A 57,671-nucleotide genomic window follows, 5' to 3' on the forward strand; every position below is an offset into this window, starting at 1 on the left:
CGCATGGGTAAATCTATCGTCCCTTCCTCGCCATCTATCCGTCCTTCTAGGAGTGCAACGTAACGTTTATGTACCCCACGAGACATAAACTGCTTTTGTAAGCTCTTGTTGGCGCGTCTGGTAAGTGCAAATACCAATAGGCCGGATGTTGCCATATCAAGACGATGAATGACAAATGGCCCTTCCACATCAGGGAATTGGGCTTGTAATCGGGTGTAGGCTGAATCGGTGATCACCTTACCCGGCACCGAGAGCAGCCCCGAGGGTTTGTTCACCACAACCATCGCCTCGTCTTGATAGAGGATTTCGAGGGGCTTGTCCTCGGCCCAGTTCTCTTCTAATGGATTGTCGTCAACCTCTAGACCTTGCAGCATATGGCCCAGAATCGGCTGACACTTGCTGTTGCAAGATGGATAGAACTGACCATGCTGGCGAACTTCCGATTTTGGTGATGCTCCCCACCAGAACTCGGCGAGTGCGAGCGGTTGATACCCGTTGGCATAGGCATAATGAAGCAACTTAGGGGCAGCGCACTCACCTGCACCCGCTGGAGGGGTTGGCGAGCTGGTATCGGCAAAGATAGATTTGAGTGAGCGCGTCTCTCCTCGAGCATTCAAGAATCGATACTGTTCAAACAGTTTGTTTTGCAGCGCGTTAGATAAACTCGCGCGTTGAGTGATGAGCTGCTCAAGCTGTTGCTCTAGTTGTAACAGCTCGTTTTCGACACCCGCTAGCTTCTGTTGCCACTCAAGCTTGAGGTACTTAAGTTGGTTTTTGTCCGCGACACTTTGTTTGCCTAGTTCATTATTTAGCTTAGCCAAAGCTTGAGGTTCGAGGGTTTTCTCGCCATTTAAGCGCTCAGCTTTGCGTTTTGCGCGACGCTCAATCATCGTATTTCGGTGCGTTGCTTCTTGTTGCTGAAAATCATCTTGAAGCTGTGTCAATCTCTGTTTGAGCGCTGCGCGTTTAGGGCATTGCTCTAGCGATGTGATTTGCTCGCTTAGTGTGGTGATCTCCGCCAGCTCAGAGTGAAAAAAGCTCTGCTCAGTTAACATGTCAAACACCGGAGGTACGAACCCGGGCAGTAGATTTTGCTCGGCCACTTTTCCTGAGAAAGCCGAGAGAAAACCGATTTCTCCCGATGGATTTTTAACCAGAAGTACGCCGAACATCTTTCCAGTACCATTGTGACTTGATCCAAGGCCAAAATTATGCTGCCACTGAGTTTGTGTGCTGAGGTGGTGCTGTAGCTGTTTCGCGGCCAATACACAAAGTGGATGGGGCTGGTAGTAAAAAGGAAAAGTAAACTTCTCTGGCAAAGCGAGGTCTTCAATGGGTTGATTGAAGCGGGTAAAACGGGAAACAATGTGCGACATACGACTATTTAACATCGGGTAAAATCAACTGACGCTGATTTTACCCGTTTGTGCTGGGATTGCTAGGTCAGGTTAGATCATGGGTAACGTTGAGCCGACAAGCAGCAAAGCCATCGCGAGGTTAAAACTACGCACTCTCCACTGGGTGGTCAGCCAGCGCTGTAGCTCGCGCCCCGCCAAAATCCAAAACGTGCCTGATGGAAAGTTGATCACAAGAAAGGTCAGCGAGATCACCGCGAGTTCTAACCAACTACCGCCATTACTGTACAAAGTGACCGAGCTTAGTGCCATTGACCATCCTTTAGGGTTGACCCATTGAAAGCTGGCGGCTGCGAAGAAACTCATAGGCTTAAAGCTCGCGACATCTTTGGCTTGCCCACTTAGCGCAATTTTAAACGCCAGATAGGCTAAGTAGGCCAAGCTGACATATTTTAGAATCATGTGGGCTAATGGATAGGCGTCAAACACCGCTGAGAGACCAAGCCCGACCAACAACACCATAAACGCAAAACCAAAGGCAATACCGCACATGTGGGGAAGCGTGCGCTTGTAGCCGACATTGGCACCTGATGTCATCAACATCAGATTATTGGGCCCTGGAGTAAAGGTCGAAACGAAAGCAAATACGATAAGTGCGCCGAGTTGTTCAAATTCCATGTCATGTTCCTAAAAGTAATCACAATAAAATTGCGCGTCGTGACTGAATGATTGATGAATATTTAGTTTATTTGGATATTGGTGCAATTGTGTGCTTTTATTGATGGTGAAATCGGTGTTGACGCAATAAAGGTGAGGTATGGATCGATTTGACGAAAGAATATTGCATGAACTCAAGCGTGACGGAAAAATGTCAAATGTCGAGTTAGCGGAAAGAATTGGGCTTTCTCCCTCAGCGACATTGAGAAGAGTACAAGAACTAGAAAAGAACGGGGTCATCAAAGGCTATCGCGTGGTGTTAGACAACAACTTGCTCGGTGTTGGCTTTATCGCTTATGTCTCGATTGGCTTGGCGAGCCACAGTAAACAAGCTCAGCAGGAGTTTGAACAGCACGTACGCTTTGTTGACCAAGTAGTGGAGTGCCACAATATTACTGGCGCTAATGAATACTTACTTCGAATTGAAACAACCGATCTCCCAAGTTATAGACGAATTCACGCCGATGTGCTTGGCGAGTGTCGTCAGGTTCAATCTATTACAACTATGGTGGTGATGGACTCCCCAAAAGATCACAGATAACTTTCGCTCTCCAATAAACTAACGTTTTAGTGTCGCTTAATGCCCAGCAGTTAATAACTTCCACTTATTAACTGCTGGGCATTAATTGTGTTGGTCTATCAATATTTGTTTCGGTTTTGTATTTTTGTGTCAAGTAGTTATTGCAAGCTTGAGAACGCCTAACTGCTTGATTAATAAGTGTGCAAATTGACGCTATACACCCATTTTATAAATTGATTGCATAATTGGGTTTCAGTATCCTTGCTCGGCCAAGGGGTATCACCCAACGTGAAAAAGCGCCTCGTTTTTAAGTGAGTGATGCGCCTTTGGTTAGGTCGCCCGAGAGTAGAGCCTTTTTTAGTCGCCTGCTGATACAACATCAAGAGAACCAAAATAATGAATATGTCCTTGAAAAACTTGTCCATTCGAGCACAGGTGTTGCTGCCTGTACTTTTCACCACGCTCACACTTGTTGTCGCATTGTGGGTAACCAAAGCGAATCTTGATCACGAGCAACAAGCGGTAAAAAACAACACCGACGCGTTGGTGTTGTATAAAGATGTGTTGGCCGATATTGATGATCAGCTCTACCCATTGCGAATCAGTGCCGTGTACGCGATATACGATGCGTCGCGTCGCGAGCAGTTTCTTAAAGAGATCCAGACGACATTGACACAAGTTCATAAAGATCTCGATAGCATGGCCGGTCAGCCAGAGTTTAAGCAGCAAGTGGCTATAGCGCGCAAAGCGATTGACCACTATGTCGAATCCTCAAACAAAGCGGTCGCCATGTTTGCGCGCCGCGATACAGGGCAGGTGACTGAGCAAGAGTACAACGCGTTTATTAGCCAATACCGTCAAGCGGGTGGAGCGATGATCACGGCGACCAATCAGCTGTCGGTGAAAGTGAACGACTATGTCAGTGACGCCATGGCCCGAAGCGATGCGCAGAATGCCAAGGTGAAAAACACGGCGATGGTGTTGGTACTTGGCGTACTGACAATATCGCTCATTGTCGCATGGTTGCTATCGGGCATGATCGTCAATCCAATTCTGTTGCTGCAGCAGGTGATGCGTAAACTCGCCCAAGGTGAGCTCTCTGTCCGCGCCGAAGTGAAAGGTGATAATGAAATTGCCAAGTTGGGTAAAGACGTCAATCAAACCGCTGAGCAGTTGCACTTTACAGTAGAAGAACTCAGCCGCATCAGTGAAGAGGTCGCATCGGCGTCTACTGAGCTGGCTGCCGTAATGACTCAAGCACAGGCCAACGCCGAGCAAGAGCTCGCCGAAATTGAACAAGTGGCGTCGGCGGTCAACGAGCTGTCGAGTACCGCAGACAACGTGAGCGATAATGCGCAACTGGCAGACTCAACAGCACGTGAGGCCGATCAGCTTGCGCAGTCGGGCATGAACATAGCGCAAGAGAGTAAACTCGCCAGTCAACAGATGGGCAGTGCACTCAATGAGGCAGCACAAGTGGTAACAAACTTGAAGCAGCAGTCTGAGCAGATCAACGACGTAATTGAAGTGATTCGAAGTGTTTCCGAGCAGACTAACTTGTTGGCGTTGAACGCGGCGATTGAAGCGGCGAGAGCAGGAGAGTCGGGACGCGGATTTGCGGTCGTTGCTGATGAAGTGCGGATGTTGGCGGCAAGAACGCAAGAATCGACTGGTCAAATTCAAACTATTATTGAAGAGTTGCAAAAGCAATCGGGCCAAGCCAACGATAGTATGCAAGCCAGTCTAGACCTGCTAGACAAGAATAATCAATTGGCAGAACAGACCAATGGAGCACTGTTGGGTATCACAGAGTCGGTATCAAACATCAATGATGCTAACACCCAAGTGGCGACGGCTGCCGAGCAGCAATCTCAGGTCACCCAGGATATCAATCGTAATGTGGTGAACATGTCTGAACTGGTCAATCAAAATGTTTCAGGTATTTGTCAAAGTGCCAGTGCCAGCCAAGAGCTATCAACCTTGGCAGAGAAACAAAAAGCCCAGCTGGCGTTTTTTAAGCTCTAGAGAGACGTATATCAGCCTAAAAGCAGTCTTTTGACTGCTTTTTTTGTTTGTTCCCCGCTATTTGAGGAGGGCAAAATATTAGCCAAATATCGAATAATGCCAACTGGAACGGGCTCATCACTGGCTAGCTTGAGTTAGTAGAGAACGCAAAGGTTTGCGCGTTCATGGTACATAAGTCCAATAACCTATTGTAAAAATAAGAGTTTATTGGAATTTGTACGACGATGGGAAGTGATTAGGTATGCAACTTAACCGGACTGTAACATAAAAAAATTGCAAATATCAGTCTTGCGAGAATGAAATCACAGCCTATAATGCTGAAAACCGGAGCGTCTGCCAACGCTCCGGTTTTTTTGTGTCCGAAACTCAGTAAAGCGTCTGCCAACGCTTACCGAAAACGCACCGACACTCCGATTTTTAAGAGAAAGGAACTGTAATCAATGCGTATCGAACAAGAACTTAAGTTAGGTTTTAAAGACGTGCTATTTCGCCCTAAGCGATCAACGTTAAAAAGCCGCTCTCAAGTTGAATTAACCCGCGAGTTTACCTTCAAGCATAGTGGTCGTCAATGGTCGGGGACCCCCGTCATCGCTGCCAATATGGATTCAGTCGGAAGCTTTGAAATGGCGCAAGCGCTTGCAGAGCATGATGTAATGACCGCGGTACACAAGCACTACACGGTTGAAGAGTGGGCTGAGTTTGTTAAAGGCGCAAACAGCGCGACGCTAAAGCATGTGATGGTATCTACTGGGACGTCAGACGCTGATTTCCAGAAAACCCAAGATATTCTGGCGCTTAGCGACGATTTAATCTTTATCTGCATCGATATTGCCAACGGTTACTCGGAGCACTTAGTCGAGTATGTTGAAAAAGTACGTGCGGCTTTCCCAGACAAGGTGATTACCGCGGGTAATGTTGTCACTGGGGATATGTGTGAAGAGCTTATTCTCGCGGGCGCAGACATCGTAAAAGTCGGCATCGGCCCAGGCTCTGTATGTACTACACGCGTGAAAACAGGCGTGGGTTACCCTCAGCTTTCAGCAATTATCGAATGTGGTGATGCCGCGCATGGCCTTGGCGGTATGATCATCGGTGACGGCGGCTGCTCTTGTGCCGGTGACGTAGCGAAAGCCTTTGGCGGCGGCGCAGACTTTGTTATGCTCGGTGGTATGTTAGCGGGCCATGAAGAAGCTGGTGGTGAACTCGTGGTCAAAGATGGTGAGACCTTCATGAAGTTCTACGGCATGTCTTCTCAGTCGGCTATGGACAAGCACTCAGGTGGTGTAGCTAAGTACCGCGCCGCTGAAGGTAAAACCGTACTTCTTCCATTCCGTGGCAGCGTTCACGGCACTATCTCAGACATCCTGGGTGGTGTACGCTCAACCTGCACATACGTAGGCGCAGCAAAGCTTAAAGAGCTAACTAAGCGTACGACTTTCATCCGTGTACAAGAGCAAGAGAACAACGTATTCGGTAAAGAGAAGTAATCCAATACTTCGGAAAATGTTGAAACAACCATAAATTGATATTGCCTCTTCATAGTCTAGACTTACGTAAGTTTACGTCAAAATCGTGATGAGGCAATATTATGTCTGATCTACCTTCTCCTTCTACTGCCACCCTGCTTGAACTTGAAAGTGCGTTTGACACCCCTGCTCGGAACTTAACTAAGTCACGCGGAAAAAACATACACCGTTACGTCAGTGCTAAGACGGGAAAAAAGAATCACGGTAGAATCTTTTTTAGAATGTGCCGCTTGTTATCATTTTGATTCGAACCTAGTATCGTTCGCTTTTGTTCTCAACCCATAAGATTTTCATGCAGCCTAAATGGTAAGACTCATACTTATGTTCCAGACTTTCTAGTTCAATTTGATACCGGTGAAGGCTTTGTTGCTTAAATCGATGGAACTAAATCAAGAAGCTGCGATCTGATCGGCTACACCCATCAATCGTTGTAACCTCATGCCTAAACCTCGTTACAAAACAACTAACTGGAAGCAGTACAGAAGCAGTACAATAAAGCCTTAATCAACCGTGGTTCTTTGAACTTTTGGATTGATGAGGAAGCGATAGCCGAGTGGAAACAAACAAGACAAGCGTGGTAGACCTCGCCGATTCAGCGACCTAGCCATTACTACTGCACTGATGGTGAAGAACGTTTTCTCTATTCCATTGAGAGTGTTGCAAGGTTTTCTAGACTCCGTATTTAAGCTTGCTAACGTCCCACTAGTTTGTCTGCACTAGATCTGTATACCCGTGATCATTGAAGATACTTGCTTTTCAATAGAATCAGAATCATGCTGCGCACCATGAAAATTACGCTGACTCCTCAACAGAAAATACAACTCGAACATATGCACGACATTGAACGTGATAGTCGAGTCTGCGACCGTATTAAGGCTGTTTTGCTTGCTTCCGAAGGTTGGAGTCAGACCATGAACGCGCAAGCTCTTCGCATTCATGAATCGACCGTTGCACGTCACCGCAGTGACTTAGTCAGAGATGCGGCGTTTGTCCTTAATATTGAACTGCATTATCTTCCACCTTAATAGCCCAAACCTCAACCCAATATAGCGGTTATGGAAAGTAATGAATGGGAAGTCGAGGAACAACGTGTACTTCAAAAGAAAACGGGACTTCAAGGCGGCAATAGACCAATTTTTTGCAGTGACTCTTCCAGAGATCTCAGGCTCTTTGACATCTCGAATTAATGATAATTTTCAAGCTCTCAAACCTGCATCTTCAAGTTGATTCGGTATACATAAGAAAGCAACGTTAAGATAGAGTTTCACATCTACTTAACATTGCCCGTTTTAGCTAATACTTACTTTATTTTGCGTGAGGTGGTTTGACATCAGAACCGTATTTCTCGTTCGCATCTTTATAAATATCGGTTACTACGTCTTTAAAAACTTCGCGACCTTCTGCAATGAACTTAGTAAAACCAACTCGGTCTTTTCCATCTGCCGGTTTTTTCTTCGTCAATGAAGGCTGTGGCCAAGTGTGCTCATCCACCACTGTCATTCGAGTTTTGATTTCATCTTTAGTGATGTTCCAAACCATGTAATCATTTGCCAATGACAATGGTCCACGGTATGTCGTACGCACCTGCTCAGCAATTTCTTGAGTTGAGTCAAAATCATTGTAGAAATGGTACGCTACGGCCAAACGAGGCTTCGTTACTTCCATGATCTTGCCAAACATAGCAGGAGCAGTGTGTACCTGCGTTCCTACGTTTAGTGCATCTTCCACAGGGAACTTAAATTTGCTTACTAGCTGTGTGGGGGGGATGAAGCTCTCATGAATCGAAATATCCACGCCTTTAGTATGTTCCATCCACCATTTGTTCGGGTACGTATCACCAGAGAACGCAAACTTAAGGTCGTTCCACTCCAAAATATAGCTAACTGGTCCATCCATCGCGTGTACAGCAGGGATAGAGCGAATGGTGACACCATTATCTTGGTAAACAACGGCATTTTCACCTTTGTAATCAAATTCGGTCACTTCGATTTGGAAACCTTTGGTGTTCACGTTTCCTTGACGAGAATCCCAGTCCCAACGAAGGAAGCTCTTCATGCCGTCAATCGCGAATTTCGTACCCCACTCCGGTTTTGTACTATTAGGGCCCCAAACTCGTAAAGGCACCTGACGGTTGTGGATCATCCCACCAACAAACAGAGCATCTAGGTCACCAACGTGGTCGCTGTGCAAATGCGTTATGAAAACCTTGTCTAGCTTATCAAAAGGAATGGCCAACGCAGCCAGACGTTCCATAGAGCCTGTACCAACATCAAAAATAAAGTTGTCGCCATTACCAAGCTCAACTAAGAAACACGCACCTGCTTGTTTTGGTCGTGCTGCTGGCATACCTGTACCACACGCGGTTACACGCATCTCGTAAGGTTTGATTTGCTCGGTGCCCGGAAAGTAAGCATTGCGCTCAACGGAGGTTGCATGGAAACTCCCGGTATCTGTGTTTGCATATACAGGTGCAATGCCACTTGTAAGAGCAGCTATTAGCGCGAAAGAAGCGGTCGAAAGTTTGGCTTTCATCAATCATTCCTTAGTCTAGCGGCATGAACCAAGACTGAGATCATATTGGAAAATTGCTTTCATAAATTGAAATCAAAAGGAACCTGAAAGCCAATAAATACACTCTGTATCCCAGTTCAAAGCTAAACATCATCTGGTTTATCTGAACAGCACTAATGTTTGCGAATTTACTAAGTTATGACAAGTTATTGCAGATATACCAAAAACGCATTAGCGATATTTAAAATAAAAACCATTTACCTAACTAAGTGACGAAATGATCTAAATCAAATTATAGTGTCTTTTTTTGTTGGTAACATTCACAGTTAATCAATTTACTCATAACCACATGGCTAATATGACACTTTCCTTATTTGGAAAAATGATTAAAAAGTATAGCGATCGTACGCGGCATGCATATATGCATAAGTTACGGTATAATTCCCAAAATAAAATTAATTAAAATATGCATGCGTAATTTCGATTTAAATTTGGTTAAAGTCCTGTGCGCCCTTATCGAGCATAAGAACACACGGATTGCCAGCGAAGCACTGGAGATCAGCCAACCTGCCATCAGTCGTGCTTTAGGACGGCTGCGTATCATCTTTGATGATGAATTGTTCATTCGAACGCAGACAGGACTAGAACCAACACCAAGAGCGTTAGAGATAGGCTCTCACCTTCCAAAAGCCCTCGACCAGCTCATGCTCTCTTTGGAAGATTCAATGCCCTTTAAACCGGAGGAGCAGACAGAAACGATTACAATTGCAGCCAATGACTTTGTTGCTAGCTGGCTGGCTCCGTTACTGGTCAAAAAGGTGTTTGTTCAGGCACCCAATGTTAAGATAAACATCGTAAGCTGGGATTCTAACTCAGTAGCAAATCTGCAAAGTGGAAAAGTACAGATAGCCATCAATTACTTTCCTCTCGCGTTACCAAAAAACTTAGTTCAGAGAAAAATCGGCACCGATGACTTTGTGTTAGCGATGCGTAAATCACACCCTTTAGATGTCGACATTGCCACTGTCGAACATTTGCAACAGTATCCGATTGCTACGATTCTCATTGCCGACTGGAACGATAGCAAAGACTTTGCCGGTGAACGTTTAGTTGATGCGGGTTACAACGTTAATACCAAGTTACGCAGTACTTCAATCAATGTCATTTTAAGAACGTTAGAAAGCAGCGATATGATCTTTCCTTGCTCAAAGTATTTAGTCCCTTACTTTGGCAGTAATTTTCGGGCAATTCCTTTGCAAAAAATCGACATTTTTCCTTCTTGTGAAATCTGCGTTGCTATGGCAAATAATGTGAGAAATACCCCTATGACTCAATGGTTACAGAGCATAATCAGAGAGACATTGGATGAAGTACTTTGCTCATCACTCCAATAAGCCGCCTTGCGTTTTGACATGGTGCATTTTTTCTTGCCGGTGAACAATGCCTAGCGGTTTTTCACCACTACATTGTCATTACTCAGGTTAAAGAGTACTTGCGACAAATCATCAAGCCGAGGATGCAATCACTCCCTGCTTGCATAAGCTAGGACAGATCCTGCTCCGATAAAAAGACAACCAAAGATCTTATTCATCATCTCCATACGCTGCTCGTTACCAAGCCATTGCGCCAAATTTATCGCTAGCAATGCGTAACCCATCATCACTAAGGTATCGACCACCAGCATAGTGCTTCCGAGTATCAACATTTGGGTGATATAACCTGCATCAGGGGAAATGAATTGTGGTAACAGCGCAACCAGAAATACAATGCCCTTTGGGTTAGTCACGTTCACAATGACGGATTGAAAAAACAGCGCTTTGGTATCCACCCGACTCTTGTTTTCAACCCTCAAGTCAGAGACATTCTTTTCCCTAAATTTCTGTACACCCAAAAATATGAGATAAGCAACACCTAACCACTTGATGACAGAAAACACGACTTCAGACTGACTCAGGAGTGCACCTAATCCCACTCCCACGAATACAATATTGATTGCATTACCCACTTGTAGTCCTGCAGTAGACAACAAGCTACGTCGGAACCCATATTTCATAGTTGTTGCCATGGTGTTGACCGCACCGGCACCCGGTGATACCGCCAGCACCAGACACGCCACAACGAAAGTCATCCATATTTCAACGTGCATCTATTCTGTCCTTTTTTCTTTATGCCTAGAATTTACGACAAGTTACGTCTCAAACAACTGCTTTTCGATGTCTCTGAATGCTTTAAATTCCAGTGCATTGCCAGACGGATCGTAGAAAAACAGGGTCGCCTGTTCACCAGACTGCCCTTTGAACCGGACATAAGGCTCTATAACAAACTCGACACCAAAACCTCTCAACCTTTGCGCCAAGCTCTCCCACTCAGACATCTCTAACACCACACCGACGTGAGGCACCGGCACGGCATGGCTGTCTACCGTGTTGTGATGCAACTTAACAGAACCGGTTGTACCTATGTTGGCATCGTAGTGAATCACCAATTGATGACCATATAGATTAAAATCAACCCAGCATTCACTGCTTCGCCCTTGTTGGCAATTCAGTACATCTTTGTAAAAGGCACGCGACTCTTCAAGATCGCGCGCCGGGATTGCGGCGTGAAATGGGGTAAGTGCCATAAATTCTCCTTTGCGTTTGCTTCCTAGCGATGGTTTGTCATCGGACGCTTATAATTTATCTTCACTTCACAATAACTAATTAATTAGCTAGTTTAAAACCATGTTTTCTTAAGACTTGAATAGTTAATCTAATGATGAAACCAAGAAGGCTGACGCCCTCTCTCAATGCACTGCGGGCGTTTGAGGCATCTGCAAGGCATGAAAGCTTCGTAAAAGCGGCAGAAGAATTGGCCGTAACACCCGGGGCAATCAGCCAGCAAGTCAGTGCATTAGAGGAAAAGCTAGGACTGGCTCTATTTGATCGCGTGAAGCAGAGGTTGTATTTAACACAGGCAGGGAAAACCTACCTTTCTCCGCTCAGAGAGTCATTCGATCGTATGGAGTCAGCAACCCAGGATCTGCTCACGTATGGCGGGACAGGTGGCAAAATAAAACTTGGAGTATTGCCAACTATCGCCACCTACTGGCTTATTCCTAGACTGCCCGATTTTTCAATGCATTATCCGAACATTGAATTGCAAATGGAGACCCTTGAGCTCAACTTTGTCTCGCCAGAACGCGCACCCAATATCGAAGGGGGATTCATTGACGTAGGTATTTTTTACGGTGATGGATACTGGAAAAACCTACACGCAGAAAAGCTGCTGGAAGAAAACACGATTGCAGTCGCCACGCCCGAATCCGTCGGTAGCTGTAAAGGAAGCAATCCATTTCACACTCTCCCTTTGCTAAGACACTCGACGCGTCCCCAAACTTGGGAACAGTGGTCTGAGTTTACCCAAGACTTGACACTCACCCCCAAAGGTCCGTCATTCGAACACTTTTATATGCTGAAAGCCGCTGCGCTTTCATCAATGGGCATAGCGCTACTTCCAGATATATTCGTTCAACAAGAAATACAGTCCGGCGCACTGATCCAACTAAATGAGAACGCGATGACATCGAACTACGCTTACTATATCGTCTATCAGGATAAAGGGAGAGAAAACGTCAATATTGATGCTTTCTGCCAATGGCTACTTGTGCAGAGTTCTGTGTAATGACCACTATAGCCTGTTGCCACTGTTCAACTAAACTCTCAGGTAGATGGGGAGTTAAGCCTAAGGAACTGCAACACTCTAGTTGGTGGAACTTACGCTATGGTCAAAGTGCTGAAATAAGAAGACAGGGTTAGGCATCGTTTCTCTACTACTTAAGCAACAAATCCTATTTGGATTAGGAAAGCTATGCGGCGAAAAAAAATTCATGATGAACCTAGCTAAGGAAACGCCCTAACTTAGATAGGGCGTTTATAGAGGGTCTAGAGGCGGTTCAGGTCGGTTTTCGGGAAGAAGTCGGACCAAATAATCCAGTACGCTCCTGCTTTTACTGTTTCAACGCGGTCTAGTTTGCCGTGGGCGGTTTCACCAAAAAAGTTAATATGTTCAATCTCTTGTTTGGTGTCATTGTAATAGAAACCTAAGCTTTCATATTGCGCATCGTAACTAATCACAATGTCTTTGCCGCCAATTTGCGTGTTAATTGGCTGGTCTTGAAGTCGAACGAAATGTTCAGTGTACGCAACAAAGTCATCCCCAACATTCAAGCCCCAAACTTTCTCTTTACTTGGTAAACGATGATCATTGTATTCCACTGTAGGGAAGGTTGGCTCGTCATAGTATGATTGGTAGGCAATCGCGAGCTTAAAAATAAACTCCATGATAGGATCGTATACAGCTAGGAATGGATTTTCCCAGAATGTCGGGCGCATATCTTCGACTAAGTAGTCGTTTACAAACACTTCACCTTGTGGATAAGCTTCAGCAAAGCGGTTAAATGGCATGCGGAAAGTCGGCCATTCCTGCATTTTACTCTCTTTACCCATGTTACGGTCTTGCTCTTTTTGACCCCATAGTTGCTGTACTGGTTCGCCTGTATTGCGATCCCACATCACTAGGTTATTACGCAGTTGGTTAGCGGGGGCGAGATCGAGGGGTTTGCCGTCAATCTCAGGAATAAATGCCATGCCCAGATTGGTAAGACCGCAGTATGTCATAACCACATTGTCTTGCTCAGCCGATTCTGGTTTGCCCGCGACATGGGGGCGTAGGAGCTGTTTATCGGAGTGAGCACGAGCCTTTCCGTTGACCTCCATAACAATCACGCTTTCATGTGGACGAAGGTATTTTTTACCTTCTTCGACCGACACGAAATGCCCATCACTCATTCGATCTCGCATCATAAGGTGGGGGTTGATCATGCCGCTGTAAAAAGTGAAGGCAAACACCAATCCTAGTACAGATAAAGTCAGGTTACCCACGATATCTCTTCGGGTATATTTGAGGTAGGCCATGATACCAACCATGACCACAGCGGTTACACCAAGCAAGTTGCGGTTATACCAAACCCACATCGTGGTCTCTCGGTCTGATTGTACAAACCATTGGCTGACATCTGCCAAGTCTTTGAATAGCAATGCGCCTATGTATTGGGCAATGATCATACATAGCCAAAAAATGGCTTTGCCATATTTATCGAGGATTGAATTCATACGTTTACTCATCAAGTTGTTTACCTGACAGTTAGTGTAGTGAAGCAAAGTAAGCGTATAAATGATCGCAAATAGAATAGACTGTTGCTAAAAATGAGACAGTTCTAGCTCTATGTTTTGGATTCAAGCTCTGTAATTCGCTGTGGTAACTGTTCTTTGATCGTCTCAATTAATAGTCGAACTTTTTGCGGAACAAAGCGTCGAGAGTGGTAAATGGCGAAGATGGTTTGGCTAAAAGTTTGTTGACCTTCAAAAAGTCTGACCAAGTGACCTTGTTCAATATCTTTGCTCACCATAGCGACGGGTAAACAGCCAATGCCTTGAGCATCTTTAGTTAATGCTCGGCAGATATAAGGCGAGTTTGCCACATACTTTGGTTGAGTAGGGAGGATTACTTTTTTGTCGTGCCAGACAATGGCACTTGATGGCAGTTCATGAGCAATGAGTTTGTGATTTTTGTTCAACTCATGCAGCGAGAATGGTTGGCCGCACTTACTGAGATAATCAGGGTGAGCAAAAAAGTCAAAGCTGATGTCTATGATCGGTTGGGCGATAAAAGACGAATCAGGTTGTTGGCCTATGTCTATCAATAAGTCAAAGCGTTTGTCGCTCATGCTCGTTAAAGGTTGACTGGTGTTGTGAAAGGTCATTGATAAGCGCGGGTATTGACGACAAAATTCAGAGACCTGATCAATACAAAGCTCGAGAATGTGGTCAGGAGCGTAGATGGTGAGGTTTCCTATAGACTCATCTTGTGCCTGCGTTATCTCGTGCTGGGTAGCAGCGACTTGTTCAAGGATAGAGAGACATTTTTGGTAAAAGACTTCACCAACTTCAGTCATCACTACCTTTCGTGTTGTTCGTTCAAGAAGACGACTATGCAGGCTCTCTTCTAACCCTCTGATTCTTCGACTGACTGTCGATTTAGGCATATCGGTTAATTGTGCTGTTTTGGTAAAGCTTCCTGTTTCGACAACCTGAACAAACAGCTCCATATCTTCTAATCGCATATTGACTCACAACGTAAAGGTTTATGAATAGTCTAACGGATAAGATTAAAACGCCAAGCAATGTTTTACTTATTGCAACAATCTGGGTTGAGTCAGTTCTCACTGAAACCGGTGGGTCAGGTCTTGCCTTTTGCTTTGTGGTGAGAGTGACCTAACCTTAACAGCTAAGATCTGAAAACGTAGAGTCGGACGGATAGGATGCAGATGTTAAATGTTGGAAAAATACAAGACCTGAACCCGCTACTCCTTGCAGTAGATGAAGGCTTCGTTGTACTGCTTCCAGTCAGTCGTTTTGTAACGAGGTTTAGGCATGTGACTACGACGATTGATGGGTGTAGCCGGTCAGAACGTAACTTCTAGACTTAACTCCATCAATTTAAGCAACACAGCCTCGCTTTAGCTGTCAACTGACCATTCACCTTGTACCATACAGGCTCTTTATCGTCTCTCTCAACCAAACGATTTTTGGGTTCTGGTTATTGCGCTTGTGCCAAATCATAGTAAATGGAATCATTAGCTTGTGCTGATAGTCTTCGGCAATTGGGATAGGCAATGCGGTTAAGTTTGGATGGAGCTGTTCGCAGTATCGCTGACAATACTTTGGTGCAGTGGTTAACATTTGATGGTCGGGCTTTTCTGCAACAAATAAAGCTTGCTCGAAGCTTGCCATCGTTAAGCTAACGTTTCGGGTATATCCCTGTTCAGCCAAGATCTCATCCAATACCCAACTGTCATTTTTCTCCCATGCTACATTGATATGGGCATAGCTTAAAAAAGTATCTAAATTCCACTCTTGCTTGAGCGCAGGATGATCTTTGCGGACATACACCATAGGTAAATCTGAGAACAACACTTCGAAGTTAATGAAATACGGTAGCAGTTCTAACGACTCTTTGGAGCGAGGATGGCTTTCGCGGCCAGTAAAACCAATATCCACTTCACCGCTAGTAATGGCATCTAATGAGTCCTCATCCCAGTTATGGTACTTAACCGTTGAGTCCGGATAAAAATCATGGATTCGTTTGGTAAGTTCGTCGACCATGATGAGTGACAATGGCGACTCTACTCCAAGATTAAACTTCACTCCGCTTGGGACGTCATCACCTCTGAGTGAAACAATCTGGTTACCGAGCTGCATCCAGTCTGATAAAAGCTCTTGCACATTTGTCGCGAGATTTGTTGGTTTTAGGCCTTGCGGCGTATTCACAAAAAGCGGGTCATCAAACCAAGTACGCAATTTGCCTAAAGACTTACTCACTGAGGAGGGAGACACATTAAGTTTTTTCGCCGTTTTAGTGACACTCTGCTCTTGCAGTAGCAATTGCAGAGTGAGCAGTAAATTAAGATCAAGTCGGGCAAGAGATTTCTTCATGAGGCTCACTAACATTATGATTTGGAAATAATAATATTATAGAGAGCCCAATAACACTACTGGCAACCAACGCTATCATTAACATCATCACGGCCGACACTCCTAACGTCGCCATCAACCAAATGTAAAGTGCAGACCAAGAAACCTGCCCTATGCCAAGCATAGAACTCGCCTGACCAGCTTTACGAGAAAACTGACTTAGCGCCTGACTCATCGCAACACCAAACCCCATAGGGAAACTCATGCTGAGCAGAGTGAACCCTACCATATAGAGTGTCGGACTATCGCTATTCAAGTGAGCCGCGAGAATAACGATAGCCGACAGAAAATTGGTCATTTGTGCAGCGAACATCAATGTGATTTGTTTGAAGTAAGACAGAGCAAATGGGACTGAAAACGATGTCGTCATACCAGCCAACGCGAGTAGTGCCATCGTGGTTGAATATTCGCCTCGATTAAAACCAATCGAATCCATTATTATCATTGGTGACGTATTTACATAAGAGAGAATCGCTGTGACGCCTAAAGATGTATAAATAACGCGCGATATGAAAAAGCGATTAGATAGTGATTCGTTCGAATCTACACTCACTTCTAAAGTTGTGCGCTTGGTTTTAGGCAAGGTTTCTTTCAAGACAAAGCAAGCAATTAAACCTATCATTACACCCATTGTTGCCATGGCAGTGAATAACACGGGCCAAGGAAACTTGATCATAATCAGATTACCGATCACGGGGGCAAGTACCGGGATAGAACAGATAATTCCATTGAGCATCGACAGAACCTTAGCTCGCTTTTGTTCACCTAAAGTGTCGCGCAAAATGGCGAAGGCCACTACATAGCAACATGCGGCACCTACACCTTGGAAGAAGCGCATTATTAGGAAACTATCACTGGTCTCAGCAGATCCCGCGAACATTGATGCAAGGGTAAATATGACCGCACCGCAAATGGCAACAGGCTTGCGCCCAAAACAATCAGCAACTCGCCCAACAAAAACCATAGTCGAAGCTAGACCAGCAAGGTAAATAGAAAAAGCAATATGAAGTTGTGATTCGCTCGCAGATAGGTCATTGGCGATTTGTGGTAAAGCAACTAAGTAGAGATCTATTGCCGTAGGATACAGCAACACAAAGGCAAAGCTACACATTAGATATCGGGGTAAATTAACTTTTTTCATTCCTACCTCGCAGACGAATTGGGTTTACGAGGATGATATGCAACATTGCGCTGTTTGGCTTGTTACCATTTTGAAAACAGGTTTTTCCATACATGAAACCGGAGGGTCAGGTCAGGTCTTTTGCTTTGAGGAGAAATTGACCTAGTCTTATCAGCTAGGCCATTTTTGTATCTGGAAACGTAGAGTCGAACGGATAGAATGCAGGTGTTAAATGACGGCAAAACACAAGATTCACCGAACCTTACTCACACGCGCATCTTGGCTAGTTTGGCCTCCAATTGCATCTTTCTAGAGGTAAGCTTTTGGCGGCGTTGCTCCTTGGTGAGAGGCTTACGACCACGAGTCGATTGGGTAGGTTTAGGCGGGCTTGGCTCCCTTTGCTCAAGCAGGCGTAATTGCTCGATGATCTTATCGACTTCCCGTTCTATTTTTTCCTTTTCTGTTAATGGTTTGCGGCCAATTTTAGGTTTTTTAGGATTGTGGAATTGTCGCCATAGCTGCTGAGGTGTATTGGGGATCTGCTGCAGTTCAAAGCAGATTTTTGAGAGTATTTTATACTCGTTAATTAAAGTTTGCTCTGCGCGTATCAGCATCACAGGCAACGGAAGCTTTGGACGACCGGGCGTCTTCGCCCCATCAATGGGATAGATCAGGCCGAGGCGATACTCCAAAAAGTGATTGAGTAACGCTCTGATCACGGCTCGCCAGGGTTGAACATGTGTGTTTGGGTGGGAAAGATCGCACTGGTTGCGTAGCCACAAAACAACGCCGTACAGCACTAAGGTTTGCTCGCGAGCTGGCTGTCTCTTGAGGCTCGCAATCGCTTGATTTATTTCGTCTATATCGGCGTGTTGCCACTCATGTTCACAGGGGGTTATCGCTTGTTCCCGCTGGATTAAGATCAGCTGATAAGTATCACTAAGTTGGTTAAGGCACGCGCATAGCGGCGGGCACTGTTTAACAAATTGTTCTCTTGGTTTGGCATGTCGTTGAACAGAGAGCAGGCGATTATCGAGCTCAGCCCATAATCGGTACTCTTCGGCTGTTGCGAGTACAAGTTGCGCAACATCACCTAGCGAGGCGGGATCCAAATCGGGATAGCGCTGCTTAAGCTCAGCGTCGAACTCGCTGCGAAGCTGCAACAAGTGATGATAATGCGTGGCTATTTGCCGCTGATAGTTTTCGTGTTCTGTTCGCTTAGGTCTACCGCGTGTAGCGGCCTGTTCTTGTGGTGTATTTGGCATGGGTTAAAGTGGAATTAAGGTGGTGGCTCGAAAAGCGCCGTCCTGCTGCGCTTCTACCTCGATATAAATGCGCTGGCCTAATGTCAGTTCCAGCTCTGAACGGTTAATACTGCTTAGGTCGATCAACACATCGATTGGCACAACATCGGGTACCGCGAAACCAAATTTTTTCTCATCGTTAAACCAAGTAATTTTTGCTTTCAACCCTAGCATTTCTAACGGCGCTCTTTAATTAATAAGTAATAAATTAAATAGCAAAAAAAGCCGAGCGTCGCCACGCTTTTTCCTTTCTACCGCAGCGAAAGCTGATCTGAAACAATTCCTGTTCCTCCAAGTCTACGTTTTGCCCGAGTTTGTCAGTAAAACAGCGTTATTAAACACGATTAATCACGTAATTACGTTGTAAACCAGCGAGTAAAACTATGAATAGATTACTGTTAAGTGCAGTTGGTATCAGTTTGGCCCTTGGCGGCACGACCGCCGTGGCACAAACTGTCGACTTGCAACAACTCTATCTCGATTCACTTGAGAATAATCCCATCCTCGCCAGTGCAGCGCTAGAAATGGATAGTGCGCGCAAAGGCAGCGACATCATTGATGGTCAATATCGCCCACAGGTGGATGTGGGTGTTCAGTACGGTGGTCTGCGCAATGATTGGACCACGATGAATGAAACCGACGGTCATGGTGCGGAAGTCTCGGTATCCGTTGGGCAAAACATTTTCAATGACCAGCTTAATAAAGCCAGTGCCATTGCCGAGCAGCAGCATGAGCTTAGTCAGATTAGCTATGATTATGCGTTAGCAACGATGCAGATGAGTGTGGTCAATGGCTATTTCAATGCACTCAAAGCGCAAGAGAAGCAAAAGCAGGTCAACGCGACCAAGCAAGCGATTGGTGAGCACTTGGTTCAAGTTAAGCATCGTTTTAGCAACGGCCTCGTGCCAGAGAATGATGTCAAAGAAACCCAAGCGCAATATGACCTAGCGGAAACAGCGGTGATTTTTGCTCAAAATGAGTTGGAAAAGGCCCTTGACTACTTGTATGAGCTGACGGGTCGTGAATATACCCAAGTGGCATCGTTAGGTACCAACCTACCTAAGATTTCAATTCCGCAACCTAATGGCCACATTAGTTGGCAAGAGCTCGCGCAAGCAGAGAGTCAGCAAATGGCGATCCAACGTCAATTGGTCGAACTCTCGCGTGAACAAATTGCATTGGCGCAAGCTGGCCATATGCCAACCATTGGCTTAGTTGCCGAGTACCGCTATGCGTTTGCTACTCAATCACGCAGCAATGCACCACAGCAAGCAAAAGGCTCGTTTCAAGATTTAGACAACAATGCCACAGTGTTTGCCGGCGTTGCTATGTCTTTGCCCGCTTACCGTGGTGGTGCAACAGATAACCGAGTTGAGCAAGCCAACATTCAGTACCAACAAGCGCTTGAGCTGCAAAGCCATACTTGGCGACAGGTAACGCGTAAAGTGCGCAGCGCAGAGAAGGATTTAGTCACACTTGAGAGCGCGCAATCGGCGTATCAACAAGCGGTGATTTCGGCACAATCGGCTCTAAAAGCGACGGAGCAAGGGTTTGAAATTGGTACGCGTACCATCGTTGATGTGCTTGACTCGACGCGTCAACTCTACTCAGCGAAAGAGCAGTTAACCGCCGCTCAGATTGATTTTTTGGTGGCAAATCTTCAATTACATTTCCTAGCTGGCGTTCTTGATGATGAAGCGCTAAACGCGATTAATCGCCTACTAGATGTTTAGTGATTCAACCACACCCACTCATTCAAATTATTTAATAAAGAGAAACTCATGAGAAAATTGCCCTTATACACAGCGATTGCCCTTTTGCTATCTGGTTGTGGTAGTTCAAATGAAAATGACCAGCAAAATGTGGCTCAAGCAACTCCTGTTAGTGTCGTCAATGCAAAGGCGCATATGCACAGCCCAACCAGCTATTACGTTGGCCGAATGCAAGCGATTGAGTCAGCCAAGCTGACGCCAAGAACTACAGGTTACTTACTTAAGAAAAACTTTGAAGACGGCGCAGTGGTTGAAAAAGGCGACATTCTATTTGAGATTGACCCAACCTCATACCAAGCCGCATTGGATGCCGCTAAGGCTTCTATGAGCGAGGCGAAAGCAGCGCTGGCGCTCACTGAGCTGAACCATAAGCGCAATGCAAATATGTTGAAAACTGGCGGCCTATCGCAAGCACAGTTTGATGTGAGCTCGGCAGAGTTGGCGCAAGCCAAGCACCGCGTTGAGTCAGCGCAAGCCAACCTGGTTGTCCAACAAGACAACCTAGAGCAAACAAAAGTAAGAGCGCCATACAGTGGCAAACTGGGTAAGAGCCTGTTCTCGATTGGCGATATGGTTGGCCCTAACTTTGGACCACTTACCGACTTGGTGCAAATCCATCCGATTGAAGCGAGCTTCTCACTCAAGCAAAGCGATGTTTCCGCACATGATTTTTCACGCCAAGACGCAACACTGGTCTCACTAGAAATCGGTGGTGAAGTTGTCGACAGCGAAGGGATTATCTCTTTTGTTGATAACAAGATTGACCCGCAAAGTGGCACGATTGATTTGGCAGCAACCTTCAACAACGAACAAGGCCAGTTGACCGCGAATCAGTATGTACGTGTTGGCCTTGCGCCGACTCAAGCGCTTGCTGGTGTAAAAATTCCGCACGCGGCGATTCACCAAGACTACAAAGCGCAATATGTACTGACGATTGAAGACGGGGTGGCGGCTCGCCGAGACGTAGAAGTGTCAGAGCGCATTGGTCAAAACGTCTTTATTACACAAGGTTTGGCCGTGGAAGAGCCAATCATTATCGGTGGTCTACAGCGCATTAGGGAAGGTGCTCAAGTAGTGGTAGCGGAGTAGGTCCATGTTAAGTCAATTTTTCATCAATCGACCAAAATTTGCGTTTGTTATTTCGATCTTCCTGACCTTGATCGGTCTAATCGCGATCAAAACCATGCCAGTGGCTGAGTACCCAAGTGTGACACCGCCGCAGGTACGTGTGATCGCCGTTTTACCCGGAGCGAGCGCAGAAACAGTGAAAGAGGTGATTGGTAACCCAATTGAAGAGGAGGTCAACGGCGTGGATGGCATGGTGTACATGCAGTCGCGTTCGACTAACGATGGCCGTTACTTCCTCAATATCACGTTTGATAACAGCGTCGACTCTGACATGGCGATGGTCAACGTTTCAAACCGTGTGGCGGTAGCGGAAAACATGCTGCCGTTCGAAGTGCGTGCGCGTGGTATTCGTATCCGTAAAGCGACGCCGGACGATTTGCTTGCGGTCGCGTTTTACTCTGAAACCGAGTCAATGTCTGAGCTTGAGCTCAACTCGTGGGTGGAATCCAACTTCATGGAGCGCATCGCGCGTATTCCAGGGCTGGCGACCAGCGACCTCATCGGCGCGACGTATGGTATGCGTGTGTGGCTTGATATGGATCGTATGGCGGCTCTGGGCGTGAGCACAGTAGAAGTGAAGAACGCGATTCGCGAGCAAAACGCGGTTGTCCCTGCCGGTCGTATTGGTCAAGGTCCGAGCCGTGAAAATGCCGCACTTCAGTTTAACTTGATCACACAAGGGCGTTTAACCAGTGCTCAAGATTTTGAGCAAGTGATTGTCAAAACACTGGCTAATGGTAACCATATTCACCTTGCGGATGTGGCTGATATCGAAATTGGCAGCCAGTTCTATGACGCATACGCCAACTACAATGGTCAAGAAGCCGCGCTAGTGATGATGCAAGCGAACCCAGATGCAAACGCATTGGAAACGGGTGAAGCGGTTAAAGCGGTGCTAAAAGACATTGAATCTATTTTGCCAGCCGGCATGTCATATGCGATTCCTTACGACACCACGCTTGCGGTAGAGGCATCGATTAAGAGTATCGTAGAAACGCTAGTGGTTGCGGTTCTGCTGGTTATCGCCGTGACCTACCTATTTTTGGGTAATGTGCGTGCAACGTTAGCGCCTGTTGTGGCCATTCCTGTCTCTTTGATTGGTACCTTTGCCTTTATGCAAATGGGCGGCTTTAGTATCAACACAGTGACGCTATTTGGCTTGATTCTCGCGATAGGTATTGTGGTCGACAATGCGATCTTAGTGGTAGAAAACGTCGAACGTATTCTGGAAGAACAGCCGCAGTGGTCAAGTAAAGAAGCGACCATTCAAGCGATGAAAGAGGTGACGGGGCCTATTATCGCGTCGACGCTGGTTATGCTGGCGGTGTTTATTCCGGTTGCGATGCTGCCGGGTATTACCGGCTTGATGTTCGCTCAGTTCTCAATCACGATTTGTATTGCGCTAGTATTGTCTGCGATTAACGCGCTGACCCTATCGCCAGCATTGTGTGCCATGGTGATGAAGCGCAACAGCCAGCCAGCGAAATGGTTTGTTGCTTTTAACCGCATGTTTGACCGCGTGACTAACGCCTATGGTAAAGCGGTGGCACTGATGGTTCGTAAGAGCTTGGTGTTGGGCGTGGCCTTTACTGTTGCGATTGGTGCTATGGTTGCCATGAACGCTAAGCTACCGACTGCATTTGTCCCTACTGAAGACAAAGGCGTATTGGCACTGGCGATGTTCTTGCCGGACAACGCGTCAAAAGAGCGTACTCATGAGCTGATTCGTAAAGCGGAAGCGATTTTGAATAACGATCCCGCGATCGAAGATTATGCAGGTGCGATTGGTTTTAACGCCGTAACCGGCAGTGTGGCGTCAAACTCGGCGACCATGTTCATCAACTTAAAGCACTGGGATGAGCGTCTTGAGCTAGAGGGCGACCATACTCAGGCAGCGGTTGCACAGCGTTTGAACCGTCAATTGCACGGCATCGATAAGGCGATGACATTTACCATGGGTATGCCAGCGATTCCGGGTGTAGGTGCCGGTGATTCACTTGAATTCATGCTGCAAGACACAGGCGGTCGCAGTGCACAAGAGCTGGCCCAAATGACGTACGCGATGGTGGCGGCGGCAAACCAAGCTCCAGAGATCACTCGTGCGATGACCACCTATCGCGCAAATGTGCCTCACTACAATGTTGACATTGACCGTGAAAAAGCGCGTCAAATGGGGGTAACGCTCGGCGCGATCAATGATGCGATGGCTACCCACCTTGCGTCTTCTTACGTCAATGATTTCGCACTGAATGGCCGTAGCTACCGTGTGTTCGTTCAGGCAAAAGGCGAGCAGCGTAACGACCTTGATGACGTATTGCGCATCCATGTGCCATCAAACAGCGGTAAGCAGGTTCCTTTGTCGACCGTGGCGACCATTTCACCGACACTTGAACCAGACTTGGTGACCAGCTACAACATGCTACCAGCCGCGCGTATTCAGCTAAACGCCGCGCCAGGCTACTCTTCAGGTCAAGCGATTGAAGCGATGGAGCGCATTGCAGGCGAAGTGCTTGAGTCGGGTTACACGTTTGAATGGACCAACATGGCGTTCCAAGAGAAACAAGCGGGCGGTACAGCACAAATTGCAATGATTCTCGCTTTGGTGTTCATCTACCTGTTTTTGGTGGCGCAGTATGAATCTTGGGCACTGCCTGCGGCCATCATCATTGTTGCGCCAACGGCGGCAGTCGGCACGTATGCGGCCTTGCTTATGGGTGGTCAAGCGCTATCGATTTATGGCCAAATTGGTTTGATTCTGTTGGTCTCGCTGGCGGCGAAAAACGCCATCTTGATGGTCGAGTTCTCCAAAATTAAGCGTGAAGAACAAGGCCTGTCGATTGAAGAGGCGGCCATCCAAGGCGGTAAAATGCGCTTTAGAGCGGTGAACATGACGTCGTGGTCGTTTATTCTGGGTATTCTACCGCTCGCGTTTGCACAAGGTGCGGGTGCGACAGCGCAAAACACTACCGGTCTTGCCCTGCTTGGTGGCATGTTGATGGTACTGGCGGTGGGCTCGATTATGACCCCGGGTTTCTATGCCGTGTTCCAAAAACTGCGTGAAACAGTAAAAGCGTAACAAATACTATTATTAAGGTGTAAAACGGAGCTCAACTGAGCTCCGTTTTTTTATGCGTGATATTTCGTTGTCATTGCGGTTGGAACGTAAAGCTGATGGCTCGGTGAGGGGGAGTAGACGTCGCGCAGATGGAACAAAGTTTCTATATTGCTTGAGTAACTAGATAGGGTGACAGAATCAATGGAAGTTCAAACAACAAGGGTTTTTGACTAGGCTGAGGGGCTTTGAAAGGAAGAAGAAGCTTATAGAAGATGCAAAAAAAGGTGCGTCCGTGCACCCTACATTTTGTTAATGAGGTAACACTATTTTTCCATGATCTTAAGGATGATGTCTGATGCCACTTTGGTTCCTTTACCAATCGCATCAAGGTCAACTTGATAATCAGGGTTGTGGTTCATAAATGGGAAGTGCTGACCATTCTTATGTGCTTGTTCGACCAGCTTAGGCTCTGCTGAACCAACGGCTAGGTAAGAGACTTTTACCCCTGGAATATGATCAACTAGGGTGGTTGCGTCATCCGATGCAGGCGCTTGGAACTGAGGCACGACTTTGTTGACATAATCCGCGTCACGCAGCTCTTGCTGAATTAGACTCGTCAGTTCTGGGTCATTGACCATGGCCGCCGCAAAGCCTTTGTAGGTAATGGTCGGCAGGTCTTGTTCTGTTACGCCGTTTGAGCGCGCGATATTATTCACGATGTTGGTAATGGATTCGTGCATCTGCTTACGAACATCGTTGTCTGAGAAATGGAGCTTCAGTTTCAGCGTCGCTTCTTCAGGGATCACGTTGTTGTCGACGCCCGCTTGCACTGAACCCACGGTTAATACCGAGACATCCGTTGGGTCAATATGGCGAGAGACTACGGTTTGCAGTTGAACAATCGCTTGTCCAGCCATCAGCACGGGATCTTTTGCTAAATGTGGAGAAGAGCCATGACCACCAACGCCGTGGAAAGTCACATCGATATGATCAGAGCCGGTACTCACGCGACCCGGTGAGGCCAATACCGTACCCGTGGCAAATGGGAAGGTATGCATTGCGATGAAGTAATCTGGTTCAGGTACGCCATGAGTGGTGTACATACCATCTTGTACCATAGATTGCGCGCCTTCAATCGGCTCTTCTGCTGGCTGAGCAACCAATACCAGTGTGCCTTGCCACTCAGATTTCATTTCGGCCATCACTTTGGCTAAACCGATCAGCCAGGTGGTGTGTGCGTCATGACCACACATGTGCGAGACGTACGTTTCCTCTCCGTCTAGGTTGGTGACTTTAACGTTGCTGGCATAAGGCAGTCCGGTTTCTTCTTTGACCGCGTTGGCATCCATATCGGCGCGGAACATTACAACCGGGCCTGGCCCATTTTCTAAGATACCAACCACGCCGGTTTTACCAATGCCTGACTTTACCTCAAAGCCGAGTTTGGTCAGCTCATCGGCAACCACACCTGCAGTGCGGTACTCCATGAATCCTAGTTCTGGGTTGGCATGCAGGTCTTTGTATATGTCTTGTAGACGTTCAGATTTGCTGTCGACAAACTGGGTCATTTCAAGGGATGATGCATTAACTGAGGTGGCGAGCGCCATCGTAATAGCGAGTGTTGAAGCTTTTCGTAGAAATTTCATTATCTTTGACCTTAAGTAAGTGTTTTTCGATAGCTTTTATTAGCCTTCACTGCGATTTTAAGATGGATGTAGAAATCAAAAAAATTCATAATGATAGGGAAGTACGTTCATTTTCTGGAGGGCAATGATGTTTACCCTTGAACAAATTCACTGCTTTAATCAGGTCTACGTGACGCATTCTTACAGTCAGGCTGGGCGAATATTAGGTAAGACACGCACAACGGTTAGAGAGCAGGTCGTGGCGTTAGAAGACTCGACCGGACTGGTTTTGTTTCAACTTGAAGGTAAGCGATTAACGCCGACCCAAGCCGCACAAGCGATTTATGAGCGAACCGTGCACTTAGCCAAACATGCTAGAGATTTGCAGGAAACGCTGCTTTCATTGCATGACTCGGCGCGTACAGAGTTGGTCATTTGTTACGATCCTTTAGTGCCGATGGATTTGCTCACCAATATCCATGTCGCTATGTCGAAACAATACCCACACTTAAATGTTCAATTTCTCGAACGTATCCGTGAAAAAGCGTTTGTCGAGGTCAAACAAGCAAGGGCACATATCGCTTTAATGGCGAGTGAGAACCTCATCGCGACCTCGCACGAACTGGATGTGATTAATCTTGGCACGATGCGGTTTTCAGCTTACCTGTCAAAACAGCACCCGTTGGCTAAGGAAGCGTCGGTGAGCCTTAATGATCTGCGTTTGGTAAAACAATACATGACGGAGAGCGCTGCAAACGGGGGACTTGGGGCTTATCCCATGTCGGTAAACAAACAAATTATTACCGATACGAACCTGTTGTTAGAGATGGCCGCGCAAGATGGCTGGACCATTATTCCAGAATGGTTGGCAAGTTCTCAGGTAAAGAAAAAAGGGCTAATTAAGCTCGATCTCGAAGAAGTATTGCAATCACAGCCACATAATCTGTGTGCGTTTTTTCCCATTCATTACCGCAGTGATGAGCAATTACGTGAGATTGCGAAAACTGTGTGTCAATTAAGCAAGCAATACCTAAGCTAAAAAAAACGCTCCATCGTGATTGATGGAGCGTTGCTTTGAGTGTTTAACGATTAAAAGCGAATGTTGGTACGAATACCTGCCAACCACGCTTTGTCTTGGGTGTCGAGCGCTGACGTGACGTATTGAACATCAGCGGTGACGGTCAACCAAGGTAGTGGCTCATACGCGTAGTAAGCTTCGAACCCTTGTTCATTTCGTAGCTCAAACGGGAGTGGTAACGCATTGATGCTGTTTTGTAGGTCATCGGATAGATCGTAGTAGTAGTAACCTAGGCCCCAAGTGTCCATTGGGCGGTCGAAGAATAGCGCTTTACCGCCTAGGCCACCCGCAAAGGTCGCGTTAAAGATATTCGGGTTACCGTCAGCCAATGAGCCGCGTAGGTGCAAGCCCCAAGACTCCGCGGGATTGCCCTCTCGCTCCACTAAGTTGTGTGACAGTTGGAATCGTGCGTTGTACTTGTATTGTGCGGTCGCATCAAAGCCCATATCTGGAGTGAGTGAGCTAAAGTCCGCGCCTTTTTCTGTGCTGTAAGCGTAGTTCACTGACAGCAGGGTTTGGCGGTCAAACAGTTGGGTAAAGTGGGCAAAGCCTAGGCTGGCACTAACGCCGTCATCAAATAGCCCCTCAGCGTTTAAGCTTTCTGTATAACGATCACGTGGGTCGAATACCATCGCACTCCACAGGGTGTTGCCAACTCTGTGATTGGCAATGACTCCGACAAACGAAGGCGGCACGACACCACTTGGCGGCGCAGTAAACGCTAAATTCATAAAGCCATGACGTGTGCCACCACCATAGAAAGTGGCTGGGCGCATCATCTCAATCGCATCAAATTTACCGACCATGAGTTGGGTGGCTGCGCCAATCTGATGGCTGTAATTGAAACTCGTCACCATCACTGAATCGTCATGGGCGAACAGGGTGGAGTTTGGGCTGGAAATCTGTACAAGACCAAAGTCATTCGCCTTACCACTGCTAGCAATCACTTGTGTGTTAAGTTTGCCGCCTTGCCAGAGGCCAAGTGCCTCAAAATCAAACTGGGTAAATAGATCAAAACGGTGAGAGGTGTTTGATTGATCCAATGGCGTAGTGCTGAGCGGTGCTTGATAGACGTTAGTGTACTCGGCATTGACCGTCACCCCCGACTCGGCGAGATGCGTTCTCGCGCCAGCCCAATCTTGAGTCAGTGTGTTGTCAAAGGTCGAATTGGCGATAGCCGCGGCGCTGTAGCCACTAACCGTGGCTGTTAACGCGAGTACGATGGATGAGCGTTTCATATGAGTTCTCTGTTGTTACGATATATGGCTTAATGTCTAGTTAAGCCGTTACTGATGCGCACGAAGCGCGGAGTTGAACAAATTGCAACCTATGCTGACAGGCAAGCTGAGCGCGATAGGCGTCGATGGCTTCGCTAAAATTGAGCAGGCCCCTACGGTAAGCGGTGGCAATATGAAGGCCGTTGCCCTCTGTGAGTTGGGTCGGTTTTGAGACCATTTGTCGGTGCTTCAGATACGAAAACAACAGACGCATTTTCTCTTCATCTTGACAAGGCGTTGAGGCGTCGTTGTTAAGCAAATACGTGGCGACCTTTCGTGCTCGCTCGAGCAGTTGGTTAAATTGCTCATAACGGTTCAAATTGACCACAATCGACAGACGCTCGACTAATTTAAGGGCTTGGTCAATGTGAGTCGTTTCGACTTGCTGTTTCTCTAACGTGCTTGCGACTAGCTGCTCGACGAGCGCGATAATGCGGTGTTTCTCTTTCGGGAAAATTTTTACTGAGTCGTCCCTAACATGAGCAATAATTTCCTGAAATAACGTGACAAAATCTGTCAGTTCAGGTTGTTTAATGATCATGGTGTTCACAGTGTTTAGGTTAATTAACATACAACACGACTGGATGGGATTAGCGCTCACGCAGTAGTGCATAGATATGATTGATATCGGTTTGGCTCGCTTCCCAACCCAAATTCGGCTGGGCCACGGAGTAGTGAATAAGCCGAGCAAAGGCAAGGGGAGCAATCAGCACAATCAAGAGCATGAACAGTGTCATCACCAGCGTTTTGTTCATTCTGAAAACTCCCTAGTGGCAATCAGAGTGTGGGGTATTCCCAAAGCTTGATGCTATTGGGCTCACACTCTTGTTTTTATTGCGTGTTAAAAGAACCACTTCATGCCGATTTCGACACGTAGCTCAGGGTCGTTATCAATCGCAGTACCGTCTGGTAGTACTACATCAGCTGAGCCATATTCAAAACGCGTCATTAACCATTGAGTACGATCCGAGCGAGTCGGGGCGCTAACAAAGAAGTTCAGTTTGCTTGATTCCATCGATACCACATCGCCTTCGGCTTTGAAGTACTCTGGTGAGAACTGGATGAAGCTACCTGAATCACCAATCTCTTTGGTCAGGAACATGTTTAACATGTAACCATCTGCGCTTTCGCCAAATACGCTACCCGTCGTATAGGCAACGTTCGGGAATACTTTGGCACCCAAGGTGTAGGCAGGGTTGATAAGACCAATCACGCCAGCTGAAAACAGAGTCGTGTCTTTAAGGCCTGAACCTTTTGCTGTACCTGCTTCACCGTTTTGGTGGATCAAATCTGTTGAGAATCCGACACGTGGCATTAAGTGGTTGTCTAGCGCGTGAACTTGGAAGTACTGCGCGCGACCTTTCTGGTAGTCGGTGCCCAGTTTATGCTTTCCATCTATCTTCGCGTTGTCGTTGCCAAATGTGCCTTCGGCAAAGCCAGCAAATTGAATATCGTCTGACCATGCGCCCGTCATCATTCCTGACACGCGAACGTCGGCATTAGAATCTAGGAAGACAGCCGCTTGGGTATAAACGCGTGTCAGATCGGACGGATTGATCACTTCGCTTTCTTGATCATCGGCAATCGCTGCACCGGAAAAAGCGCAAAGAAGTGAAACGGTAACGGCAGTTTTTTTCATAGTTTTACCTTGTATCAATACTCGTCGAACATCCCTTTTGTGAGTGGAGGTGCGTCCCTGCATAGCTTTTCATTGGTTTTTGGAGATAGTACGAACTGCATAAAATAGCGATGGAACATCGATTTACCTTACGTCGATCAGTGGTACTGAAACCATGACTATTTAACCAAGCCGACACGTTATTAGCTTGGCATTTTAGGTCAGTCGGTTAGCTTGCTAGGACAATGACGTGATTGTTGATGTAGGTCATAAAGATATGCTGACTACGAAGATCGAAGCGAGGTCAGTAATAAAGAACTGGGGGACAATAACCTGAGAGAGCGTTGCTCGCGGCCTCTATCAGCGTGATGAAAAGCGTTGTTGGTTCGACAGAATCGCCAGTGCTGAAAGAGCCAAAATGCAGCGGCTCTGGTGTTAGGTTTTGGTGGCAGACTATTTGCCAAATAGGTTACGAGGAAAGGGGAAGCTCTTGTAGGAATGAGTAGGGACGGACGGAAATCATCGAATGGTATTCTAAGCCCCGCACAGGCACTGTACGTCGCTCGAGCGGGCGGTCGAGATTAGTTAAAAGCTTGAGTCAGCCACTTTTTTACCGCTTCTCGCTCAGCCTTTGGGCCGTTAACGGTGATCCATCTTTGGTCAAAAGCCTGCTCAATGGTAATTTGCTGCTCCAACAGTGCATTAAAAACACTTAACTCGCTAAGTATCATAAGTTCGCCAAGCTTAGGTTTGCTTTCGCCCTGATATTGACTAAGCCAACCGCTCGAGCGGCCAGTCACACTAGAATAGTGCCCCTCAACCACCTGATAAAAGGTGAACTGGTCAACGGGCATGGTGCTGTTGAGCTTTTGGGCCAATAGCCAGTTGATCATTGCGTGCGGTTTTTGAATCTGCGCTATCTGATGGCTTTCGCTCGCTTCGATTATGCTTGGCAGGGTCAACATGATCGCTGGGTAGTTGGGCACGGACAGTCGCCCACGATCTTGATGAAAGTTGCAAGCTAAAGCAGAGGGTGTCGCGATGAGTATTAATAGCCAAATAATACGGCTCATAGTCACTCCAGTGGTTTGTTATGCGCACATCTATTGGCGGCCAGCCCTCTGTGGTACGTTGAGGACTGGCCTGTTGGCTCAATGAGACACTATAGCGTGGCTGGTGAGTTTTCAGAATAGGTGATGTTACCGTTCATAATGGTCGCTTTTACTTTGATATTTCTTAGCTCTTGCGGTTTAACGGTAAGTGGGTTGCTATCGAGTACCACAAAGTCGGCGTATTTTCCTGCTTCTAGACTGCCTGCTACGTCCTCCATACCAAATTGATACGCTGCGTTGACCGTATAAGACTCTAGCGCTTGGTATGGCGTGATCGCTTGGTCGGCACCAAGGACACGGCCCGATGTCGACTGACGCAATACAGAAATTTCCATATTCAAGAATGGATCGATGTCAGATACTGGCTTGTCATTATGCATTGACGGCTTGAGGCCCATGTCAAATGCATCTTTCATCGCACTCAATCGCTGCGCTCGCTCTGCACCCAATGTATGGTCGTGGTGCAAATCACCCCAGTAGTAGACATGCGTGGTAAAGAACGTCGGATTGGTCTTCAGTTCAGCCATGCGCTCTATTTGATCCGGGCGAGTGTACTGAGAGTGAATCAACTGCGGGCGAATCTCTAGGTTTTTAGTGGTTTTCTGAGCATGCTCAATGGCGTTAAGAGCGGTATCTGTCGCGCCATCGCCATTGGCGTGGAATGCAGGCCACAGCCCAAGTTCATAGATGTCGATCATCTGCTGGTTAAAGTATTCTTGAGTACCCTGTGCGCCGCCACTTCCGTAGCTATCATCATAGTAGCCTTGTGACAGGTTGCCCGTTCCACCTTGAATCGAACCGTCTGTCCATGTTTTAACAAACGGTACTTTAAATTTGTCGTTCTCGTAGTCGCTGACATTACTGGCTAACTCGGTAAAATTTGGCGCTGTAGAGAAGAGCCCACCCACTAGGCGCACTGCAAAGTCATCTTCGGCGGTGACATTGGATAACAACTCTAAAATAGGTTGATTCATCACACTAAAATCAGACGCGGTGGTGATACCGACTTGAGCACGCTGTTTCGCGGCAATACGCGCGGTATGTTGGTTGGCTGTCGGGTAATTGGTCACCAAGAACATCGCAGGTTGCCCCGAAAGGTATCCGGTGATTTTACCATCTTGGTCTTTTTCAATACTGCCGCCTTGCGGATTAGGCGTTGTCTCATCAACGCCTGCCAGTTCAAGCGCTTTGCTGTTTACATACACCCCGTGGCCGCTTAAGTGAAAAACGGCAACCGGTTTGTCTGGGTGTAAGGCATCGAGCTCACTGATGTGAGGACCACGGCGTTCTTCATACAGGGTTTGATCCGCGCCAAACGCAATCACCCAACCGTCTTCATTCGCTTCGGTCTCACCAATTTTCACTAAGGCATCGGCAAGCTTGGGCGTCGAAAAAGGGGCAACGTCGGTAAGGATCGCTGAAGAGCTAGCCAAGAATAGGTGATCGTGGGTTTCAAATAGGCCTGGGATGATCGTTTGGCCATTGAGGTCGATGGCGTCAACCGGCGTGTCAATCGCTGCGCGTACCTTTGCCTCTTCGCCAATCGCGATGATATGACCATCTCGATAGGCCATTGCATTCGCAGAAGGTTGGGCTGGGTTCATGGTGATAATGTCAGCGTTAACGAGCAATTGCACTGGAGAAAGGGCTTGTGCTGAGGCGCCAAAGCTGAGCGAACTCATTAGTACTATCAGACTCTGCTTTTTAAATGATTTTGTCATGTTTCTATACCGGATTAAGCTAAAGAATCTCTATTGTATAGTTGTACAAACTGTCCATTCAACTGCATAATGGTGGGGTTTTCCGTCCATTTTTTAGGGGTGATATGTTTACCATTGAACAGTTAGCAAGTTTTAAGGCTGCGTACGAAACGAATAGTTATAGCGCTGCGGGCCGGATGATAAACAAAGATCGAGCTACCGTGAGAGAGCATGTGATCAGTTTAGAGATTGGCATCGGGAAAACGCTGTTTACCGTTAAAGGTAAACGACTTGAACCAAGCCCTGTGGCAGTTCAACTCTATTCCAAGGCGAAGCACATTATTAAGCAAGTGTCCGACTTTGAGCATAGCGCAAGAGTGATGTACGACACAGAGTTGACGGAACTCACCATACTCCATGAAACCGTATTACCAACCGCGTTTTTATGTGCCATTGAGCAATCAATCGCGTCACGATACCCCGGACTTAAACTCAGGTTACTACACAAAAATCGTCTCGAGAGCTTGAGGTTATTAGAAGAGGGGGAGGCGCACTTTGCGATATTGGCTAACCAAGGTCAGGCATTTCCTAATGAGAAAGTCGAGGTGACGTATCTCGGCGTATCGCTATTTTCAGCCTATGCGCATCCAAGCTCATCGCTGTTTCTTAATCCTACTGTTTCTTTGCTGGATTTGGCTGAGGAGATGCAATTTGTCAGTGAAAACATTGATGCTTTACCGTTAAATGCAATGAAGCATTCAAATCGCCACTGTGTAGTGAGCAATACTGATCTGATCGTAGAGCTACTCGAATACGGTGGTTGGAGCGGACTAAACAGACTTGATGCCGCTCGCTATGAAAAAGCAGGGTGGGTAAAAGAATTATCAATCAAAGATTTAATTCGGCCCTATAGCGTTGGCATCGCGTTGTTTGAAACCTATGCGTTACAATCCAACCAGACGATTGCAGAAATAAAACAACTGATCGTTAGCCAAGCAAAACACTATCTGACCGAAAAGGGGCATTTCTGTTAGTAAAGTGTCTTGCTTGAGCATGGGGCCTTTTAACTTAATAAAAAGGGGGCAGCATGGCGGTTGAAGCAATCCAACGCAAAGCGAATTTCTTCGCGATTATTGCTGGTAAGGCCAAAAAACAGACACACACCTCGCACGTAATTGCGCGTCGCCTCACTGAGTGAAAGTGGTGTTAGAAGGCCTTGTTGGACAAAGGGTTCCGCCATGGGAATTGATAAGGCTATCCAGCCGCCTTGCGTGAGCAGAGAACAGGCCAAATTGAGTGAACTCACTTTCTCTATCGTGTTTGAGACGCGAAAGCAGCCTAAATCTCCTTCTCGGGTTTGCGATAGTTCAAATTGGGTTTCGAGCCTGAGTTGATCAATCGCAACATTTGGCTGTTGAGCGAGAGAGGCGTCGGGACTGACATAAGCGCCAAGGGCGAGGTTGCCGATATAAAGTGAATCAATTCGAGCTTGGGTTCTGGGCGAGTCTTCGGTGGCCATAATTGCAATGTGACACTGGCTTTGCTCGAGGCAGTGGTAGGCGTGCTCTCTTGAGGCGCACATAACATCAATCGCCAATTGAGGGTATTGGTTTTTAATCTCTAGGATGGCATGACTCAGCCATGCACTTGGGATTTGATCATCATGCATGACAATCAATTTTTCGAGTGGTTCATTGAGCAGAGAAAAGGCGGTTAACTCAAAGTCTTGGGCCTGTTTACTTAGGTTGGTGGCCCGAGAGATGAGCTGGTGGGCAGCTTCGGTGGGTTTGGCTTTTCGTCCTTCAATTTGAAACAGCTCAACCCCGACAATATCTTCTAAGGTTACCACCTGCTCACGAATTGTACTGCGCTCTTTTTGTGCGGCGCGAGCAGCAGCACTGTAGGAGCCGTGCTGGTAAACCAGAGTAAACGCGTGAATCTGTTCAATAGAGATCATAGAGAAACCTTGTCGAGATATTTTTGTATAAGATACTGGTTTCTTCGGGCATTGTCATGACTACAAGGGGCTCAAAATGAGCCGGAAAAAAAGCCTAAGCGTTTCCGCTTAGGCTTTGGTCTTATCCCGATAAATTCATGTGCTTATTTAGCGTTATCTAGCTGCTCTGCCACTTTGCGGAAGTATGCTGGCGCTTTGATCTCACCATAAGGTGGCACATATGGTGTTGCTCCGAAGTAAACCGCGGCAAAGTCACGTGCTGGATCAACGTAGATGCCTTGGCCAGAGTTACCGTGCTTGTACAGTGCGCCGTCTTCAAAAATGAAGTCGAACTGGTAAGCACCTTTGACTGGTTTTTCAGCAAATAGACCCACAGCTTGACCTTCTTTTTTGCCACCTACGAATGCGTCTGCACTGCCCGCAGAGCGAATGCGATCAAGTAGCTCAGGCGTAACGACTTGCTCGTGTGCCACTTTATCCCAGCTTGGCGTAAACATGGTCGCGTACTTAGCGAAATCTTCCAGCGTAGACGAGATGATGGCTAGGTTGAGAGGTGTACCGTCTGGTGTTAGGTGAACCTGTAGCGGCATACGCGCGCCCAATTTGCCCCAAATGCGCTCTTCAGCAACGTCAGTCCAGCGTTTGTTGGTCACGTTTTGAATCACTTGACCCAGTACGTGCGTGTTCAGTGAAGAGTAACGGAAGCGATCGCCCGGCTTTTCGTTTTCTAGCGGTTTAACATCTTTAAGCACATCACGCCAAGTTTCACCCGTTGTGCAGCGTTCAGTGGTGCCAAGCGCAGAGCTGATGAAGCGCACGAATACACCTTCTGGATCTAGAATAGACTTGTTGTTCTCTTCGTGGTCGAGGCCAGCAGTGTGGTTAACCAGATCAAGGATAGTCACTTTTTCCCATGCGGTGCCTTTAAGCTCAGGCACGTATTGAGCGGTTGAAGCGCTCATGTCGAGCTTGCCTTCTTCAGCCAGCATCGCTGTGATAAGGCCAGTTAGTGTTTTTGAAGACGACATCCAGATGTGAGAATCGGTTGGTTTCATACCTGGGTAAGCTTCATAGACCACTTCACCTTTGTGGATCATCATTACACCTTGGTGACGGAATGTTGGATGAACGAAGTAGTCGTCCATCTTCAGTTCACCTTCGCTGTCTGTTTTGACCGTGATGTTGCCAATGTCACTATTGATATTGCGCGCCAATATTTTTTGCTCTGCCGCAGGGTTAACGTTGTCAGTGCGCATCACAGTGCTGAAGTTGGTCATGTAGTAAAGTGCATGGTCGCCGCCCATTTGCGCATGGAAGCTTTCGAAGCTGTCGTATGCACCTTGAACAAAATCAAGGTCAAAAGAATTTTTCGCAGCCGTCACTGGCAAGTTAACGCTTGCGCCAGGCGCATTTAGGTACTTAGCCAGTGGGTGATCCGCAGGTACATTGGCGTGAACAGAGGCTGAAGCCAGTGCAAAAGTTAGTGTGGTTAAGGCAAATTTTTTCATAATTTTCCCCGAAGGTATTTTTTTAGGAACAGGATGTTTGTTTCGATAACGATAATAGCGCGAATAACGAAACAAAAAATTCAATTATGTAGGGAGTTTCCTTCCAAGATTCTTTGTGACGATGGTTTTCTGTATACCGCCGAAAAAATTGTTGATTAATGAGATCTCGCGCAGATTCAATGACAAATACCCTATCAGGTAAGTCAGTAGTATTGGTGAGACTAGGCGCGTACAGATAAAAAAAAGAGCTCTGGGTAGGACAGAGCTCTTTGACTTAGGCTGACTTTAGTTTTCTTTATTCAATGCGTTCAATAATGGTCGCGATACCTTGACCCATACCGATACACATGGTCGCAAGACCGTAACGACCGCCACGTTGCTCCATGATGTTGATCAGAGAGCCAACAATGCGCGCGCCTGAACAACCGAGTGGGTGACCCAGTGAAATCGCGCCGCCATGTAGGTTAACTTTGTCTTCACGTTGCTCCCACAAACCCAGATCTTTCAGACAAGGGATCGCTTGAGCGGCAAACGCTTCGTTAACTTCAGCAAAGTCGATTTGGTCAATGTTCAATTCGGCTTTTTTTAGCGCTTTTTGTGTCGCTGGAACCGGGCCGTAACCCATGATCGCCGCTGGAACACCTGCGCTGGTTGCAGCAATGACGCGTGCTCTTGCTTTCAAACCGAGTTCGATGGCTTTTTCTTCGCTCATCACCAGTAGACATGACGCGCCATCAGACAGTGCCGATGAGGTACCAGCCGTCACTGTGCCGCGTGGGTCAAACACAGGGCGTAGTGTAGAGAGTGACTCTGCTGTCGTTTCAGGTCGAATCACTTCATCGTGCTGGACTAGAGTAGGTAAACCATCAGCATCATGGCCCATCGTTGGGACAATCTCGTTATCAAAGCGACCTTCAAGGGTAGCTTGATGAGCTAAACGATGAGAACGAGCGCCGAGCTCATCTTGTTCTTCACGTGATACTTTATGCATCTTGCCAAGGGCTTCGGCTGTCAGCCCCATCATAGCTGACGCTTGTGCCATGTTGCGGTTATATGGGTTCATGCTGATGCCTTTGGTCATCGGTACGTGACCCATGTGTTCAACACCACCGACAAGCACCACATCTGAGTCGCCCGCTTTAATCGCACGCGTTGCCATGTGAAGGGCATCCATCGATGAGCCACATAGTCTGTTGACTGTGGTTGCCGGTACCGTTTCCGGCAGGCCTGCTTGCAGGGCCGCGATGCGAGCAAGGTTAGCACCTTGCTCTTCCGTCTGTTGTACACAGCCCCAAATCACATCGTCGATCAGTGTCGCATCAAGGTTAGGTTGACGCGCAATCATGCTTTTCATTAGGTGCGCAGACAAATCGTCGGCACGTACGTGGCGGAAAACACCATTTTTTGATTTACCCATAGGAGTACGGATAGCATCAACAATCACTACATTTTTCATTTTGTTTCTCCCAATTAGGCGTAAAAGCTTAGGTTGTTATTCGCACGTTCAATCAAACCTTGAGGTATCGCGTAGAGTGAACCCAATGATTCGTATTTCTGTGCCATTGCCACCAAGTTATCGAGACCAAGGCTATCCATGTAGTAGAAAATACCGCCGCGGAAAGGAGGGAAGCCAGTGCCGTATACAAAGGCAATGTCGCCTTCTTGAGCTGAGCTGATGATGCCTTCATCTAGGCAACGAATCGCCTCAAACATCATTGGCAGCATCATACGCATGGTCACTTCTTCGTCGCTAAATACCGCAGGAGCCGCACATTCGCTATCAAGCAGTACTTGAGTATCAACACTTAGAGAAGGCTTTAGGCGACCTTTGCGGTCTTTGCTGTAGCTGTAGAAGCCGTGTTCCGATTTCTGGCCTAGTTGCCCACGTCCACACAGCATTTCAATTAGGTTAATTTGAGGTTTACCTAAGCGAGCTGGGAAGGCTTCATCCATCACGTCCATACAGTGCTTAGCCGTATCTAAACCGATCACATCCGCAAGGTGCGCAGGTCCCATCGGCCAACCAAAGCCTTTGCTCATCACTTTGTCTGCTTGCGCAATGTTCCCGCCGTCGACCAACAGTTGGTTGAACGCTAGGAAGTAAGGCGTTAGGCAGCGGTTGACTAAGAAACCGGCGCAATCGTTGACCACAACCGGCACTTTGCCTAATTGCAGAACATAGTTCACCGCTTTGGCGATGGTTTCCGTTGAGGTTTTCTCGCCACGGATCACTTCGACGAGCGGCATACGGTGTACCGGGTTGAAGAAGTGGATGCCACAGAAGTTTTCTGGTTTTTTCAGCGCCTGAGCTAAACCGCTGATCATCAGCGTCGATGTGTTTGAGGCGATGATGGCGTTCGGTGCTGTCTCTTCAAGTTGAGCCAGTACTTTCTCTTTCACCATTGGATTTTCAACCACCGCTTCGATGATCATATCGGTGTCTGCCAGTGTTGCGTCGTGCAGTGTTGGCACGATGCGATTTAGCACATTACCCATCTCGCGTGGGGTTTTCTTCTTGCGCTCAACTTGCTTGGTTAGAAGGTTGTTCGCTTCTGATAGACCTAGGTCGAGACCTTGCTTGTTGATGTCTTTCATCACCACATCAATGCCTCGGTCAGCACTCACGTAGGCGATACCGCCACCCATGATGCCTGCGCCAATCACACCGACTTGCGCTGTTTTGCTCGCTTCAGATTGGTCCGCGTGTTTCTTAGCTGCCGCTTTTACCGCCATATCGCTTAAGAACACATTCACTAGAGCATCAGCCACGCCACTTTCAGCACAAGCGACGATGCCTTGTGCTTCAACTTTTAGCGCCTCATCACGAGTGCAACGCGCCGCGTTGAATACGGTATCGAGGATAATGCCCGGGGCAGGGTAGTGAGGGCCTGCCGCTTTTGCCACCATACCGCGAGCGACGTTAACTGACATCGCTAGCTCTAGGTCATTGATTGGTAGAGCTTGACGTTTTTCTGCTTGACGTGCTTGCCAGTCAAGCTCGCCGCGCTGTGCACGCTCAATAACTCGCAATGCTTGCTCAACTGGGTTTTCTTGGCTTGGGTCAATGATGCCGTCAACCACGTGATCGCCTAGTGCTTTTTCAGCCGAGAAGTTTTTGCCTGTCGTAAGCCAAGCCAGTGCCGTATCAACGCCAACAATACGTGGCAGACGCGTTACGCCACCCCAACCCGGCATAATGCCTAGCTTTACTTCTGGCAAACTGATTTTCGCGTCGGCCGTTGCCAAGCGGTAGTCAGCCAATAGAGACAGCTCAACACCACCGCCCGCGGCGACACCATTGATGATCGCCACTTTAGGACAATCGAGATCTTCAACGCGGTTGTAGATAGAGTGTACCCAATCTAGGAACGGTGTAATCGCCGCGTCACCGTCTTTAAATAGGTCACGGAAGGCTTTTACATCGGCACCTGCACTGAATAATTTCTTGCCAGAGCGAATGATGAGGCCTTTTGGCTTATCTTGTTCAAGAAGCGTAATACACGCTTCTAGTTCTGTTAGCGCAGCATTGCGTAGTGTATTGACTGGATCTTTTTCAGCGTTGAAGACTAGCTCTACCGCTTGATTGTCGCCCAGTGCGTTTAGGGTGAAAAATTGACCTTTGTACATAATCTGGGCTCCTTATTTAGCCAAACCAAGTTTTGTTGCTTGCTCTAAAAGCTCATCTCTAAACTCTGGGTGAGCAATGTTGATGAGGGCTTTGACACGTTGTGGGGTGGTTAAACCACGTAGGTCGGCTGCGCCGTACTCAGTCACCACAACTTGGGTGTCATTACGAGGCGTAGTAATCGGTGTGCCTGTTGGAAGCGCAATACGAATGTTTGACTCCAGACCTTCTTTACCATCACGTGTTGACGATAGGGCCAGAATGCTCACGCCACCTTTTGACATGCCCGCTGCGCGAACAAAATCAAGTTGACCGCCAGAGCCGGAAATTTGTGAGAAGCCGACACCTTCAGAAGCGACCTGACCCACCACGTCGACCATGACACAGGTGTTGATGGATACGAAGTTGTCGTTCTTGGCTACTTCATAAGCGTCGACCACGTCAGCCATACCACCCATTTCAATCGCTTCGTTATTGTGCAGGAAGTCCATCACTTCTTGAGGCCCTGCCGCAAACGCCGTGATGATCTTGTTCGGCTTGTAGTTTTTCAGCTTGCCACTCACCGCGCCCGCTTTGCACATTTCCATCAATGACTCAGTAAACATCTCAGTGTGGATACCCAAGTCTTTGCGGTCGCGTAGCGCCATGCCCATAGCGTTAGAAATGGTGCCAATACCAATTTGTACCGTCATGCCGTCTTTAATGTACGGGCTAACGTGCTCGGCAATTTGTTGCTCTAGCTCGCTTGGTTCACCCGCTTTTGGCATCGCAACGCTATGGTGGCCTTCAATAATGAAGTCAGCGTAGTCAATGTGAACAAGGTTATCTTTGTTGCCGATGAATGGCTGTTGGTCGTTCACCACGAAAAGCACTTTTTTGGCGTACTTTAGGGCTTCTTTGCTGCCCACACCGCCACACGCGCCTAGGCTTACGTAGCCGTCAGCATTTGGTGGTGTCACCTCAATGATGACTGTATTTGGTTTTAGCGTTGCGAAGGTTTGCTTGAAGTTTGAGAAGTGGAAGTTCATCACTTCAATGTTGCCGCCATGCTGGCATTTGCGCTCAAGCGGGCCCATGAATAAGCTGATGTGTTTAAAGTTCTTTTTGTACTGAGGCTTTAGGAACTCGTATGGGTAGGTCATCAGGCCAGTGTACAGTTCACAGCCGTGAAATTGCTCTAGATGCTTGTCTAGTTCTTGAAGAAAGACCACTGGCATCGCAAGTAAGCCGCCAGCCCAGATTTTATCGCCCGATTCAATTTTGCCTACTGCCGACTCCAATGAGATAATTTTTTCGGCGAATTGATTTTTCCAGTCAGTCATAGTGACGCTCTCTGTTTTCGCATATTGAACGATTCGACACCGACTTCTCAACCGTGAAAATGTCCGATGCATCGTGTTCAACGTGATTTATGTAGGGAAGAAAGTCCGTTTCACTGCGTACAGCTTACTCTGTTGATGGAGGTCAATATTTGGCTTTTTAAGACAGCTAGTATGCAAGTTAAGACAGTGTTGACCTTTGTGTATTGAGTCACAATTTTGGGGTGTTAAGTGATATGAATCATAAAAAATCGGTGTTTGATAATGCGCTTTCTGTGCATGCTGGTTGGGCAAAACTATTAAAACCAATAAGCGAAGCAGCATCGTTCGACGTCATTCGGCACAATGAAGAGGGCCGGGTGAATGTGCAAGATTTGCGCTCGGTGCTCTATCAAGCTTATGAGCAAAATAAGACACCAATGATGCTGGCCGACATTGCCGATAGCATTGAGCCATTGTCGTTTGGTGGATTTTCAGCGGCTTTATGGACGGCGCGCGATCTAGATAGCTTGTTGAGCGTGTTGCAGGAGTTCGTGATCGTGTTGAGTGCGCCAGTGCGCTTAGTTTACAAACGTGATCGCCAAGGCAATGCCGAGCTCTGGGTAATGGATACCGAGTCGCTGGGTAACGATTCAAGAGTCAGTTACCTTGGGATCACCTTGTTTATCGCCGTGGTGATTAAAATCATTCACAAGGTGTTAAGCGAGAATACAGTGACGCTAGAGGTGTGTTTGATAGAGCATCGTTATCGCGAGGAGGAGAACGCTTTACTCGAGCAGGCCATGCGCTGCACGATAGTCGAAGGGGCGCCAATCCGTAAGTTGGTTATTCCGAAGCGTTTTCTTCATATTCCTCTCATCCATAGTGACAAAAACCTGCACTTCGCTTGCGTGAATTTATTGCGAGAAGAAGCGGAACGGCTGAAAAAAGATGATTTGATTCTTCAGATTTATCACTTTCTCAACAAGCAGAGCAACTTAGTTGATGTAAATGGCTGCGTGATTGCCGATGCGCTCAATATGAACTTGCGCACCTTAAATCGACATCTTTCACAGCAAAACACCAGTTATCGAGGAGTGGTCGAAAAGTACAAACTTGAAAAAGCGTTGCATTTACTTGATGCCGGTAAAGTGAATATGACCGAAATAGCCTACCAACTGGGCTTTTCAGATTTGAGTACGTTCTCGCGTGCGTTTAAGAGGTGGACGGGCGTATCGCCAATGTCGATAAGGCAAGACACCAAAGTGAAAGACGACTGAACATGATACATATCAAAAAATGTTAGGTTGTCTTGAATGGCTAATGGTCTGTCCTATAAAGCCAAGTAATGCACCTAGAGGGTTGTTTTAATACTCGCAGATTCTGTCACTAGTGATTTTGGTGACATACCAATAATGTGGAGTGTTCAATGTTAAAACAACAGCACAAAATTCTGTTTGAGCCCATGCAAATTGGCTCTTTGAAACTGAAAAACCGTTACTCTATGGCGCCAATGGGCACCTTGGGTTGTGTCGATGGTGACGGGGCGTACAACCAGCGTGGTGTCGAATACTACGTCGCGCGTGCGCGTGGCGGCGTTGGCCTAATTATCACTGGTGTACAAATGGTCGAGAATGAATTGGAACAGTTTCCAATGCCTTCTCTGCCGTGTCCTACCAACCACCCGACGGCCTACATTCGTAGCGCTAAAGAGATGACTGAGCGCGTTCACACTTACGGTGCGAAAATTTTTGCTCAGTTGACGGCAGGCTGGGGACGCTCTTGTATTCCAGGTTTTACCCCAGAAGATAAATCGATCGCGCCTTCTGACGCGCCAAACCGTTTTGATCCTTCTATTCAGCATCGAGAGCTAACGACGGATGAAGTGAAATACTTTATCGGCAAGTTTGTTGAATCGGCTGCTATCGCACAAAAAGCAGGCTTTGATGGTGTAGAAATTCATGCGGTGCATGAAGGTTACTTGCTTGATCAGTTCACGATGGAATTTTTCAACCAGCGTACCGATCAGTACGGCGGCAGCTTTGAAAACCGCTACCGTTTCGCGGTAGAAATCGTTAAAGGCATTAAAGCGATTTGTGGTGATGATTTCCCAGTATCACTGCGTTACTCAGTCAAAGGTAACATGAAGGGCTTTGGCCAAGGTATTCTTCCGGGTGAAGTGGCAGAAGAAGTCGGCCGCGATATGGAAGAGGGCCTCAAAGCGGCCAAGTACCTACAAGATGCCGGTTTTGATGCGCTAAACGTCGATGCGGGTACCTACGACTCATGGTACTGGAACCATCCGCCTAACTATTTTGAACCAGGCATGTACAAGCCTTATTGTAAGGCAGTGTCAGAGGTTGTCGATGTACCCGTCCTGATGTCTGGTCGCATGGAGAACCCTGACTTAGCCGCGCACGCGGTTGAAAATGGTATCTCTGATGGTATTTCACTGGGTCGCCCCCTGCTGGCAGATCCAGACACAGTCAACAAGATTCGCCGTGGCCGATTTGAAGAAGTGCGCCCTTGTCTTTCGTGTCATTTAGGTTGTTTAGGCCGTATGGCAGAGGTGGGCAACTTGTCGTGTGCGGTGAACCCAAGTTGTGGCCGCGAAGAAGAGTTTCGCCTAGCGCCAACCCATCGTAGCCAGAATGTCGTGGTTGTTGGTGGCGGCGTCGCGGGGATGGAAGCTGCACGTATTGCCTCAGAGCGTGGTCATAAAGTGACGCTACTTGAGAAATCACAGCAACTGGGTGGTAACGTTATTCCTGGTAGCCAACCTCCGTTCAAGCACGATGATAAGCTATTGATTGAATGGTTTGCGGGTGAAATGGAGCGTAAGAACGTGGATGTGCGTTTTGATACTACGGCAGATAAAGAGACCATCGAATCGTTCAATCCAGATAGCGTGATCTTTGCGACTGGCTCGCGTCCAGTGAAGCCAAAATGGTTATCAGGTCAAGATAAGCCGCATGTGATCGTTGCAGAAGATATGCTACTTAACCCAGCAAAGATTACCGGCGACAAAGTCACCGTGATCGGTGGTGGTTTGGTTGGCGCTGAAGCGGCGTTGTGGATGGCACAGCAAGGCAAAGCGGTCACTTTAATTGAAGGCAGCGATGACATCATTGGTGGTCCTCACGGTACTTGTTTTGCGAACTACCAAATGCTCAAAGAGCTCTTGGTGAAAGAGCAAGTGAGCGTGCTGACGTCAACCTTGCTACAAACCATTACTGATACGGGCGTGTTGGTCAAGAGTGATCAAAAAGAGATGGAAATCTTTTCGGATCACGTGGTTTTGGCGCTTGGTTATAAAGCTGAAGATCACTTACATGAAGCGTTGGCTAACCAGCTTGATGTCGATAACGTGTTTAACATTGGTGATAGCCAGAAAGCCCGTACCATCATGACCGCCATTTGGGATGGTTTTGAGGTCGCGAGAACACTTTAATCATTGAACAAGAAAGAGAGCAGCTAATAGGCTGCTCTCTTTTTATTGAACATTTTGCTCTGTTTTAACTGACTGATTCGCATATACTGTGGTGACTGTTTCACGAAAATTGATTCTTATGTCAGCTGCAGAGAAAAAATCCCAAAAACTGAGTCTCTATATTATCGTTGCGGTATTGGCCATCTGGCTTTATAGCTTGTGGTCAGACCGAGTGGCGCCAATCACCAATGATGCGAAAGTGCATACCTATCTGGTTCGAGTCGCGCCAGAAGTGTCGGGTAACATTGTTGAAGTTGGCGTTAAAGACAACCAAGTGGTTGAGGCGGGGCAATTGTTGTTTAGCATTGACCCGCGCAACTATGAGATTGCGCTGGCCTCGGCGCAGGCAAACCTCGCGTTGGCCGGACAAAATATCGGGGCGAATACGGCAGCGGTAGAGGTCGCGCAGGCGCGAGTGGTCGATGCCCTTGCGGCAAGAAATAATGCCCGTGAACAAGCAAACCGCACGGCAGAGCTGGCGACACGCGGCGTGTTAAGCCAAGCCGATCTAGACAACGCCATGGAGGCAAAGCAGCGCGCTCAAGCAGGCCTTGAAGCGGCACAAGCTTCGTTAGCTCAAGCGCAGCAGAACCTCGGTCCGACAGGCAATAATAACCCGCAGATACGCGCGGCCATGGCAAGCTTAGAGAAAGCGCAACTTGATCTGAAGAAGACCCGTGTCCATGCACCATCGCACGGGTTAGTCACCAATATGCAGTTGACTCTAGGTCAAAGCGCGGCGGCGGGTTCACCCCTAATGACCTTTATTGATCCGCGCAGCGTTTGGATTTCAGCCTTGGCTCGTGAAAATTCACTCGAATTTGTTAAGCCTGGTCAAACGGTGAAAATTGTTTTAGATGCTTTACCAGGTCGAGTATTGAGTGGCAAGGTTGAAAGCATAGGCTGGGGAACTGGCGGTAGCAATGACATCGATCCTGCCACTGGTTTTTTAAACGCAGGGCCCAGTTCATTCACTCCACAGCGCTATCCGGTCAATATTGTGTTCGACAATCCCGACGAGCTGCATAACATCCGTTTTGGTTCGCAGGCAACGGTCGCCTTTTATACCGAGCAGAGTTCATTAGGCGAGTGGCTAGCAGGGCTTTGGATGCGAGTCTTGAGTGTTTGGACTTATGTTTCGTAGTTCGGCCAATCCCATTATTCGCTTGGTGTTTGCACCGACATTGCTCTTGTTCTATTTGCTAGCGCAAGGCAACCCCGTGCCTTTTTTGGCCCCCATGTTCGTTGTTATCTTTCTCACCTTAATGCCAGTGAAACCACCGCTAGCCATTATGCTTAAGCTCATGGCGATGATGATCCTAGTCAGCATTGGCGTGATTGGTTTGGGTGAAGTGCTCATTGACTCCCCAACTGGTTTTGGGCTTTTTTGTTGGTTGATCTTGTTCTGGAGCTTTTACCGTAGCCATAAAGATCCCAAAGATATGATGGCGACCTTTGCATTATTGTTCGTCATTATTTCTTGTGTCCTAAACCTTCAGTTTGGTTTTTCAGTCGTCAACTTGCCGCTGATTATGTTTGAGGTATTTCTCACTGCGTTGGTGGTGACGTACGCGAGTTTTTTATTGTTCCCTGGTGATGAAAAAGAGATTCTGCCAGACGAGCAAGACATGGCAGGGGCCGAGCTGCACTTAGGTGTGATTGGCTTTAAAACTACGGCGTTACTGCTGGTGTTGTATGCGCTCATTGGCTACGGTAGTTCTCAGACCTTATTGATTGCGATTACCATAGGCAGCATGATAAAGATCCCCGTTTCTAGGGATCAGCGAGTATTTCGTAATAATCGTTTGATTGCCACGACGGTCGGTATTTTGACCACGATACCTATCATGCTTCTGCACAGTTTCGGTTTGCCCACTTGGGTCGTTCTTGGCGTGACATGCTGTTTAGGTTTGCAGCTTGCCTGCTTTGCCATTCGTCGTCGCTGTCGTTTAAGTATTTATCAATTGCTGTTTACTAACTTTATCATTCTGGTCAACCAAATTATGTCGTATCAGGGCGATGCGCCGCTCACCGCGGAGCTGACTCGGCTGGTGTCCATCAGTCTAGCGATCATTATTGCCACCTTGCTCTTGAATCTGCTCTCTGTGGAACCGAAAGTCGTTCAAGCGCCGAAGTAGTTATTTAACATGAAATTAGGACTGTTATGAAATCCATCTCACAACAACTCTCGCAGCTCAAAGTAGTCCCAGTAATTGCCATCGAGGACGCATCCAAAGCGGTGAAACTGGCCCAAGTGCTGATTGACAATGGTTTGCCGTGTGCAGAGGTCACGTTCAGGACTGAAGCGGCGGCGCAAGCGATCAATAACATGCGCCAGGCCTTTCCAGACATGCTACTGGGTGCTGGAACGGTACTCAATACTGAGCAGGTCGACCAGGCGATCGCTGCAGGTGTCGATTTTATTGTCAGTCCAGGGTTCAATCCAACCACAGTGAGATATTGTCAGCAGCGAGGTGTCGCTATCGTTCCTGGGGTCAACAACCCGAGCTTGGTTGAACAGGCAATGGAGCTAGGCCTAGAGACGCTGAAGTTTTTTCCAGCAGAAGCCTCAGGCGGCACGGCAATGTTAAAAGCACTCAGCGCAGTCTATCCCGTTCAATTTATGCCCACGGGGGGCATCAGTCCGAGCAATGTCAAAGAGTACCTGTCTATTTCAAGTGTCGTCGCGTGCGGCGGGACCTGGATGGTGCCAGCGAACTTGATAGATAACGAACAATGGGACGAACTCGGCCAGTTGGTTCGTGGGGTCGCTCAGCTAATTAGTTAAGCGCGTACAGTACAATCTTAGCTATTCAAACCACCGATTTGTGATGGAAAACTTACGGTCAGACAGATAGTCTGGTCAAGCATATCGCGCTTCATGCTTTGCTGCTGTGACGCGAATAACCGGAGGAGAAACAAGGATGACGTACAAGGTAAAAGGGGCGTGCCAATGTGGCAATGTCAATTACACCCTTAAACAACCACCTAAAATGGTGCTCGCGTGCCATTGTATTGAGTGTCAGAAACTCTCTACGGCGCCGTATAGCGTGACAGCCGTTGTGGCGAGCGAAGACATTGAGTTTCAAGGAGAACTTGCACAGTGGGAGCGCATGGCGGAAAGTGGAAACAAAAATTACGCCAAATTTTGTCCAACCTGTGGCAACCGAGTGTACCACTTTAACCCTGATGACCCATCAACGCTTAAGCTGAAGTTAAAAGCAGCAAGTCCTGAAGATCGTCATGTATTTGAGCCTACCGTCCACGTTTGGACCAGCGAAAAGCAAGACTGGGTGCAAATCCCCGCTGATGTGACGGTATTCGAAAAGCAGCCTTAAGCCGATGATCACCCGTTTGCGTCAAATCCGATGAGACGTAAACGGGATTCTCCATCTCTTTGTGGCGTTCACTCACACCATTTCACCGCTTACTTCTACACTTCCTTATTTACCCCAGTACTGACCAAAGTGCCTCAGACGCTGATTTAGCGGCTGTAGGTTATCGACTTGTATTGCCTTTCGAGTGCAACTCTCAAATGGAGCAATCAGCGAGTGGTGGTGGCCACTGTTTTAAAATGGGTAAAAATTATCAATAGAAGTCTAATCTTTTGGCTTAATTCTCCGTTGGAGAAAAAAGTTTAGGGTGGAAATGACTTTGTTTTTTCTAAGTTGCTTTTTTGTAAAAGACGAGCTTTGACTTTTGTAGATAGCTCGAGTCGGCATCCCTTCCTTTCAAACCGATCGTGATGTAACTTACTGTAAATAAGATAAAAAAATTAGAATTGAAAAACACCTGTCTAGATGTGGTTTTAACAAATTGGTAATCATTTTTCATTTGTACTGAATGCTATTTCTTCCACTAACTGATCATTTGTGAATGCAAAGATTGAAAAAATAGTTTGAGTTCGAAAGGAAATTTTGGCATTTTATATTTAACTAATCGTTCAATTAAAAAAATGAGGTGCTCAAAATGCCTAAGGTGGGGATGCCAAGTATCCGTAAGCCACAACTTGTAAATGCCACTATGTCGGTAATTGACCGAGTGGGTTTGCATGCTGCGAGCATCGCTTTGATCGCTAAAGAGGCAGGCGTTTCTACGGGGATTATTAACCACTACTTTGGCGGCAAACATGGTCTGCTCGAAGAGACAATGCGCGAAATCTTGCGCCAGCTATCACAGACGGTGACGGCTAAGTTGACTGCACTACCCAAAGACGCGCATCAACAACGTATCAACGCAATTATTGATGGCAACTTTGTCGGCTTTCAGGCAGAAAACAAAGTCGCAAAAACCTGGTTGGCGTTTTGGTCTTACTCGGTACATGACCCAGAGTTAAAACGTTTGCAAAAGGTGAATGAGCGACGCTTGTTATCGCACCTCAAAATTGAACTTAAAGCACTTTTTGATAATGAGCAGGCGGAAACCATAGCACATGGTATTGCCGCGCTTATCGATGGTATCTGGCTGCGTGGAACGCTCAACCCACAAGGCATAGACGCAGAAAAAGCGAGACTCATTATCAATGATTACTTGGATAAGCAGCTCACCTTCTACTCACAAAAATAAGTAAAGTCAGACACATGCATATGAAATCACAATTTATTGATGGGCAGTTATGTCATGCCACATCGGATGAAAGCTTTATCACATATAACCCTGCGACTGGCGAAGCTCTGGCTACGATTGGCCAAGCCAGTCACGAAGATCTTGAGCGCACTATTGAAGCGGCTAAAAAGGGATTCGCGATTTGGTCAGCGATGGCGCCGGTTGAACGTAGCCGAATTTTGCTTAAAGCGGTGGCTTTGCTCCGTGAACGTAACGATGAACTAGCGGCGCTCGAAGTGGCCGATACGGGTAAACCGATGCAAGAAGCTTTGGCAGTAGACGTAGCAACAGGCGCTGATGTCATAGAGTATTACGCCGGGCTTGTTCCTGCTATGCAAGGCGAGCAGCAGCCACTTGGCGAGAACCAGTTTTTCTATACCCGACGTGAACCGTTAGGCATTTGCGCGGGCATTGGTGCGTGGAATTACCCGATTCAGATTGCAATGTGGAAGTCGGCGCCTGCACTTGCTGCGGGTAATGCGATGATTTTCAAACCGTCAGAAGAGACGCCACTCACCGCGCTTAAACTGGCCGAAATCTATCGAGAGGCAGGGGTGCCTGATGGTGTGTTTAATGTGCTGCAAGGCGACCACCGAGTTGGCCAAATGCTTACTGCGCATCCCGAGATTGCCAAAGTGTCATTTACCGGCGAGTCGGGCACGGGCAAGCAAGTGATGGCAGACAGTGCCAAAACGCTCAAACAAGTGACCATGGAGCTTGGCGGCAAATCGCCGATGATCGTGTTTGCTGATGCCAAGCTCGACGATGCGGTGTCGGCTGCGATGGTCGCCAACTTCTACACTCAAGGTGAAGTGTGTACCCACGGAACTCGCGTGTTTGTGCATGAGTCGATTTATGAGCAGTTTGTCGCTCAGTTGAAGCAGCGCACCGAAAAACTCATTGTCGGCGACCCCATCCATCCAGATACGCAAATCGGCGCGCTGATTTCTAAAGAGCACCTAGGCAAAGTTTTAGCAGCAATAGAAACGGCCAAGCAGAGCGGTGCGACGCTATTGACGGGCGGCTATCAAGTGACAGAAAACGGATTAGCTGAGGGTAATTTCGTTGCCCCAACGGTGTTTATCGATTGTGATGATGAGATGCCCCACGTACAAAGCGAAATCTTTGGCCCTGTGATGTCGGTACTTAAGTTTAGCGACGAATCAGAGGTTATCGCGCGTGCGAACGACACCGACTACGGATTGGCAGCCGGTCTTTTTACTCAAGACTTGAGCCTTGCGCATCGCGTCATTCATCAAATGCAAGCGGGTATTTGCTGGGTTAACACTTGGGGAGATTCGCCAGCAGAAATGCCAGTTGGCGGTTACAAACACTCTGGCATCGGTCGAGAAAATGGACCAGAAACGCTGCGCAGTTACACCCAGACTAAGAGTGTACTCATTGAACTAGGCGGCTTCGACAGCCCTTACGCTTAACCCAAACCTTGGAGAGACAAATGCAACAACACTACGATTATATTATCGTCGGTGCGGGTTCGGCCGGCTGTGTATTGGCTGATCGTCTAACCGAAAGCGGTCAACATCAAGTGCTGCTCGTTGAAGCGGGGGGAACCGATAAGAGCATTTTTATTCAAATGCCAACGGCACTCTCTTACCCGATGAATAGCGACCGTTACGCATGGCAGTTTGAAACGACTCAAGAGCAAGGCCTAGACGGTCGCCAGCTTCACTGTCCGCGCGGCAAAGTGCTGGGCGGTAGCTCTTCTATTAACGGAATGGTGTATGTGCGTGGTCACGCTTGTGACTTTGACGAGTGGGAACAACACGGCGCATCGGGTTGGAACTACCAAGCTTGCTTACCTTACTTTAAGCGCGCTGAATCATGGGTCGGTGGAGAAGACGATTATCGTGGCGGTGAAGGCCCGCTAGGAACATGTGCAGGCAACGACATGCAGCTTAACCCCTTGTACCGCGCATTTATTGACGCAGGCGTAGAAGCGGGTTACCCAGAGACCGATGATTACAACGGTTATCAACAAGAAGGCTTCGGCCAAATGCACATGACGGTGGACAAAGGGGTACGAGCTTCAACCTCTAACGCCTACTTAAGGCGTGCACTAAAACGTCCAAACCTGACGCTAATTAAAGGCGTCGTGGCGCGTAAGTTCCTTATTGAAGGCAACCAAGCGGTCGGACTCGAATTTGAAAAGTCGGGTAAGATCCATCAAGTGAACGCCAGCAAAGAAGTGATCTCTTGTGCCGGTTCTATCGGTTCACCGCAATTACTGCAATTGTCGGGCGTGGGACCGAAAGCGGTACTTGAGCAAGCGGGGGTTGAGGTCAAACACGAGCTACCGGGCGTTGGACAAAATCTTCAGGATCACTTGGAGGTTTACTTCCAGTATCACTGTAAAGAGCCGATCAGTTTAAACAGCAAGTTGGGTTTAGTCAGTAAAGCGAAGATTGGTACCGAGTGGATCTTAACGCGCAAAGGGCTAGGGGCGACCAACCACTTTGAGTCGTGCGCGTTTATTCGTTCACGAGAAGGACTGAAGTGGCCAAACATTCAATACCATTTCTTACCGGCAGCCATGCGTTACGATGGCCGCGCTGCGTTTGACGGTCATGGTTTCCAAGTACATGTTGGGCCGAACAAACCCGAAAGCCGTGGCAGCGTCGAAATCACCAGCGCCGATCCTTCTGTGCATCCGCGTATAGAATTTAACTACATTTCGACCGAGCAGGACAAACAAGACTGGCGTGATTGTATCCGCTTGACGCGTGAGATTTTGCAGCAGCCCGCGTTAGACAAGTACCGAGGCGAAGAGATTCAACCTGGCATGGATGTGAACTCCGATGCCGACATTGACGCTTGGGTTAAGCACAACGTCGAGAGTGCTTACCACCCATCGTGCACCTGCAAAATGGGCGCGGACACCGACCCCATGGCCGTGTTGGATGAGGCGTGTCGTGTACGTGGTATCCAGTCACTGCGCGTGGTCGATTCATCGGTTTTCCCAACCATTCCCAATGGCAATCTCAATGCGCCAACCATCATGGTTGCCGAGCGCGCCGCCGATATGATTCTGGGCAAACAGATGCTCAAACACGAATATCAACCGGTTTGGTTGGCCCCTGAATGGCAAAACAAACAACGAATTAAAATTCCAAAAAGGGCTGTTGAAACAGCCAAGTAAATAGTCAGCAATCATTACAAGGAAATCACTATGTCTATGATGACAAAAACAATGACTACCCTCGCGATCAGTACGTTCGCTTTTAACGCTTACGCTAATCAATGTGAGACAGTGCGTTTCGCTGATGTAGGTTGGACCGATATTACTGCAACAACGGCAGTGACCAGTGAACTGCTGAAAGGCATGGGCTATACCACAAAAACCGATCTGCTTTCTGTGCCTGTGACTTACTCATCCATGGCCAACGGTGATATCGATATCTTCCTTGGCAACTGGATGCCAACGATGGAGGGAGATATCGCTAAATACCGTGAAGCAGGCACTGTGGAAACCGTGCGCGCCAACCTTGAAGGTGCCAAATACACGCTTGCGGTTCCTAAGTACGTTTACGATGCCGGTGTGAAGAACTTCGCTGACCTGGTCAAACATGCCGATAAGTTTAAAGACCGTATCTATGGCATCGAACCAGGTAACGATGGGAACCGCCTGATCCAATCTATGATTGATGGCGATGCGTTCGGTCTTAAAGGTTTTAACTTAGTTGAATCGAGCGAAGCGGGCATGGTGTCACAGGTATCCCGTGCGGTACGCCGTAATCAGTGGATTGTGTACTTAGGCTGGGCCCCACACCCGATGAACAGCAATGTTGAGATGGAATATCTTGCGGGCGGCGACGACTTCTTCGGCCCGAATTACGGTGGTGCTAATGTGTACACCAACGTGCGTCAGGGTTACCTAAACCAGTGCCAAAACGTTGGTCAACTGCTGAAAAACCTTGAGTTTAGCTTAGAGATGGAAAACCAGTTGATGGAAGCGATCCTCAACCAAAATGTTAAGCCATCAAAAGCCGCACAAAAGTGGTTGAAAGAAAATCCACAGCAAGTGGAAGCTTGGCTTGAGGGCGTGAAAACGCTCGATGGTGGTGACGCAGCCACAGCCGTAAATAATTACATCAAATCAAACGCGTAATCTGATTGAGGAGGAGTGGGACTGCCACTCCTCCTATCTAAAAAAGGTCTTATTGTGAATTTTATTACAAACAACAAAATCCCTGTGGGTGAATGGATGGAAACCGTGGTCGACTGGTTAACGCTCAACGGCGCTGGCTTTTTCGATGCGGTCTCTATCTTTCTAGAAACTGTGATTATTTTTGTTGTCGATGTGTTCAAATGGATGCCACCCGCTGCGCCTATCATACTGACGGCCGCGATCGCTTGGTATCTACATAGAAGTATTCCTTTGGTGTTGTTCATCGTTGGTGCATTACTGACAATTCTTAATCTCGGTTATTGGCAAGAGATGCTGGAAACCTTTGTTCTTGTGTTTGCAGCGACAACGATTTCCGTATTAATTGGCGTGCCGCTTGGAATTATGGCTGCGCACCGTTCATGGTTATATGCTCTGTTAAGACCCATTCTAGACTTGATGCAAACCGTCCCAACCTTTGTTTACCTTATCCCGACGTTAGTCTTGTTTGGCTTGGGGATTGTACCGGGACTGATTTCAACCATCATTTTTGCCATCGCGGCGCCCATTCGTCTGACCTATCTCGGCATGACTAAGGTCCCTGAGGAATTGATTGAAGCGGGGAAAGCGTTTGGTGCAAGTCGCAGAAAGCTACTGTTTAAAGTTGAGCTACCCGCGGCGATGCCAAGCATTATGGCTGGCGTAACTCAGTGCATTATGTTGTCGCTGTCTATGGTCGTGATCGCCGCGCTGGTCGGCGCTGATGGTTTGGGCAAACCGGTTGTTCGAGCACTGAATACCGTCAATATTTCGCAAGGTTTTGAAGCCGGGTTGGCGATTGTTCTTGTCGCGATCATTCTCGACCGCCTATGTAAAACACCCAACCAGAAAGAGGCTTAATCATGGATGCAATCACTATTAAAAATCTGGATGTTGTGTTTGGTGACAAACAGCAACAGGCGCTAAATCTGCTCGACCAAGGCAAGAGCCGTCAAGAAATAATTGATGAAACCGGCCAAGTGGTGGGGGTTGATAATGTATCAGTGACGGTCAAAGAGGGCGAGATATGTGTACTTATGGGCCTGTCAGGCTCGGGTAAATCCAGCTTGCTGCGCGCCGTTAATGGTTTGAATACCATCTCTCGAGGCTGTTTAGAGATCAAAGATGGCGACCAAAGCGTCAACTTGGCTAACTGTGATGAACAGACACTGCGTCATCTGCGCACCCATCGCGTGTCGATGGTGTTTCAGAAGTTCGCTTTGATGCCATGGCTGACGGTTTTAGATAACGTCGCATTCGGCTTAGAAATGCAAGGGATGGCGAAAGCACAGCGCCGCGCTAAAGCGCGTGAACAACTTGAAATGGTGGGTCTGGCCGAGTGGGAAAGTAAGTATCCTCATGAGCTCTCTGGTGGCATGCAGCAGCGCGTTGGTTTAGCTCGAGCGTTTGCAATGGACACCGATATTCTGCTGATGGATGAACCATTTTCTGCGCTCGATCCTCTTATTCGTGCTCAGTTACAAGATGAACTATTGCTACTACAGAAAAAGCTCAACAAAACGATTTTGTTTGTCAGCCATGATTTAGATGAAGCGCTCAAAATTGGTAACAATATTGCCATCATGGAGTCAGGCAAGCTTATCCAGCACGGAAAACCAGAACAGATAGTCTTGGCACCCGAAACCGAATACGTTAAAGACTTTGTCGCGCACACCAATCCTCTCAACGTGCTCAAAGGTCGTTCACTGATGCAACTGCGTGACAAGCTCGTCAATCAAAACGACCGTTGGCAGATCTGCTCGCGCGATGATTTATGGGTAGAGCAACAAGACCAAGGTGTGGTGCTGGTTGACTCAGATAAAATCTTGCTGGATTGGAACGATAGCCAGGTAAACATGAATGACATTGATAGCACGAATGTGGTTCAAGCAAGTCCAGAGATCGGTATGCGTGAAGCGATTGAACTCAAACAACGCAGTCATCAACCTATTTTGTTGGTCGAGGATAATCAATTAGTCGGTGTACTGACCGATCACGAGTTATATGATGCGTTACTCGGTAACTTTAAAGAGCGCCAAGTCGCTTAAGTGATAAAGTAGCAAAACCCAGCGATGCGCTGGGTTTTGCTACTTTTTCGGTTTGGAAATCTCGGGTTACTTGCCGCGCGTCATGGCACACGCGTAAGCGGTAGCGAACGCTTGTTCTTGATACTGTTTTAGCCCCGTCTCTTTAAAACTTATCGCAAGCGGGTTCTTTTTCAAACTTTCTTTGATAGTGCTGGGGGAGACCACTTCAACATTTAACCCGTCGATTAATTGAATCGCCGCTTCGAGTTTAAAACCAACGGCACCGCCGGCAAATTTACCTTTGGTTTGACGCTGGCGGATCACCACTTTCTCAATTTTGTAGTCTTCGACTAACTTGGCAAAATCGAATTGAAATTTACGTACTTCTTGCGTGTCGTTAGCATTGCCAATTGCGATTTTCGCTACGCGGCAGTCAGGTAAATGAACCACGTTATCTTCATAAGAAAGAAGACAAATAATTGCGTCATTCGCTTTAAGTTCTACGCCACAGATTTTCATGTTTTACCCTATCTATTGTTGAAGCGCTATTATATCGATGATTGACAATGATGCGACAGGTATCTGCGATGAATTGTCATCGCGGTGTACGCTAAGGGCAGAGTGGTCCTAATTCGGCCACTTGGTCGACCATGTAGTCGTTGCGCAGGTTGCGATACACTACTGCGTGCCAGGTTTCGCCATTTTTTAAGCTATATTCGATAGCATAGTTTGTACCGCTCACCACTTGAGTTAGCACTTGATCCACGCTCTGCAGTTCTGAGCGACTGCCCATATGGGTCATTAGTACGTTAACCGCGGCTTGGACGTCGGGTGTTATGTCGCTGGTTTGCCACCCGCCAGGTATAGCTTGTTGCTGGCACATAGCGTTGCGAACTAACGGCGCGTTTTCTGTGGAGGAGGTTTGACTACATCCCACAGTGGTGAACGTCATCAATAGTGTTGCGAGAGTAGCGGTTTTCATATTTTATCTTCTTTTGAAAATCGAACGGCCAGTGAGGTACGCGGCAAACAGTCATAGCGAGTATAGACGTCTGGCCATGAATTGGGTCAGAAAAGCGTCATAATCCCTCTCTCAGTGATGGTATGGGCGCTGAGAATATTGAGCCAATAGCAAAGTTGGGACGTATAATATAAGTATCTGTTTAATTGAGTTGTTAGTGGGCTTTCCAACCGTGTCTAAATTTATTTAGGCGCTCAGTCCAACGCAGCGTCGGTCACTGTTTAGCTGGTATGTTCGGGATAAGGATAATTATGAAGAAATGGAGTCTGATATTACTGCTTGTCGTGTTGGGAGGCTGCAGCACGAGTTTTGTGTACGATAACATCGATTGGCTTGCCGTTGAGTTCGTAGAAGATTACGTCGAGTTAGAAGACAGCCAAGAGCAACTCATCAGTAACCGAGTCGAGCTTCTTGGCCTTTGGCATCGTCAGCAAGAGCTCCCCAACTATGTCGCTTACTTAGACGAATTATTGGTCATAGAGCCTAGTGGGTTCACGCCTGAAGATATACAGTATCACGAGAATAAACTACGCACCTTCACGGAGCGTTTGGCCGAACGAGTGGCCCCCGATATTGCCGTACTCGCCAGCAAACTTAACGATGATCAAGTCGAGGAATTCATGAATAGTTTGCGTGTGAGGCATACTAAGTACAAAGAGCGTTATCAAGCCTTATCAGACAGCGACATCAAGCAGCGCTATCGTGAACGTATCGAAAAAAACTTACAACGCTGGCTCGGTCATTTATCTCAAGCGCAGCAGCAAGCGCTGTCAGCTTGGGTTGACGAAATGCGTATCACCTCGCGTGACTGGATCTCACATCAGACAACCATGCGAGTAAAAATAAAGTCTCTTCTTGCCCAGCGCGCAAACGTGGAGGTATTCAATCCCCGCTTGAACGCACTTCTACTCTCACCAGAGAGTTACTATTCAGCGGAGTTGGCACAAAAAATCGAGCACAA

General features: G+C 47.4%; 48 protein-coding genes and 3 pseudogenes (2 of these 51 running past the window's edge). 26 read left to right on the plus strand and 25 right to left on the minus strand.

Annotation, left to right across the window (positions count from 1 at the left end):
- Window positions 1–1,376: the 5' portion of an RluA family pseudouridine synthase gene (locus FCU94_RS12650; RefSeq protein WP_176289184.1), read on the minus strand. It extends 304 nt beyond the left edge of the window; only the first 1,376 of its 1,680 coding nucleotides appear in the window; the start codon lies at window positions 1,374–1,376; its stop codon lies beyond the left edge, outside the window.
- 72 nt (window positions 1,377–1,448) lie between these two features.
- A complete protein-coding gene (locus FCU94_RS12655; RefSeq protein WP_176288882.1) occupies window positions 1,449–2,033 on the minus strand; it encodes a LysE family translocator in 585 nt (194 codons plus the stop codon).
- A 139-nt stretch (window positions 2,034–2,172) separates the two neighbouring features.
- Here FCU94_RS12655 and FCU94_RS12660 point away from each other — a divergent pair, with 139 nt between their 5' ends.
- The 6 genes and pseudogenes from FCU94_RS12660 to FCU94_RS19455 all read left to right on the plus strand — a co-directional run.
- Entirely contained in the window at window positions 2,173–2,613 is a 441-nt protein-coding gene (locus tag FCU94_RS12660) for an Lrp/AsnC family transcriptional regulator (protein ID WP_176288883.1), read from the plus strand.
- A 375-nt stretch (window positions 2,614–2,988) separates the two neighbouring features.
- Complete coding sequence (locus tag FCU94_RS12665; RefSeq protein WP_176288884.1) at window positions 2,989–4,617, plus strand: methyl-accepting chemotaxis protein; 1,629 nt, start codon at window positions 2,989–2,991, stop codon at window positions 4,615–4,617.
- Window positions 4,618–5,057: 440 nt separating this feature from the next.
- On the plus strand, window positions 5,058–6,104 hold the full coding sequence (locus tag FCU94_RS12670; protein ID WP_176288885.1) for a GMP reductase: 1,047 nt from the start codon (window positions 5,058–5,060) through the stop codon (window positions 6,102–6,104).
- Window positions 6,105–6,205: 101 nt separating this feature from the next.
- A pseudogene (locus FCU94_RS19450) lies at window positions 6,206–6,502 on the plus strand (Tn7 transposase TnsA N-terminal domain-containing protein); the annotation flags it as partial.
- A gap of 79 nt (window positions 6,503–6,581) precedes the next feature.
- Window positions 6,582–6,860, plus strand: a pseudogene (locus FCU94_RS12680) (transposase); the annotation flags it as partial.
- Window positions 6,861–7,099: 239 nt separating this feature from the next.
- A pseudogene (locus FCU94_RS19455) lies at window positions 7,100–7,370 on the plus strand (transposase); the annotation flags it as partial.
- A 78-nt stretch (window positions 7,371–7,448) separates the two neighbouring features.
- Here FCU94_RS19455 and gntH read toward each other — a convergent pair.
- Entirely contained in the window at window positions 7,449–8,675 is a 1,227-nt protein-coding gene (gene gntH / locus FCU94_RS12690; RefSeq protein ID WP_052687819.1) for a guanitoxin biosynthesis MBL fold metallo-hydrolase GntH, read from the minus strand.
- Between the two features lie 449 nt (window positions 8,676–9,124).
- Here gntH and FCU94_RS12695 point away from each other — a divergent pair, with 449 nt between their 5' ends.
- A complete protein-coding gene (locus tag FCU94_RS12695; protein ID WP_176288886.1) occupies window positions 9,125–10,048 on the plus strand; it encodes a LysR family transcriptional regulator in 924 nt (307 codons plus the stop codon).
- Window positions 10,049–10,176: 128 nt separating this feature from the next.
- Here FCU94_RS12695 and rhtB read toward each other — a convergent pair whose 3' ends face one another.
- Both rhtB and FCU94_RS12705 read right to left on the minus strand, forming a co-directional pair.
- The gene (rhtB, locus tag FCU94_RS12700) at window positions 10,177–10,800 is read right to left on the minus strand and encodes a homoserine/homoserine lactone efflux protein (RefSeq protein WP_176288887.1); all 624 of its coding nucleotides are present in this window, start codon (window positions 10,798–10,800) and stop codon (window positions 10,177–10,179) included.
- 42 nt (window positions 10,801–10,842) lie between these two features.
- Complete coding sequence (locus FCU94_RS12705) at window positions 10,843–11,277, minus strand: VOC family protein (RefSeq protein WP_045613042.1); 435 nt, start codon at window positions 11,275–11,277, stop codon at window positions 10,843–10,845.
- A 131-nt stretch (window positions 11,278–11,408) separates the two neighbouring features.
- Here FCU94_RS12705 and FCU94_RS12710 point away from each other — a divergent pair, with 131 nt between their 5' ends.
- Window positions 11,409–12,317 carry a LysR substrate-binding domain-containing protein gene (locus FCU94_RS12710; RefSeq protein WP_176288888.1) on the plus strand — a complete coding sequence of 303 codons (909 nt, stop codon included), beginning with the start codon at window positions 11,409–11,411 and terminating at the stop codon, window positions 12,315–12,317.
- Between the two features lie 260 nt (window positions 12,318–12,577).
- On the opposite strand, the gene FCU94_RS12715 is transcribed toward FCU94_RS12710, so the two are convergent.
- The 6 genes from FCU94_RS12715 to FCU94_RS12740 all read right to left on the minus strand — a co-directional run bounded on the left by FCU94_RS12715 (window position 12,578) and on the right by FCU94_RS12740 (window position 18,826).
- Window positions 12,578–13,807, minus strand: a complete 1,230-nt coding sequence (locus FCU94_RS12715) for a DUF3179 domain-containing (seleno)protein (RefSeq protein WP_176288889.1) — start codon at window positions 13,805–13,807, stop codon at window positions 12,578–12,580.
- A 110-nt stretch (window positions 13,808–13,917) separates the two neighbouring features.
- Window positions 13,918–14,817 (minus strand): LysR family transcriptional regulator, encoded by a 900-nt coding sequence (locus FCU94_RS12720; RefSeq protein ID WP_176288890.1) that lies wholly within the window; start codon window positions 14,815–14,817, stop codon window positions 13,918–13,920.
- A gap of 415 nt (window positions 14,818–15,232) precedes the next feature.
- Window positions 15,233–16,189, minus strand: a complete 957-nt coding sequence (gene yidZ, locus FCU94_RS12725) for an HTH-type transcriptional regulator YidZ (protein ID WP_176288891.1) — start codon at window positions 16,187–16,189, stop codon at window positions 15,233–15,235.
- The gene (locus FCU94_RS12730; protein ID WP_176288892.1) at window positions 16,164–17,369 is read right to left on the minus strand and encodes an MFS transporter; all 1,206 of its coding nucleotides are present in this window, start codon (window positions 17,367–17,369) and stop codon (window positions 16,164–16,166) included. The genes yidZ and FCU94_RS12730 overlap by 26 nt, the downstream gene beginning before the upstream one ends.
- A 245-nt stretch (window positions 17,370–17,614) precedes the next feature.
- Window positions 17,615–18,613, minus strand: a complete 999-nt coding sequence (locus FCU94_RS12735; RefSeq protein WP_176288893.1) for a hypothetical protein — start codon at window positions 18,611–18,613, stop codon at window positions 17,615–17,617.
- Window positions 18,614–18,616: 3 nt separating this feature from the next.
- Window positions 18,617–18,826 (minus strand): cold-shock protein, encoded by a 210-nt coding sequence (locus FCU94_RS12740; RefSeq protein ID WP_176288894.1) that lies wholly within the window; start codon window positions 18,824–18,826, stop codon window positions 18,617–18,619.
- A 209-nt stretch (window positions 18,827–19,035) separates the two neighbouring features.
- On the opposite strand from FCU94_RS12740, the gene FCU94_RS12745 reads away from it, so the two are divergent.
- The 3 genes from FCU94_RS12745 to FCU94_RS12755 are packed head-to-tail and all read left to right on the plus strand — an operon-like array spanning window position 19,036 to window position 24,628.
- Window positions 19,036–20,385, plus strand: a complete 1,350-nt coding sequence (locus FCU94_RS12745; RefSeq protein ID WP_176288895.1) for a TolC family outer membrane protein — start codon at window positions 19,036–19,038, stop codon at window positions 20,383–20,385.
- Between the two features lie 48 nt (window positions 20,386–20,433).
- On the plus strand, window positions 20,434–21,513 hold the full coding sequence (locus tag FCU94_RS12750) for an efflux RND transporter periplasmic adaptor subunit (RefSeq protein ID WP_176288896.1): 1,080 nt from the start codon (window positions 20,434–20,436) through the stop codon (window positions 21,511–21,513).
- A gap of 4 nt (window positions 21,514–21,517) precedes the next feature.
- On the plus strand, window positions 21,518–24,628 hold the full coding sequence (locus tag FCU94_RS12755) for an efflux RND transporter permease subunit (protein WP_176288897.1): 3,111 nt from the start codon (window positions 21,518–21,520) through the stop codon (window positions 24,626–24,628).
- 302 nt (window positions 24,629–24,930) lie between these two features.
- Here the strand turns inward: FCU94_RS12755 and FCU94_RS12760 are convergent, their stop codons facing one another.
- Window positions 24,931–26,253 (minus strand): amidohydrolase, encoded by a 1,323-nt coding sequence (locus tag FCU94_RS12760; RefSeq protein WP_176288898.1) that lies wholly within the window; start codon window positions 26,251–26,253, stop codon window positions 24,931–24,933.
- A gap of 124 nt (window positions 26,254–26,377) precedes the next feature.
- On the opposite strand from FCU94_RS12760, the gene FCU94_RS12765 reads away from it, so the two are divergent.
- Window positions 26,378–27,271, plus strand: coding sequence for a LysR family transcriptional regulator (locus FCU94_RS12765; protein ID WP_255199265.1), 894 nt, complete (start codon window positions 26,378–26,380; stop codon window positions 27,269–27,271).
- 50 nt (window positions 27,272–27,321) lie between these two features.
- Here FCU94_RS12765 and FCU94_RS12770 read toward each other — a convergent pair whose 3' ends face one another.
- From FCU94_RS12770 to FCU94_RS12795, 6 genes are all read right to left on the minus strand, one after another.
- Window positions 27,322–28,548 (minus strand): carbohydrate porin, encoded by a 1,227-nt coding sequence (locus FCU94_RS12770; protein ID WP_176288899.1) that lies wholly within the window; start codon window positions 28,546–28,548, stop codon window positions 27,322–27,324.
- A gap of 40 nt (window positions 28,549–28,588) precedes the next feature.
- A complete protein-coding gene (locus FCU94_RS12775) occupies window positions 28,589–29,128 on the minus strand; it encodes an acyltransferase (protein WP_255199266.1) in 540 nt (179 codons plus the stop codon).
- 49 nt (window positions 29,129–29,177) lie between these two features.
- Window positions 29,178–29,342, minus strand: a complete 165-nt coding sequence (locus tag FCU94_RS12780; protein ID WP_176288900.1) for a hypothetical protein — start codon at window positions 29,340–29,342, stop codon at window positions 29,178–29,180.
- A gap of 86 nt (window positions 29,343–29,428) precedes the next feature.
- Window positions 29,429–30,226, minus strand: a complete 798-nt coding sequence (locus FCU94_RS12785) for a hypothetical protein (protein ID WP_176288901.1) — start codon at window positions 30,224–30,226, stop codon at window positions 29,429–29,431.
- Between the two features lie 560 nt (window positions 30,227–30,786).
- Entirely contained in the window at window positions 30,787–31,278 is a 492-nt protein-coding gene (locus FCU94_RS12790; RefSeq protein ID WP_176288902.1) for a hypothetical protein, read from the minus strand.
- Between the two features lie 89 nt (window positions 31,279–31,367).
- A complete protein-coding gene (locus tag FCU94_RS12795; RefSeq protein WP_176288903.1) occupies window positions 31,368–33,038 on the minus strand; it encodes an amidohydrolase in 1,671 nt (556 codons plus the stop codon).
- 104 nt (window positions 33,039–33,142) lie between these two features.
- On the opposite strand from FCU94_RS12795, the gene FCU94_RS12800 reads away from it, so the two are divergent.
- Window positions 33,143–34,051 carry a LysR family transcriptional regulator gene (locus FCU94_RS12800; protein ID WP_176288904.1) on the plus strand — a complete coding sequence of 303 codons (909 nt, stop codon included), beginning with the start codon at window positions 33,143–33,145 and terminating at the stop codon, window positions 34,049–34,051.
- 29 nt (window positions 34,052–34,080) lie between these two features.
- Here FCU94_RS12800 and FCU94_RS12805 read toward each other — a convergent pair whose 3' ends face one another.
- From FCU94_RS12805 to FCU94_RS12825, 5 genes are all read right to left on the minus strand, one after another.
- Window positions 34,081–34,974 (minus strand): LysR family transcriptional regulator, encoded by an 894-nt coding sequence (locus tag FCU94_RS12805; RefSeq protein ID WP_176288905.1) that lies wholly within the window; start codon window positions 34,972–34,974, stop codon window positions 34,081–34,083.
- Window positions 34,975–35,117: 143 nt separating this feature from the next.
- Entirely contained in the window at window positions 35,118–36,482 is a 1,365-nt protein-coding gene (locus tag FCU94_RS12810; protein WP_176288906.1) for a serine hydrolase domain-containing protein, read from the minus strand.
- A gap of 295 nt (window positions 36,483–36,777) precedes the next feature.
- Entirely contained in the window at window positions 36,778–37,938 is a 1,161-nt protein-coding gene (fadA, locus tag FCU94_RS12815) for an acetyl-CoA C-acyltransferase FadA (RefSeq protein ID WP_176288907.1), read from the minus strand.
- Between the two features lie 14 nt (window positions 37,939–37,952).
- Window positions 37,953–40,109, minus strand: coding sequence for a fatty acid oxidation complex subunit alpha FadB (fadB, locus tag FCU94_RS12820; protein ID WP_176288908.1), 2,157 nt, complete (start codon window positions 40,107–40,109; stop codon window positions 37,953–37,955).
- Between the two features lie 12 nt (window positions 40,110–40,121).
- Entirely contained in the window at window positions 40,122–41,429 is a 1,308-nt protein-coding gene (locus FCU94_RS12825; protein ID WP_176288909.1) for an acetyl-CoA hydrolase/transferase family protein, read from the minus strand.
- A gap of 233 nt (window positions 41,430–41,662) precedes the next feature.
- On the opposite strand from FCU94_RS12825, the gene FCU94_RS12830 reads away from it, so the two are divergent.
- From FCU94_RS12830 to choV, 12 genes are all read left to right on the plus strand, one after another.
- On the plus strand, window positions 41,663–42,685 hold the full coding sequence (locus FCU94_RS12830) for a helix-turn-helix domain-containing protein (RefSeq protein ID WP_176288910.1): 1,023 nt from the start codon (window positions 41,663–41,665) through the stop codon (window positions 42,683–42,685).
- A 149-nt stretch (window positions 42,686–42,834) separates the two neighbouring features.
- A complete protein-coding gene (locus tag FCU94_RS12835; RefSeq protein ID WP_176288911.1) occupies window positions 42,835–44,856 on the plus strand; it encodes an oxidoreductase in 2,022 nt (673 codons plus the stop codon).
- A gap of 118 nt (window positions 44,857–44,974) precedes the next feature.
- The gene (locus FCU94_RS12840) at window positions 44,975–46,039 is read left to right on the plus strand and encodes an HlyD family secretion protein (protein ID WP_176288912.1); all 1,065 of its coding nucleotides are present in this window, start codon (window positions 44,975–44,977) and stop codon (window positions 46,037–46,039) included.
- Window positions 46,029–47,033 (plus strand): DUF2955 domain-containing protein, encoded by a 1,005-nt coding sequence (locus FCU94_RS12845; protein WP_176288913.1) that lies wholly within the window; start codon window positions 46,029–46,031, stop codon window positions 47,031–47,033. Before FCU94_RS12840 ends, FCU94_RS12845 begins: the two co-directional genes overlap by 11 nt.
- 26 nt (window positions 47,034–47,059) lie before the next feature.
- The gene (locus FCU94_RS12850) at window positions 47,060–47,683 is read left to right on the plus strand and encodes a bifunctional 4-hydroxy-2-oxoglutarate aldolase/2-dehydro-3-deoxy-phosphogluconate aldolase (protein WP_176288914.1); all 624 of its coding nucleotides are present in this window, start codon (window positions 47,060–47,062) and stop codon (window positions 47,681–47,683) included.
- A gap of 136 nt (window positions 47,684–47,819) precedes the next feature.
- On the plus strand, window positions 47,820–48,233 hold the full coding sequence (locus FCU94_RS12855) for a GFA family protein (RefSeq protein WP_176288915.1): 414 nt from the start codon (window positions 47,820–47,822) through the stop codon (window positions 48,231–48,233).
- Between the two features lie 631 nt (window positions 48,234–48,864).
- Entirely contained in the window at window positions 48,865–49,461 is a 597-nt protein-coding gene (betI, locus tag FCU94_RS12860) for a transcriptional regulator BetI (protein ID WP_176288916.1), read from the plus strand.
- A 14-nt stretch (window positions 49,462–49,475) separates the two neighbouring features.
- Window positions 49,476–50,936 carry a betaine-aldehyde dehydrogenase gene (gene betB / locus FCU94_RS12865; RefSeq protein ID WP_176288917.1) on the plus strand — a complete coding sequence of 487 codons (1,461 nt, stop codon included), beginning with the start codon at window positions 49,476–49,478 and terminating at the stop codon, window positions 50,934–50,936.
- Between the two features lie 20 nt (window positions 50,937–50,956).
- Window positions 50,957–52,657, plus strand: coding sequence for a choline dehydrogenase (gene betA, locus FCU94_RS12870; RefSeq protein ID WP_176288918.1), 1,701 nt, complete (start codon window positions 50,957–50,959; stop codon window positions 52,655–52,657).
- Window positions 52,658–52,687: 30 nt separating this feature from the next.
- Window positions 52,688–53,626, plus strand: coding sequence for a choline ABC transporter substrate-binding protein (locus FCU94_RS12875; protein ID WP_176288919.1), 939 nt, complete (start codon window positions 52,688–52,690; stop codon window positions 53,624–53,626).
- A gap of 54 nt (window positions 53,627–53,680) precedes the next feature.
- Window positions 53,681–54,523 (plus strand): choline ABC transporter permease subunit, encoded by an 843-nt coding sequence (gene choW / locus FCU94_RS12880; protein WP_176288920.1) that lies wholly within the window; start codon window positions 53,681–53,683, stop codon window positions 54,521–54,523.
- Window positions 54,524–54,525: 2 nt separating this feature from the next.
- Window positions 54,526–55,710 (plus strand): choline ABC transporter ATP-binding protein, encoded by a 1,185-nt coding sequence (choV, locus tag FCU94_RS12885; RefSeq protein ID WP_176288921.1) that lies wholly within the window; start codon window positions 54,526–54,528, stop codon window positions 55,708–55,710.
- Window positions 55,711–55,776: 66 nt separating this feature from the next.
- Here the strand turns inward: choV and FCU94_RS12890 are convergent, their stop codons facing one another.
- Both FCU94_RS12890 and FCU94_RS12895 read right to left on the minus strand, forming a co-directional pair.
- Window positions 55,777–56,208, minus strand: coding sequence for a DUF3010 family protein (locus tag FCU94_RS12890; RefSeq protein WP_176288922.1), 432 nt, complete (start codon window positions 56,206–56,208; stop codon window positions 55,777–55,779).
- A gap of 91 nt (window positions 56,209–56,299) precedes the next feature.
- On the minus strand, window positions 56,300–56,671 hold the full coding sequence (locus FCU94_RS12895) for a cystatin domain-containing protein (RefSeq protein ID WP_255199267.1): 372 nt from the start codon (window positions 56,669–56,671) through the stop codon (window positions 56,300–56,302).
- A gap of 290 nt (window positions 56,672–56,961) precedes the next feature.
- On the opposite strand from FCU94_RS12895, the gene FCU94_RS12900 reads away from it, so the two are divergent.
- Window positions 56,962–57,671, plus strand: partial view of a DUF6279 family lipoprotein gene (locus FCU94_RS12900; protein ID WP_176288923.1) — the 5' portion only. 118 nt of this gene lie beyond the right edge of the window; the window shows 710 of its 828 coding nt (coding positions 1–710); its start codon is at window positions 56,962–56,964; its stop codon lies beyond the right edge, outside the window.

It is taken from the genome of Vibrio sp. JPW-9-11-11 (assembly GCF_013369335.1).
Taxonomy (GTDB): domain Bacteria; phylum Pseudomonadota; class Gammaproteobacteria; order Enterobacterales; family Vibrionaceae; genus Vibrio.

Excerpts from the sequence above, each read along its gene's own strand:
- FCU94_RS12655 (WP_176288882.1), bottom strand. The coding sequence starts at position 2,033 with ATGGAATTTGAACAACTCGGCGCACTTATCGTATTTGCTTTCGTTTCG.
- FCU94_RS12805 (WP_176288905.1), bottom strand. The coding sequence starts at position 34,974 with ATGATCTCTATTGAACAGATTCACGCGTTTACTCTGGTTTACCAGCAC.
- FCU94_RS12775 (WP_255199266.1), bottom strand. The coding sequence starts at position 29,128 with ATGATCATTAAACAACCTGAACTGACAGATTTTGTCACGTTATTTCAG.
- betB (WP_176288917.1), top strand. The coding sequence starts at position 49,476 with ATGCATATGAAATCACAATTTATTGATGGGCAGTTATGTCATGCCACA.
- FCU94_RS12785 (WP_176288901.1), bottom strand. The coding sequence starts at position 30,226 with ATGAAAAAAACTGCCGTTACCGTTTCACTTCTTTGCGCTTTTTCCGGT.
- FCU94_RS12710 (WP_176288888.1), top strand. The coding sequence starts at position 11,409 with ATGATGAAACCAAGAAGGCTGACGCCCTCTCTCAATGCACTGCGGGCG.
- rhtB (WP_176288887.1), bottom strand. The coding sequence starts at position 10,800 with ATGCACGTTGAAATATGGATGACTTTCGTTGTGGCGTGTCTGGTGCTG.
- FCU94_RS12810 (WP_176288906.1), bottom strand. The coding sequence starts at position 36,482 with ATGAAAAAATTTGCCTTAACCACACTAACTTTTGCACTGGCTTCAGCC.
- FCU94_RS12850 (WP_176288914.1), top strand. The coding sequence starts at position 47,060 with ATGAAATCCATCTCACAACAACTCTCGCAGCTCAAAGTAGTCCCAGTA.
- FCU94_RS12665 (WP_176288884.1), top strand. The coding sequence starts at position 2,989 with ATGAATATGTCCTTGAAAAACTTGTCCATTCGAGCACAGGTGTTGCTG.
- FCU94_RS12855 (WP_176288915.1), top strand. The coding sequence starts at position 47,820 with ATGACGTACAAGGTAAAAGGGGCGTGCCAATGTGGCAATGTCAATTAC.
- FCU94_RS12715 (WP_176288889.1), bottom strand. The coding sequence starts at position 13,807 with ATGAATTCAATCCTCGATAAATATGGCAAAGCCATTTTTTGGCTATGT.
- FCU94_RS12825 (WP_176288909.1), bottom strand. The coding sequence starts at position 41,429 with ATGACTGACTGGAAAAATCAATTCGCCGAAAAAATTATCTCATTGGAG.
- betA (WP_176288918.1), top strand. The coding sequence starts at position 50,957 with ATGCAACAACACTACGATTATATTATCGTCGGTGCGGGTTCGGCCGGC.
- FCU94_RS12745 (WP_176288895.1), top strand. The coding sequence starts at position 19,036 with ATGAATAGATTACTGTTAAGTGCAGTTGGTATCAGTTTGGCCCTTGGC.
- FCU94_RS12840 (WP_176288912.1), top strand. The coding sequence starts at position 44,975 with ATGTCAGCTGCAGAGAAAAAATCCCAAAAACTGAGTCTCTATATTATC.
- FCU94_RS12670 (WP_176288885.1), top strand. The coding sequence starts at position 5,058 with ATGCGTATCGAACAAGAACTTAAGTTAGGTTTTAAAGACGTGCTATTT.
- FCU94_RS12770 (WP_176288899.1), bottom strand. The coding sequence starts at position 28,548 with ATGAAACGCTCATCCATCGTACTCGCGTTAACAGCCACGGTTAGTGGC.
- FCU94_RS12720 (WP_176288890.1), bottom strand. The coding sequence starts at position 14,817 with ATGCGATTAGAAGATATGGAGCTGTTTGTTCAGGTTGTCGAAACAGGA.
- FCU94_RS12730 (WP_176288892.1), bottom strand. The coding sequence starts at position 17,369 with ATGAAAAAAGTTAATTTACCCCGATATCTAATGTGTAGCTTTGCCTTT.
- FCU94_RS12890 (WP_176288922.1), bottom strand. The coding sequence starts at position 56,208 with ATGAAAATCTGTGGCGTAGAACTTAAAGCGAATGACGCAATTATTTGT.
- FCU94_RS12660 (WP_176288883.1), top strand. The coding sequence starts at position 2,173 with ATGGATCGATTTGACGAAAGAATATTGCATGAACTCAAGCGTGACGGA.
- FCU94_RS12735 (WP_176288893.1), bottom strand. The coding sequence starts at position 18,613 with ATGCCAAATACACCACAAGAACAGGCCGCTACACGCGGTAGACCTAAG.
- FCU94_RS12875 (WP_176288919.1), top strand. The coding sequence starts at position 52,688 with ATGTCTATGATGACAAAAACAATGACTACCCTCGCGATCAGTACGTTC.
- FCU94_RS12795 (WP_176288903.1), bottom strand. The coding sequence starts at position 33,038 with ATGACAAAATCATTTAAAAAGCAGAGTCTGATAGTACTAATGAGTTCG.
- FCU94_RS12705 (WP_045613042.1), bottom strand. The coding sequence starts at position 11,277 with ATGGCACTTACCCCATTTCACGCCGCAATCCCGGCGCGCGATCTTGAA.
- FCU94_RS12760 (WP_176288898.1), bottom strand. The coding sequence starts at position 26,253 with ATGAAATTTCTACGAAAAGCTTCAACACTCGCTATTACGATGGCGCTC.
- FCU94_RS12895 (WP_255199267.1), bottom strand. The coding sequence starts at position 56,671 with ATGAAAACCGCTACTCTCGCAACACTATTGATGACGTTCACCACTGTG.
- betI (WP_176288916.1), top strand. The coding sequence starts at position 48,865 with ATGCCTAAGGTGGGGATGCCAAGTATCCGTAAGCCACAACTTGTAAAT.
- FCU94_RS12800 (WP_176288904.1), top strand. The coding sequence starts at position 33,143 with ATGTTTACCATTGAACAGTTAGCAAGTTTTAAGGCTGCGTACGAAACG.
- FCU94_RS12845 (WP_176288913.1), top strand. The coding sequence starts at position 46,029 with ATGTTTCGTAGTTCGGCCAATCCCATTATTCGCTTGGTGTTTGCACCG.
- FCU94_RS12790 (WP_176288902.1), bottom strand. The coding sequence starts at position 31,278 with ATGAGCCGTATTATTTGGCTATTAATACTCATCGCGACACCCTCTGCT.
- FCU94_RS12695 (WP_176288886.1), top strand. The coding sequence starts at position 9,125 with ATGCGTAATTTCGATTTAAATTTGGTTAAAGTCCTGTGCGCCCTTATC.
- gntH (WP_052687819.1), bottom strand. The coding sequence starts at position 8,675 with ATGAAAGCCAAACTTTCGACCGCTTCTTTCGCGCTAATAGCTGCTCTT.
- FCU94_RS12750 (WP_176288896.1), top strand. The coding sequence starts at position 20,434 with ATGAGAAAATTGCCCTTATACACAGCGATTGCCCTTTTGCTATCTGGT.
- FCU94_RS12835 (WP_176288911.1), top strand. The coding sequence starts at position 42,835 with ATGTTAAAACAACAGCACAAAATTCTGTTTGAGCCCATGCAAATTGGC.
- fadB (WP_176288908.1), bottom strand. The coding sequence starts at position 40,109 with ATGTACAAAGGTCAATTTTTCACCCTAAACGCACTGGGCGACAATCAA.
- yidZ (WP_176288891.1), bottom strand. The coding sequence starts at position 16,189 with ATGAAGAAATCTCTTGCCCGACTTGATCTTAATTTACTGCTCACTCTG.
- FCU94_RS12765 (WP_255199265.1), top strand. The coding sequence starts at position 26,378 with ATGATGTTTACCCTTGAACAAATTCACTGCTTTAATCAGGTCTACGTG.
- FCU94_RS12780 (WP_176288900.1), bottom strand. The coding sequence starts at position 29,342 with ATGAACAAAACGCTGGTGATGACACTGTTCATGCTCTTGATTGTGCTG.
- FCU94_RS12755 (WP_176288897.1), top strand. The coding sequence starts at position 21,518 with ATGTTAAGTCAATTTTTCATCAATCGACCAAAATTTGCGTTTGTTATT.
- FCU94_RS12740 (WP_176288894.1), bottom strand. The coding sequence starts at position 18,826 with ATGCTAGGGTTGAAAGCAAAAATTACTTGGTTTAACGATGAGAAAAAA.
- fadA (WP_176288907.1), bottom strand. The coding sequence starts at position 37,938 with ATGAAAAATGTAGTGATTGTTGATGCTATCCGTACTCCTATGGGTAAA.
- choV (WP_176288921.1), top strand. The coding sequence starts at position 54,526 with ATGGATGCAATCACTATTAAAAATCTGGATGTTGTGTTTGGTGACAAA.
- FCU94_RS12830 (WP_176288910.1), top strand. The coding sequence starts at position 41,663 with ATGAATCATAAAAAATCGGTGTTTGATAATGCGCTTTCTGTGCATGCT.